We start from the raw sequence: 49,323 nt of genomic DNA on the forward strand, positions 1-49,323 counted from the left end.
GTGGGAGGGCAGGGCGCCCTGGTGCTGTTCGACGGGGTGCTCAAGCCCGAGCACGCGCAATGGCTGCGGCGCGAGCCTCCCGCCCTGCTCCTGGCCACGCGCGAGCGGGACGGCGGGCCCTCCATGTGGGAGGTCCGGCTGTTGGGCGCGCTCTGGAAAGAGGGCTCGCTGCTGCCGGAGCAGGCGGAGGTGTCGCGCCATCCGCTGCGCCGCATGGTGGACATCAACACGGCGGCCACGGCGGCAGCCGTGGCGGTGAGCGACGCGCAGGGCAGCCGCGTCTCGGCGGGGCTGGTGGCGGACGTGGTGCATGAAATCGCCGTCAACGCGCTCCTGGATGCGCCGGTGGATGCGCGGGGCGAGCCTCGCTACGCGCACCGCCGCACAGAGGTGCGCGAAGTGGAGGCGGAGGACGCCTGCGAGCTGGTGTTCGCGGTGGAGGACGGCCGGATGTGGCTGGAAGTGGCGGACCGCTTCGGCGGCCTGCGGCCGGGCTCGTTCGCCCGGGCGCTGGAAGGGTGGGGACAGCGCGTGAAGGTGGATGCGTCTGGTGGTGGAGCGGGTCTTGGATTGCGTCGCATCCTCGAGCACTGCGACACGGTGGCGGTCCGGGTGACCGCTGGCCGGGAGTCGCGAGTCGTGTGCGTGGTGGACCTGGGAGACGCGCGCCGCCGCGCGGCCCAGCCCAAGTCACTGATGTTCTGTCTGCATGAGGTCAGGGCCGGTGGATAGCCAGGGTTCCAACGCCATCATCAGCCGGCTCCGCGTGGGTACCATCACCCACGTCCGGATTGCTGGTGTCATCGACGAGACCTTCCCGCTGACGTCGACCCATCCGGAGCTCACGGGGCTCCTGGTGGTCGACCTCGGCCGGGTGGAGCGCATCAGCTCCTTCGGGGTCCGTCGGTGGATTGAATTCGCCGCGAAGCTGCCTCCGGGCGCGCTGGGGCTGTACGTCGTGCATGCGCCCCCCGTCGTGGTGGATCAGCTCAACATGGTGGAGGGCTTCGCGGGCGTCGCGCGCGTGCTCTCCGTCCTCGCCCCGTACACCTGTCGCACCTGCAACGAAGACCGGATGCGGGTGGTGAACCTGGTGGACGAGGCCCAGGTCATCGCCGAGGAGCGCGCGCCCGAGCACACCTGTCCCGTCTGCTCCAACCCGCTGGAGTTCGCGGACCTGCCGAGCGAGTTCTTCGACTACGCGCGCCGGCAGCAGTTCGGCACCGTGGACCCGGTGGTGATGCGCTACCTGCGCGCGAGCATGCCGACGGAGCAGTCGGAGCTCCCGCAGCACCTGAAGATCGTCCAGGACGACGTCACGTTCATCTCGCTGGCCAGCACGCTCAAGGGCGACCTCAACGTGCGCAGGCTCGCGTCCGGGCTGGAGGGGCGCGCCGCCTTCGACTTCAGCCACGTCAGCAAGGTGGAGCCGGAGGCGCTGCCCAAGCTGGAGCAGGTGCTGGACACCGCGGCGCAGGGCGCCCAGGTGGTGCTCTGCCGCGTGCCTCCGCCGGTGCTGGCGATGCTGGCGCGCTCGTCCAAGCTGATGCCGGGCCGGCTGGCCACGCTGTGGCTGCCGTGCGAGTGCCGCAACTGCGGCCAGGTGAGCCACCAGCGCATCCAGGCGCACGAGTACCTGGCGCAGCTGCGCGCGCACCAGACGACCATCTCCATCGAGTGCCCCATCTGCGGCGGCAGCGCCCAGGTGCCGCACATGCCGCAGCTCCAGGGGTTCCTGGCGCGCGTGCAGCTGACGGACCGGCCCCTGGAGGACATCGAGGCGTTGGAGCCGCGCGCGCTCAGTCAGTACCTGTTCGGGTCCACCAACATCGACCCGCAGGCCAACAAGGGCTCGCCCACCGACATCTCCAACTCGCTGGGCAGCACCAAGCTCAACATCATCCGACGACTGGGCCAGGGCGGCATGGCCGAGGTCTTCCTCGCCAAGCAGGTGGGCGTGAAGGGCTTCGAGAAGTTCGTCGTGATGAAGAAGATCCTCCCGCAGTTCGCGCAGAACCCCGAGTTCGTGGACATGCTGTTCGCGGAGGCCCGAGCCAACGCGCGGCTCACGCACCCCAACGTCGTGCAGACCTTCGACGTGGGCGTGTCCGACGGCGTCGCGTACATCCTGATGGAGTACGTGCGCGGGCCGGACATGAAGCGGCTGGTGAATGAGCTGCGCCGCAAGGGCATGGCGCTGCCGCTGGAGCACGCGCTGCGCATCGTCGCGGAAGTGGCCGCGGGGCTTCACTACGCGCACGCCTATGTGGACCCGGCGGGCATTCCGCACCCGGTGGTGCACCGGGACGTCAGCCCCCACAACGTCCTCATCTCCCTGGACGGCGCCATCAAGCTGAGTGACTTCGGCATCGCCAAGGTGGCGGGCGAGGAGAACACGCAGGCGGGCGTGCTGAAGGGGAAGATTTCGTACATCTCCCCGGAGGCGGCGTCGGGCCGTACGCTGGACGCGCGCAACGACGTCTTCGCGCTCGGCGTCGTGCTCTTCGAACTGCTCACCGGACAGTTGCCGTTCCGCAGGGACCACGACGCGGCCACGCTCAACGCCATCGTTCGAGACCCCGCGCCCGTCCCCTCGCAGCTGCGTCCGCAGATTCCGCAGGACGTCTCCGACCTCGTCCTGCGCGCGCTCGTGAAGGACCCCGCGCGCCGCACTCCGTCCGCCGCGGCGATGCGTGAGGAAATCGAAGCGGTGATGGCGCATCACCGTCTCAACTCGTCTCCGGCGGCGGTGGCCCAGTTCTTCAAGGACACGCTCGGCGACCGGCTGGTGGAGTACGCGCCCTCGTCCGCGTCGGGAACAGGCAGCCATCCCAAGCCCGTCCCCACCGGCACCGGCACGGGCAGTGGCAACGTCGGCAGTGGCGACATGGTGGCCCCCAGCGATGGGAGGACGCCGAACCGGGGCACGAGCAGTGGCCCGAAGCCGACGACCGCGGGCAGCGGCAACATCCCGCGTCCGACGGGGACGGGCAGCGGCAACGTGTCCGCGCCGCCCGTTTCGTCCAGCGTCCCGCGTCCCGCGCCTGTCGCCCCCCGGCCCGCGACGCCGCCTCCCGTGGCCCCGCGTCCTCCGACGCCGCCTCCCGTGGCGCATCGTCCTCCTCCGCCTCCTCCAGCCCTGACGCCGCCGTTGCCGATGCTCCCGGAGCTGGATGCCTCGGACCGGACCGAGGTGGTGTTGCTGCAGGGGAATGTGCCGCCGCCTCCCGCGCCTGCCCGGCCGGCTCCCGCGCCGCGTCCGTCGCAGCCGGGACACACCGCGGTGCCCGCGCCCCAGCGGCCTTCCTCGACGATGGTGCCCGCGGCGGGTGTGGCGCCTCGCCCCGGGCAACCCAGGCCTTCTTCACCGACGCATCAGAGCCCTGTCGCCGCGCCGCGTCCTCCGCCTCCGGTACAGGTGCACGCGGTGCCCGCGGCGGCGGACGAGTCGGAGCGGCGCTCGTCGCTGAAGTGGGCGGCCATGGGTGGCGGCTTGCTGCTGGTGGTGGCCGTGGTGGCGGTGGTGCTGCTGCGCGGCTCCGACTCCATGTTCCGCAATCTGGAAGAGGGCGAGCACGTGTACGTCGGCGGCGTGCGCCTGGAGTCTGGCGCGCAGACGTTGCCGGCACCGCCCTCGGGGCCGTTGCTCATCGCCACGGCGGTGAACGGCAAGCTGCGGCGGTTCGGCACCACGCAGCTGCGCGAGGACATCGACGTGCGCACGCTGGCGGATGCGATGCCCCAGCCGGGGACTCGCGGGGTGCTGAGCGTGGCGAGCAGCGCTCCGGGCTGCCAGGTCCAGGTGGATGGTGCTCCGCTGCCCAACCGCACGCCGGTGAACAAGGCCTCCATCGAGGCCGGCAGGGAGCTGGAAGTGGTGGTGAGTTGTCCTGGCGCCGCGAGCAAGCAGTGGGTGCTGGCGGTGCCGGGGCAGGAGATTGTCCTGACGGCTCAGCAGCACGACTGAACGGCTGGCCTCGGGCCGCCTTCGGGCGCCCCACGAGGTTGAAGGGCATGTGACCCATGAAGGGCTGGACCTTCTTCCCTCACCTCGTCGTGCGGACGACGGGTTTCCCATTCGACTGGTTGGAGCGGTTGGGATGCCCGGAGTCGGCGGCGTGGGCGCGTCGTCTCGAAGCGGAGCGGCGCGGGCTGGAGTCGCTGCGAGCCCAGGGGCCTCGCGTGCGCCGCCCTCCGCGAGAGCTGCTGGCGGCGCTCAAGGCGGGGCGCCCCGTCAACACGGAGGGCCTGGAGTCTCCCGAGCGCTTCGCGGAGTGGAATGTCCGCGCGGCGGCGGCCCAGGAGGCCGAGGCGGGCTTCGCGGAGGCGATGGAGCGGGAGCTTGCGGCGGTGGAGGCCCAGGCCGTGGCCCTGTGTCGCGAGCCGCGCTTCCTGGAGGCCGTGGCCAGCTCCAGTCCGCCGGTGGCAAAGGACCTGCTCGCGGGACGAGAAGGCTCGCGGCTCCGGCGGCAGGTCGCCAGCTATCTGCAGCGGCTGTGCGCGAAGAACGAGACGATGGGCTTCTTTGGCCCCATCAACTACGGCCGCGTGGACCCGTCCACTCCCACGGGCGTGACGTTGCGCTGGTCCGGTCCCGAGACGCTGGTGGGGCGCAACACCTTCGCGGCCTCGTGGCTGGTGCAGGGGTTGGTGCGAGCCATCGCGTTCGACCCCGACATCGCGTCGTGGCTGGTGCCGCGCCGCAAGGCCTTCGCGGAGATGCCCGCGCGCAAGTCGGGCCCCACGCCGGAGAGCGCGGAGGAGCTGCTGCCTCGGTTGGTGGAGCTGGCGGATGGGACGCGCACGTTGGCGGCCCTGGCCTCGTCGCTGGGCGTGGCGCCCGGTCTGGCCCGCGAGGCGCTGCGGTTGGGCTGTGACAAGTCGCTGCTCACGCACCAACTCGAGGTGCCCTCCGCGGTGCACCATCCCGTGGATGACCTGGCCGAACGTGTCGCCGCCCTGCCAAGCGGAGGGGCCCGACGTCACATCGAGGGACTGAGCGCGCTGCTGGAGTTGATGGGGCGCTACGGCGCGGCGGACGCGAGCGGGAAGATGTCGCTCCAGGACGCCTTCGCGAAGAGGGCAAAGGAGCAGTGGGGCGTGGCTCCTCCGACGGAGCGAGGGCCCGCGTCCGAGTCGCACAACTTCTACCAGGACCGGCTCGCGCTTCGGGAGGAGTGCGGAGGCGACTTGCGGCTCGAGGTGGGCGGCGAGCGTGCCCGGGAGCTGGGGACCCGCATGGAGCCGGCGCTGGCGTGGATGGCCGAGGCGGCCTGGCGCACGCGAGACGCGGCCCGCGCGGCGGTGGCGCAGAAGGTGGGCTCGCGCACGGTTCCCTTCTGGAAGGTGGCGGCGGCCAGCGCGGACCTGCCGGTGCCGCTGGACACCTCCATGGCGGAGTTGCTCGCTCAGTCGATTCCGAGCGCGGACGCGCGCACCGTCGAGCTGGGTGCGGTGGAGCCGCCCGCCTGGGACATGGCCCGCGCACTGCCGCTCGTCACGTCGGTGGATCTGCTCGTTGGCGCGAAGGACGTGGAGGCGTGGGGGCAGGGCGACTACACGCTGGTGATGGGAGACATCCACGACACCGCGCTCGTATGGGGCTGGGCGCTCCAGTTCCACCCCGCGCGCGGCAAGGTGGAGAGCGCCATGGTGAGAGCGCTCGGTGCGCTTCCTCGCGCGATGCCGCTGGTGACGGTGCTGCCCTCTCGTCGCACGGGACTGTTGCCGTCGGAGTTTCCAGGGCCGGTGGTGGAGCTGGGCGGGGTGAGTTCCCGTGCCTCCGCGTGGCGGATTCCCCTGGATGACCTGTTCGTGGAGAGCGACGGGAAGAGCGCGCGGCTGGTGTCGAAGCGGCTCGGCTCCGAGGTGTGTCTCTACAACGGCGAGCTGGAGAGCGCGGTGCATACGGCGTTCTCCCTCCCACGCATCCGTCCGCTGCGGGTGTCGCTGGGAGAGCACACGCCCCGCGTGACGCTCGGTGGGGTGGTGGTGCAGCGTGAGCAGTGGCGGCTGGACGCGGCGGCGTGTGAGGCGTTGCTCGCGTGCAAGGATGACCGCTCGAGGCTGCGGGTCGCCGTGGGCCTGTGGGACGCGCGGGGCCTTCCCGAGTGTGTCTTCGCGAAGTTCAAGGGGGAGCGAAAGCCCGTGCTGGTGGACGTGCGCAGCCCGCCCTTGCTGCGCGTCTTCCTCAACCTGCTGGAGCAGAAGGAAGAGGTCATCCTCTCGGAGATGTTGCCCGGACCGGAGCAGCTCTGGCTCCGAGGCCCTGGAGGGCGCCACACCGTGGAGCTTCGCTGCACGTTGATGTGGGGAGGCCCGAGGGCCGGCGCACCTCCGACGTTGGAGGAGGGGAGATGAAGTGGCTGGTTCTACCGCCACACCGGGACGTGACGCTCGTTCCGGAAGTCCCCGAGGGGTGGCACCTATTGGACCTGGCGAGGGACTTCGTCCGCCGGGTCTTCTCCGCGGAGTCGATGGAGGCGGAGGCCCTGGTCCGCGAGTCGTCGCCCCCGTCGCCACAAGCGATGCGCGAGCTGCTCCTGCTGCGAGTCGCGCAGGGACTTCGCGACAGAGGCCCCATCCCGGAGCTGCGGGCCCTGGGCGCGGTGCTGACGGCCATCTCCGGCCCGCCTCACGGTGTCCACCTGCGGTTGGATGATGTGGAGCTGGAGTCCGGCACGACGGAGCGGAGCGGGGATGTCCAGCGTGTGGCGGGGTTGCCCGCGTCGTACTCGGATGACGTTGCGGATGTCCTCGCGCGCTTCGAGGAAGCGGAGTGTGTCCGCTTGTGGCTGGAGCGAGACCTCCAGCTTCCCGCCGCGGTGACACTCGCGCAGGCGTGTCCGGCACACGTCGCCCTGGAGGTCGCGGGGCCCTTCGCCTGGGCGCATCGCAAGGTGCTGGCGCGGATGCCGGCCTTCCGGCGCGCCGCGTTTCCAGAACACGTGCCCCCGCTGCGCTGGCGGGTGGTTCCGCTGGACGGTGCCCCTGGCGCTGACGATGTCCTGTGGGTCCCCGACGGGCTGGGGCTGGAGGTCATTGCTCCCTACCCATGGGGCGATGAGCAGGACTGGGCCTACCTGGAAACGCCACCGGCCGGCGACGCGGAACCGGAGGCGCGGCGAAGCGCGGGCTGGCTCGGTGCCTGCTTTCTGAAGGATGTGCGCGCCTTCACCGGGGGGGCACGCTGGGCGGGCCACGTGTCGCTTGGCTCACTCCTGGCGGCCGATGTGCTCGTGGAGAGCGGCTGCCAGACGGTGGTGGTGGGCTTCTGCCTCATCGAGAACGGCCGGGTGATGGACATCGACCGCCGGTTCATTCCGGTGGAGCAGCTCGTCCAAGGCCACCAACGCCTGAAGGCCGCGGGTGTGCGGGTCGTCGCGGAGTGGTGGGTGGGCGCGCCGGGTGTGGACGAGGAGTCCCTGGACGTCACGCTGGCAGCGATGGAGGGCGCGTGCTTCTTCGACCAACTCGCGGGGGTGCGCCCGTTCCACGCGTCGGTGGAGCGCATCGCTCGAGTTCGCGACCTGGGCCGCTGGTGGGGACAGCCTGGTGACCCGCCGGCGGACCGGGACTTGTCCCGCAGTCGCCCCATTGAAAAGCCCGGCACGATTCCAGGGGCGCGCCTGCCCTCGGTGCTCACATCGTTGGCGAGCCGCCTGCTGAGTCGCTCCCCGCTCATTCCGGGCCGGGTCGCGGCGGCCTTCATGCTCGCGCCCGCAGCTCCATTGCTTGGCGACGACACCGCGCATGCAGCCGCCGCGACTCCAGCGCCTGTACGCGCGACGAATACCGCGAATGGAACTGCCACGCCCGCAGCGCAGTCCTCGCACGAGGTCGCCGCGACTCCAGCGCCTGAACGCGCGACGAATACGACTCATGGAGCTGCCACGCCCGCGGCGCAGACCTCGCACGAAGTCGCGGCGCCCGTGGTTCCAGCGCCCGAGAAGGAGCCCGCGAACGAAGCCGCCGCGCTCATCCGGCTGGACGCGGACTGCGCGGTGGTGCGGCTGCCGGCATCGCTCGATGGTGCCCCGAAGCCCACGTGGTATGCGGCGAACCTGCGCACTGGTGTCGTGCTCGCGATGGATGCGCGCCTCGCGCCGGTGCTGTCCCGACTGACGGCGCCCACCACCGCATCGGCCGCGCTGGGCGTGGTGCCGGAAGCGCAGCGAGCGAAGCTGGTCGAGACGTTGGTGACGAAGTCCATCCTGGAGAGGACGCACGGATGAGCGAGCGCTGGACCTTGGGCGAGGTGTTCGTGCTCCGGCACGCCGGCTTCCCATTCGATTGGCTGGAGTCGCTCGGGTTCTCCGACGAGGTGCTGGGCGAGGCGAACCTGCTGCTCGACGACGAGCGGGCGCTCCTGGACGCGGTGCGCGCCGAGGGCGACGAATCGGGGGCGAAGGCACTCCAGGATTCGTTCGAGCAGGGCCGCGTGCCCACGCTGAAGTCCCGTCACGGCCAGACGAGTCGTGACGCGCTGGAGCGCTATCGCGTGAGGCGCGAAGTCCTTCAGACTCGGTATGCGAATGAGCGCACGGACCTTCGCTTGAAGCTGCGAGAGCGCGCGGCGGACCCCGCCATCCAGGAGGCCGTGTTCCTCTCCAGTCCGGCGATGTTCGACAACGTCTGGGCCCGCTACCTGCGAGGGGGCGAGCAGAAGGACACGTCCGACGCTCGCCGCGTGGACCGACAGGTCTACACGTACCTCCAACGCTTCTGCGCGAAGAACGAGACGACCAGCTTCTTCGGCCCCATCTCCTACGGCGAGCGCACCGACGCGGATGACTTCGACGTGCGCACGGTGGCGAGCGGCGACACGAGCCGGCGCACGTTCTTCTCCTTCTGGGCGGTGACGGAGCTGGCGCGCGCGGTGGGGCGCGAGCGGACGCTGCGGCCTCACCTGCCACTGCGCCTCAACCCCCTCTTCACGGTGTCCCCGGGCCGCGCCGCGTGCGAAGCCCTGCAACTGGAGGTGCCGCTGGCCGAGGGCGCCGAGAAGCTCCTGGCCGTGCTGCGAGCGCATCCGACGCCCGCCGCCGCCGCGCAGGTGCTCGGTCTCGCGGTCGAAGAGGTGATGCGCTCGGCCCTGCCCCTGGTGAAGGGCGCGTTGCTGCTGTGGGGGCTGCCGTTCCGGCCCAACGACTTCACCACCTTCGAGAGCGTGCGTGACTCCGTCGCGGCCCTGCCGGCGCTGGAGGCCCGCGCACTCTGGTTGGCGCGGTTGGACACACTCTCGCGTCTGAAGGCCGAGTTCGAGACCGCGAACCTGACGCGTCGTCGCGCCTTGTTGCCGGAGCTGGAGGCCCTCTTCACGGAGGCCACGGGCAAGCCCGCGCGGCGCGGTGACGGCCAGGTGTACGCGGACCGGCTCATCATCTACGAGGAGGCCAGCTCTCCTTTTCGTCTGCGCTTCGGCCAGCGCTTCACGGAGGAACTCGAGTCCGCGCTGACCGGTCCCCTGGAGCTGTCCGCGGCCTACGGCGAGCGCGTGCAGCAGGGCTTCCGCGAGCAGGTCCGCGACGCGCTCGGCACCGACGAACGGCCGGTGGACCTCCTGGAGTACGCGGTCCGGCTGCGTCCCGACCAGGTCACGGGCAGCCGCTTCTCTCCCGTGCCTCCGGTGTTGCTGGACGAGGATTCCTCACGGGCACGCTCGCTGCCGGTGGACTTCCTGGGCACGTCCACGCCGGGCGGCCGGTATGCGCTGCCGGATGTCTGCCTCGCGTCGAAGGGGGAGGGCGCCGGGTTCGAGGTGATGCTCGCGCGCGTACACCACCACCTGATGCTGCGAAGCTGGCTGAGCGCCTTCTTCCCGTCGCGGGAGCGGTACTCGGCGGTGGCCGCGCGTTGGCTGGACGCGGACCCCGCGGCACGTGGACTGGTGGGCCTGTCCATCCGCCGTCGCAACAAGGGCTTCTACGTGTTTCCCGGTCGGCGCCTCGTGTACGCGGTGTCGGACGTGCTGGACGTCGAGGACGGCGCGATGACGCCAGCCGACGTAAAGGTGCTCCCGACGTCGCAAGGGCCGGTGTTGGTGGACGGGAAGGGTGAGCGGCTGCACCTGTACCTGCCCCTGGATGACTTCTCGTCCTATCCGCCCTTCGCCGCGCTGGCGCATCCCCAGGTGCTCCATGCCCCGCTGCGCACGAAGGGCAGCCACCTGCCGCGGCTGAGCATCGGCGGCGCGGTGTACCAGCGTGAGCGTTGGGAGCTGACCTCGGAGAAGCTGGCGCGCCCCACCGGCTTCGACCTCTTCCTCGCCGCGCAGCGCGAGCGGCGTACGCGCGGGTGGCCTCGCTTCGTCTTCATGCGCAGCTCCAAGGAGCGCAAGCCCTACCTCATCGACACCGCGAGCCCCTTCGCCCTGGACCTGCTCTCGCACCTGTCGCGCGAAGCCGAGCGGCTGTCGGTGGAGGAGATGTACCCGGCCCCCGCGCAGCTCTGGCTCAAGGACGCCCGGGGGCGCTACACCTGTGAGCTGCGCATGCAGTTCACTCGCTGGAGCGAGGGCACCCCTCCGCTTTGACATCCGAGGCGCGTCCGCGAACAGAATGGGGCAAAGCCACGGCCAGCCACCCTGGAGAGCCCATGTCCGGAGAGAACACCGTCGTTCCTGAGACTCGGAAGCTGAAGCGCCCCGTGGAGGAGATTCGCGCGGAGCTGCTGGTCGACGCGGACGTGAAGGAGCAGGCGCGCCTCCTCCAGATTTCCGTCGAGGCCTACGTCGAGAAGATCCTCGACTACGCCCAGCACCCGCAGAAGCAGATGCCGCTGCAAATCACCCTCGACGGTGACCTCAAGGCCAAGGACCCCAAGGCCGCCACCGTGGCGGAGATCCAGGACCATCTGGACAAGCTCATCAGCGGCGAGGTGATCATCAGCCGCGCGCAGATGCGGGACGGCTTCAGCGCGGGACAGGGTGACGACCGCTACAAGGCCGCGCTCGCCTCGGACGCGGTCCTCAAGGGCGCCCCGGAATCCCGCGGTGGAACGCCTCCGCCCCAGGACCCCCAGAAGGGTTGATCGCCTGATTTTCGGCGGCATTTCTCCCCGGGTGCCGACAAGGTGGGATGTAAACCCACGGAATCCCGGGGACTTTGGCGGACGGTGGGATTTGTTCCAGGCCCCACGGAACTTCGGGAGCGGTGGACCGATAACTCCACTGTCAGGCTGGCTCGCGGCGGACGCGGAGCGATGCCAGACCTCGGGAGATAGCGACCATGGGGCTCTTCAAGGACGTTCTCGGCAAGGCGCTGGACATCATCAAGCCGGCCCTCACGGCCATCAACCCCGCGCTCGGTATCGCGGCGGGCTTCGTCAGCGGCTTGATGAAGGGCGAGAACCCCCTCCAGGCCGGCCTGGGCGCCGCCATGGACATGTTCCCTGGCGCGAGTGTCGCGAAGAACCTGCTGAACAACTTCCCCGGTAAGTCCCTCCTCGAGGGCATGGGCGGCAACAGCCTGGTGAGCGGTCTGCTCGACAAGGTCTCCAAGCCGAGCCAGGTCACCGACCTGCTCACCGACGTGATGAAGGCGAACACGGAGAAGGGCCTGTCGGAGCAGAGCCTGAAGAACGCGCAGGAGCTGTTCGCCAAGCGCATGGCCGAGACCGCGGTCGCCTGATTCACGCGGTCGACTTCACTTTCGCCCTCCCCCCCGGGCGCCGCACCCTGAAGCAGGGTCGGCGCCCTTCGTGTATTCAAGGGGCAACCCCTCGCATTGCCTTGGTGAGTCTCGCGGATGAGTTCCAGCTCGGATGTCGTGGTCCTGGGTGCCGGTGTGGTGGGGCTGTCGGCGGCGAGGCGGCTGGCGGCCACCGGGGCGCGCGTGACGGTGCTGGACGCAGTGGACCCCGGCGGCAGGGGTTCCCGCGCCGCCGCGGGTGTGGCGATTCCCTCCGTGCGCCTCTACGACGACCCGGCCATGCTCGCCTTCTCGCAGGCGGGAAGGGCGACGCTGGCGGACGAACTGGCCTCTCTTCCGGAGGGCCACCTGCTGCGCCGGGGCCAGGGCATCCTGCGCATCGCCGCGGATGCGAAGGGGCGTGACGTGCTCGCCGAGCGCGCGGCACGGCATCCGGACGAGCTGGGCACGTGGGTGGATGCGGCCCGATTGGTGGAGCTGGAGCCCGCGCTGGAGGGAACGCCGCTGCTGGGCGCGTTCGAGTCCGCGCGGGGCCACATGGTCGACACGGAGGGCTACGTCAACGCGCTGCTGGGCGCGGCGCTGCGCGCGGGTGTGCGGCTGCGGCTCGGTGAGTCCGCGCGGTCCGTGGAGGAGACATCCGACGCCGTGGTGCTGCGGACCGACCGCGAGACGCTGCGCGCGGACCAGCTCATCGTCAGCGCGGGGCCGTGGTCATCGACCTTCCCGGGGTTGCCACCGCTGCCGCTCAAGCCGGTGCGCGGGCAGATGCTGGTGGTGCACCAGCCGGGCCTGTCCCTCTCTCGTGTCGTCTCCGGGCCCACGTACCTGGCGCCCTGGCGCGCGGGAGAAATCGTCGTCGGCGCCACGGAGGAGGACGTCGGCTTCGTGGAGAACGTGACGCCCGCGGGCCTGCTGCACCTGAGCGCCACCGTGGCGAAGCTCGCGCCGCGTCTGCGGGAGGCTCGCTTCGTGCGCGCCTGGGCGGGCTTGCGCGCGGTGACGCCGGATGGTCGCCCGTACCTGGGCCGCTACCCGGGCACTCAGCGCACCTTCGTCGCCACGGGCCTGGGAGGGCAGGGCATCCTCACCGGCGCCCACGCGGCGACCGTGCTCGTGGAGCTGGTCGCGTGGGGACGAACGGAACTCGCCGCGCCCTTCGCGCCGGGCAGGGCGTCGTCGTTGAAAGCCGTCGTCGAAGAGCGTCGCTAGTACAGGCTGACCGAGTCGAAAGGCCGGTTCAGCTTCGTCCGGGGGCGGGGCAGCAGGGCTTGCACCGCCGCGGCGTCGCCTCTTCCCAGCGCGTCGACCAGGGCTTGCGTCTCCTTGGGCCACGTGGAGCTGGCGCGGGCGCAGCGCAGGGCCTCGGACCAGTCCGAGCGTCCGGCGGCCAGGGCCAGCCCCGCGAGGCTCTCCGCTGCCTTGAGCGGCTCGCCGATTTCGCGCGCGTGTTGCTCCGCGCGCGCGTACCAGTCCACCGCCGAGTCCATCTTCCCGTCGTCCAGGAACATGCGCCCCAGCTCCGAGGCGATGACCTGTCGGTGGAAGGAGTCCTTCAGGGCCTCCGCGCTGGCATACGCCTGCGTGAAGTGCTCCACCGCCTCCGCGCGCGCTCCCGAGGCGAACTCCAGCCCCGCCAGCCGGTAGCGGTGGTGCTTGGAGAAGTTGACGCCCCACTTCTCGCTGATGCCCTCGAAGCGCCGCCACGTGGCGATGGCGTCGGAGAACTGCCGCGCCGACTCCTGGAGGTAGCTGGCGTTGGAGATGAGGTTGATCTTCAGATGCGTGGCGCTCGCGTCGTGCAGGTCGCCCACGCAGCGCATGGCGAGCTTCTCCTCCACCAGCGCCTTGTCGAGCTTGCGCTCCTGGAACCACGTCAGCGCGCACACGTTGCGCAGCCAGCCCTCCTGGAGCGCGCGGTCCGGCGCGGTGCTCTTCGCCAGCGCGGCCACGCCCGCTTCCACCTCGACGCGCGCATTGGGGAGCTGGCCGAAGCGCTTGGTCAACGTCAGCGCGCGGAACATGTGCAGCCTCGCCACCAGCTCCGGAGGGATGTGGCACTCCAGGCCTCGGCCGAACGCCTCCATCGCCGCGTCGTGTGCGCCGGTGAAGACATGCACCACGCCCATGCTGCGGTGGAGCAGCGCCTTCAGCTCATCCACGTCGCCCAGACTGCTCCGGTCGATTTCGATGGCGGGGGTGGAGAACCCCGTGTCCAGCACGTCCCACGCCTGGGCCACGCGCGAGGCGAGGTGCGAGTCCGGGTCTCCGTCCAGCAGCGCCAGGCCGTGCTCCGCGGCCAGCAAGGCGCCCTCGTAGTTCGTGGTGAAGAAGCACTGACGGATGGCGAGGATGGCCGCCGCCACGCGCGACTCACGCGACTCCGAGCCATCCACCACGAGCCGCAGGTAGCGGCCCTCCAGGTCCACCGCCGGCTCTTCCCGACGCGAGGACACCGGCCCCGGGCCCGACGCGTGGGGGACTCGCAGCCTGTCGCTCAGCGCATCCAGGTAGGCCTGCCGTCGCGACTCGAAGACGGCGGCGCCATGGGGACGCCGCATCCTCCAGCCGGTGAACAGCAGCGTCCCGTCCAGTCCGTCCAGCCGTGCCCACTCGGCCGCGCGCATCACCGCGCGCAGGCTGACCAGGTCACACTCTCCAGCGCCGTGGAGCACCAGGGGACGGCCGCTCACGCGCAGCGTCTCGACGATGGCGCGCGCGGCGACGGTGAGAATCCAGAACGCCTGCTCGGATTCGCGGTGGAGCCGACGCTCGGAGGGAGAGAGCGCCAGGTCACCCAGGTCGGCGGCCCCCTGGATGGCGCCCGGAAACAGCCGGTTCCACTCCGAGGGATGCGCGGCGGCCACGGCGCGGACGACCTCGGGAGCGGTCTCCTCGCAGGCACGGAGGACCTTCCTCAGTCCTCCAAAGGCGGTGGGCAGCGCCACCCCCACGTCCACTTCGATGGCCCGGGAAGGCAGCGCGGAGGGAACTCCCTGCTCCACGGACACTGCGAAGGAGACACCAAGTACAGCGGGTGGGGCGCTCACTGTGGGTCCTCGAGAGGGGGTCGAGAAGGCGTGCCTGCTGATTCTTCGACAGGCCCCACTTTCACATCCTCTTAGCAGTCGAGCAATCCACCCCTGGTGTATTTACCTACGGTGGGTGATCCAGGAAGGCAGGGCGCGTCACAGGCCTCATTCCGCGGGGGCTGGAGCGGAAAGGCCCTGGGTGTGATGGAGGATGAGTCGGGGAAGCCATCCGCCGAGCTTGCGACAATGTCTCAAGGCCGACAGGTCCATTTCCTTGTACGGCACGCCCCTCGCGCCTCGGCCGAAGTAGTGGATGACCCAGGCATTCTCCAGGAGCCACGCCACCTGGTCCTCGGACAGGCGGAGCTCGCCGGTGAATCCGCTCTCGGAGGGCCAGTTGAGTCGCCCGGTGGGCAGCGATTCGACGAGGTGGTGATGGGTGCTGATGAGGCGGTTGCACACCGTCTGGTCCGTCCAGTGGTCCCACGCCTCGTCGGGGATGGCCATCATCGCGGAGAGCCAGTGCCGGGCGAAGGCGTCTCCCGGGGGACTGGCGCAGACCCCGGCGCAGCGGCGGCGCGAGTCCCAACACTCCTCGCCGATCGTGAAGCGCTCCACGTCGGGCAGCGGGCGCAGCGTCACGGTGTCGAACGCGTCCAGGTACCAGCCGCCGTGCTGATGGAGCGCGAAGGCCCGCATGCGCCGTGAGGCGACCTCCGGCCGCGTCGTGCCCAACTGGGCGCTGAGTTGCGCCAGGTCCTCGAAGCGGGCACCGGGGAGCAGGGGTTGATAGCGGCGGATGCTCTGCTCATCGCAGTAGACGAACGTCCGGGCCTGGGGATTGTGCTTCATGGCCGAGCGGATGGCCGCGACGACGGTGGGGCGGAAGGCTCCACCGTGGAAGCAGAAGTTGAGGGCGGGCGTCATGTCGGGTTCAGGCCGCGAGGAGGGCGTGGACGGCGTCGAACGCATCGCCCATCAGCGCGCGCACCGTGTCGGTGGGATGGGGGTGCCAGTAGCGATGGTGGACGCGCTTGGGGTCCACATTCGCGTCATGGATGCACGCGACGAAGAAGGACGGGTCGTCGAGCACGAGGAGCTTGCGGGATGGGTCGCTCCAGAGGAACCGCGCGTCCTCTCCGATGTTGATGTCGGGGAACGGGTTCCGACTCCAGAAGGACTTCGTGTAGCAGAGCGTGTTGCCGGAGACCCAGGGGCGCTGTCCGGCGGGATAGACATACTGCCAGGAGCGGTCCGTCGCGGGCTGGTGGTAGTAGACGCGCGTGAGCCCGCAGACGGAGGCGCCCGCGTCGAGCAGGGACGTGGCCTGATAGCGAAGGCGTCGAGGAGCGGACCAGTCGTCGTCGTCCCAGTGGACGATGAGGTCTCCACGCGCGGACTGACAGGCGAGGTTGCGCTTGGCTCCCACGGAGTGTCGGCGCTCCAGTCGCAGGTAGCGGATGCGCCGGTCCTCGGGCAGCAGGTCCTCCACGGGCTGGGTGCCATCGTCGACGATGATGAGCTCTTTCTCCGGCCAGTCCTGCGCGAGGAACCAGCGCACCGCCAGCGGGACGAACTGGCGCCGGTTGAACGTGGGCATGATGCAGGACACCGTGGGCCGAGCTTCGTCACGCGACGGGAGGACCGTGAGCCGTGGCTCCTCGGTGCCGAGAGCGGCGGAGGCACGAGCGAGGGTGAGCGTGGGCTTCGCCTCTTCTTGCGTCCGCGCTGGAGGTGGCGTTGGGTTGGGAGCCACTTCCTGACGGGTGGCCATGGCGCGCTTTTCGAGCACGACCAGGGTGCCTGCGGTGTGGAGCGCGCGGTAGCGACCCTCATGGAGCAGCTCTCGCACGAGCCGCTTCACGCCGGGGAAGTAGTCGGCGCAGTCGTGGAAGGCGACCAGTCCTCCCACGGCGAGCCAGGGCTCCAGGTGGAGGAAGTCGGCCGACACGCTGGCGTAGTCGTGAAGCCCGTCCACCAGGAGCAGGGAGATGGGCTCGCTCCACGCCACGGTGGGCGCGTGTTGGTGGTGGACCTGGATGCGCGCCGCGAGCCCGGTCCGCTGGAGGGTGTGCTCGAGCTTCGCGCGCGTGGAGCCCATGTGCTGGAGGTTGCTTCCGCGAGCGCCCACGACACCGTCACCCGGGTCGATGGCGTGAATGGGCGGCGCGACTCCGAGCGCCTGCGCCACCCGGCCGAGCACGACGGTGGCCTTGCCGCAGTAGCTCCCCACCTCCACTACGGCATGTGTCGCGGGCAGGGAGGTCAGCGCGCGAGAGGTGGCGGCGATGAGCAGGTCTGCCTCGTCGTCCGTGAGCCAGCCTTCGACTTCGCGCATCTCCGCGAGGATGGGCCGCGTGAGCAGCAGACCGGAAGACTCCGAGCGTGCCGCCTCCATCACCGGGGCTTCGCGCGAGGCGTGCGTGTCCAGCACGGCGCTCCGTTCGCCGTTGGGATTCGCGTCGGACAGCCCCGCGAGCGTGGAGGGGCTCTCATATCGGCCGAAGCGTCCGCGCACATGGGTGCGCAGCGGGTCGTCGAGCTGGCGCGGGATGGGGTGTGCCCAGAACACGTTGGGTGTGGCCATCGCGGCGTCGAGCTGCGCGGTGGAGTACCGGACGCGGTAGCGGACCACCTCGTAGTCACACGGGCTGGTGAGCACGCGGTGGCCGAGCAGGGCCGTGAGCGTGGGGAACAGCACCTCTTCGGTGGCCCAGATGCGCGAGCGGCGGAGGATGTCCTGGAGCTGCGCGTCTCGCTCGAACAGCGAGACGAGGTCCTGGGCCGCGTCGGCGCTGAAGACGGTGGACGGCCAGAACGTCCAGTGGACGAACTGGGACTCTCCATTGGGGAACCTGCGCAGGAAGGGACGCCACAGGTCCACTTCGCGCCGCGCATGGACCGCGGGCGCGGTGCGAGCTCCCGGACCGTGCGGGGCCTGCACGTTGCCCAGCAGGCCCGCGCCGGGATTCGCGGAGAAGAACGCACGCAGGTGCTCGGAGTACCCGGGCCGCAGGCCCAGTTGGTCCGAGTCGACGATGGTCATCGCGTCGAACGGATGGTGCTCCCGCGCGAAGCGGAAGCAGTCGAGCGCGAAGTCGTGCAGCCAGCCCCACTTCATCGGCCGTGGGGTGGGGTGGATGACGGCGTTGAAGTGCTCGAAGGGAAAACCCTCGAGCAGCTTCGGGTTGTGCCCGCCGTTGTAGAGCAGGATGAGCGAGCTGGGGTCCAGGTGATGCAGATTGCGCACGAGGTCGACGACGCAATCGGGGCGCTCGTGGACAAGGCAGGCGAAGATGTGCCGGAAGGGAGCCATGGGGAGATGCGCCTCAGGTGACCCACGCCCTGAAGGGCTGGCCGCGCTGCAAGGACTCGGAGAACACCGCGGTGACGGAGTCGAGCATCCGGGCATGTTCTTCGGGGATGAAGTCTTCCGGGAACTCCTCGGTGGGTTCTGGCACGAGGGCGGGAGCGCTTCGTACATGGCTCGCGAGGCGCTTCAGGAAGGCCACCGCGTTGTCGAGCTCTCCTGTCGAGGGCGCGAAGGTGTCATCCTCCAGGGCTCCCCGTCCCGACCACTCCTGAAGGCGCGCCGCTTCGGCGGCGTCGAGGTGCCGGGCCTCGTTCAGGAGCAGGTGCCAATGCTCCAGGGGGAGGTAGACCTCTCGGCCCTGGTGCCAGGGCGACGGCTCCGTGGGGAGCGCTTCGTTCTCGGGACCGGGAGCGACGAAGACCTGGTGACGACGACCCATCTGGCATCCTCCTGGTGCGAAGTCCCTACAAGAGCTTGTCGATCTCCGCGCTCAACTGTTCGATCAGCTCGGTCGCGGTCATGGAGAGCGGCACATCCGGGGTGCGCCCTCCTCCAGGCTGAGCCGGACTGAGGACCTTGACCGAGAGCGTGTCCACGGGAGTCTTCGCCATGTACCGGCTGCGGAACTGGCTGATCGGCATGGAGCCCGGACTTCCATAGTCGTTGAAGGTGACGCGTGCCCCGACGGCCCTCGCATAGAGCCGCGCGCTGCCAAAATGACGGGTGGCATAGTTGATCATCTGCTGGAGGCTCAGCGGCATGCTCTGATAGTGGCCGAGGTTGCTGCGGTCGCGCGAGACACTGAGCTGCGCCGGGTTCATCTTCGCACTGACGATCTCCTCGACGCGATTCGAACCGAGAATCAGGAAGTCGATCTCCGCCTGCGATCCACCAATGTTCTCTCCCGTCGCATCGTAGAACTGAAGCGCGACGTTTCGCATCACCGACAGGCCCTTGTCGTGGGCCAGATTCGCGACGATGTGCTCGCCCGCGGCTTCGACGGGACGGCCCACGGTGACGCGATCGGCATTCAGCAGGTAGGCATGCTTGTTGGCCCTGTACTCGGCCTGTTGGCGTCGGGTGCGTATCAGCGCGGCGAAATCCCGAGCGACCTGGCGGATGGCCCGGAGTTGCTCGTTGGTGAAGAGGGGCTCGACGCCGCCCTTCTTGCGTGGGTTGACGACGGCTTCGACGTGGTAGCGACCCTCGCGGTCCTTGACGAGCTTGAGGGACGTCAGCGCGTGCTGACGCGCGATGCCGGGGAGCTTCTCCTCGACCTGAGCGACCGTCGTGTCGCGTGTCGCGAAGTGCGCCTTCGCGGCCGTCACGGCCGCGGTCAACCGGGCATCTTGGTCCGCGGAGGCGGATTCACCCGGACGACTGGTTCCCCGGTTGCGCCCGAACATCCGCCGCGCCAGCGCGACCAGCTTCGCCAGCACCTTGTCGATGGCGCGGTCCACCATCCCTTGCACCTTCAGGATGGTCTCCTTGATCTTGTCGCTGATGCCGCCCAGGCCGATGAGCCGCGCCAGGAAGCTGATGACCACGGGCACCGCGCGCCCCAGCGCCTGCTCAATCCAGTTGGCCGCGCCGCCAATCGCTCCCGTGGCGATGGCATGCACCGAATTGATGATGGCCTCGATGAGCGCCATGATCTGACTGGCGCGCTCGATGAAGAACATCACCGTGTTGTAGATGGCGAGGACGGCCTGGATGATGGCGCCCGCCGGGTTGAACATGGAGATGATCTTCGTGATGGCCTGCTTGACGACGGTCTCGATGAGCCACGTCTTCAGCGCCTCGATGACCATGTCCTTCAAGTTGCCGAGGCTCTCCTTCATCTGTTCCCACATCGCCGCGGGGCCAGACGTCACCAGGGTGCGCACCAGCTCGAAGACCTTCTCCATCAGCCCCACGGTGCGCTCGCCCAGGAGCTTCGCCGCCTTGGCGCGCATGCGCTCGTAGGTGATGCCGAGCACCGCGAGCACCAGCTTGAGGATGCTCGGCAGCGTCAGGTCCGTGGGGATGGGGATGCCCGCCTGCGCCAGCGCTCCGAACAGCCACTGCATGAAGCCGCGAATCAGGTGGGCCTTGATGTTGCCCAGGAACTGCTGGACGCCCAGCTTGATGGCGGAGATGAGGTTGGACAGGAACCCGATGGGGTCCGCGAGGATGAGCTTGATGGTCTCCCAGCCCTTGCGGAGCAGGGCCATCAGCTTGTCCTTGAACTCGGTGAGGATCTTGATGACCTCGCCGATGGCGTCCGCCAGCTTCTTCAGCGCGCCGGCGTTCTCCTCCTCCAACTTCTTGAGCGCCGCGTCCGCCTTGTCGAACGCGTCCTTGTATTTCTGGGCCAGCTTCTGGGCCAGGTCGTTCTTCTTCGCGTCGATGCCGCTTCTCAGCTCGTCGAAGCGCTCGCCCACCGCCTTCTGGGCTTCTTGTCCCACGCTCTGCAAGTCGCGAGGGAGGCTGTCGACATAGGCCTTGATGGCGGCCTGTCCCTTGTCCACGTCGGCCTTGGCCTGGGCCAGCCGGTTGTCCACCGCGGTGGAGATGCGCACCGCGAGCGCGTCCATCTTCGAGGCGAAGCGCACGCGGGCCTGACCGAGGATGACCTTGATGCCCTCGGGCACGGGGCGGAACAGGTCCGCCACCCAGCGCGCCTTACCCGTCAGGCCGCTGTAGCGGTCGTCCTTGAACTTCTCGATCTCACGGTCCGCATAGGACTTCATGTCCCCCAGGGCCGCCTCGGCGCCCAGGTCGAACATGCGCATGACGTCCGCTTCGAGCGTGGACAGCCGCGAGTCCACCCGTTGCTTCGTCTGCTGATACATCCGCTCGATGTTCGCGGTGACTTCCTTGCGCCGGGCCTCGTCCTTCTGCTTCGCCAGGAGCTGGCGCGTCTTCACCTTGCTGTTGCCGGACACGCGGACGCCGGCCATCTGCGCCACGCCGGCACGGGCGTCTCCGCCTGCCTTCGCCTTGGCCTGACCCAGGGTGCCTGTCTCACTCGCGCGGTACTTGCCGGGCGCGGCTCCGGCGGTCTTCTCCACCTGACCCTTCTCCGAAATCACCTTGGAGAAGCGCGGGTCATTCGCCTTCTTGAGCTGGTCGGGCGTCAGCTCCGCGTCCTTCATCTGCTGGTCGGCGTCCTGCTTGCCCTTCTCCAGCGCCTGCACCTGGGTGTTCGGCTTGGGCGCGGGCATGGCCTCCGCGCCGTTGACCGGGAGCGACTCGGGCGCGGGCTCGGAGGGCATCGCCGAGGACTGCCGGGCGGGCACGCTGCTGGGGTCTGGAGCCGCCGCCGTCGCGGCCTCCGTGGGGCCCGTGGCCGCCTGCTTCGACTCGCTGACGCCTCCGGCGACGCTGTCCTTCACCTGCGCCGTCTGGTTGCCCTCCATGAAGCTGTCGGCGTCATCCAGCGTCTTCGGCATCGCCTTCTCGATTTCCGCGCGCAACATCGCGAGGAAACCGTTGGGCTCTGTCTTGGGCGCTTCCGCCGCCTTCATGGCGTCGACTTGATTGCCCTTCGCCCCCGCGAGCTGCTCGGTGGGCGGGGACACGGCGGCGGCCTGCGCCTCCGCGGCCTTCTGCGACGCGGGAGGATGCTTCTTCGTCTTGTCGGAGCTCTTCTTGAGCTGCTCGATGACCTTGCGGAAGCGCGGGTCCTTCTCCGCGTCACCGCCGACCTTGATGGCCGCGCCTCCCGGTGCCGCCGCGCTCGTGGCCCCCGCGCGCGCGGGCGCCGCTCCTCGCGCGGGTGCGCGGGAGGCAGCTCGGGCGGGTGCGCGGGCGGGAGGCATGGGTGGTCTCTCTCAGCCTCGCAGGGACGGCGTGGTGGACCGACGCAGCGGGCAGACGTCTCCGGCCTTGCGGTACTCGCGAGTCACGCCCGCCTCCAGGTGCGCGGAGCCGAGCGGCGCCTGCTCCTCCAGCGCGAGCAATGAGGCGTGCAGCACCGCGTTGCGAATCTGTCCGCCGCTGAGCTGGCAGCGCGCGGCCACCTCGCGAAGCAACTGGCTGTCCACCGCGTGCGCGGGAGGAAGGTGGAGCTGCCAGAGCGTCCAGCGCTCGGAGGCGTCCGGGGAGCGGAAGTCCACCACCACGTCCATCCGCCGCTGGAACGCGGTGTCGATGGCGTCGGCTGCGTTGGTGGTGATGATGAGGATGCCTTCGTAGGACTCGATGCGCTGGAGGAGATAGTTCGTCTCCAGGTTGGCGTAGCGGTCCGTGGAGGAGCCCACGCCCGTGCGCCGCGCGAAGAGCGCGTCGCCCTCGTCGAAGAGCAGCACCACGTCCAACTCCTCGGCGAGCGCGAAGATGCGCGCGAGGTTCTTCTCCGTCTCGCCGATGTACTTGTTCACCACCGAGGACAGCTCCACCCGGTACACGTCCAGCCCGAGCGCCGCCGATACGAGCCGCGCGGCCAGCGTCTTGCCCGTGCCACTGGGGCCCTGGAAGAGGGCGCGCACGCCCGCGGTGAGCTGTCGCGCCAGTGCGCTTCCCACCGCCGCACCCATGCGCTCGCGGTTGCGACAGCGCGTCTCCAGGAGGCGAAGCTCGCGCAACGTCTCGCTCGCGACGGAGAGCTGGCTCCAATCCCCTGGCGTCGTCACGCGCACGGCGAGGGTGTCCAGGGCCTGTCGATTGAGCGCACGCGTGGCCTCGCGCACGTCCGAGGGTTCCACATGCACTCGGTCCGCGAGTGCCGCGTGCGCCTGGGCCAGGCGGGCCGCGCGTCGGAGGTGTCCCCGGGTGAGGCGGAAGCCCGTGCTCAGCGTCTCCAGGGCGTGACAGGCGCGGCCGGCGAGTCCTCGCTTCCAGTGCAGCATGCGTTCGTCGGGGCCCGGCATCGCCACGTCCAGCGTGAGCGCGCGGTCGACACCGTCTCCCGTGACACCGCCCAGTCGGCCGAGCACGACGCCCAGCGGTCCGTCGAGTCCCTCCAACGCGGGAATCTCAGCGGCCTCGCCTGGAGGCGGGTCCGTCACCGCCACGGGCATCGCGTGCAGCAGCGTCGCCAGCGGGCCCACGACGCGCCAGCGCGGGTCCTCTCCTTTCTGGAGTCCTTCCACCTCGAGCACGCCGCGTCCGAGCGAGCGGGCCACGGTGCGCAGCAGCGTGCGCCGCCCATTGTGACGAGGTCCCCGCAGCACCACCGCGCGCACCTCATCGGAGCCGAGCAGCGTGGGCAGTCGTTCCAGGGCCTCGCGGAGTGACTCTGGAATGATGAGCGGCTCGTCCTGTTCCAGCCGCTCCAAGGGGTGGTGTTTCATCCACGACGTGGGCTTGTCGGGCGCCTCTCCTCGCAGCGCATCCCAGACCGCGCCAGGGACATGGAGCGCCCACTCGGAGCGAGGGGCCTCGCGGTCCGTCACCTCCACGAGCCCCAGCTCCATCAAGCGGCGCAACCGCGCGCGTGTCTCTCCCCGGTCCTCATCGCCGCGCCAGCCCGCGTTCAGCAGGCCGAGCGTGGGACGGTGGAGCGTGGGCGTGCCCTGGAGTGATGCGAACAGCGCGCCGAAGCGGGCATCTTCTTCCACCATGCCCACCGCGAGCAGGAGCGTCAGCGTGTCATGGTCCAACAGAGCGGCCCGGCGCAGCGCGCGCAGGGGGAGGTGTTCGGTGACGTCCTCTTCCCATGCGGAGATCGCCTCGGCCCACGGGCCTGCTCCGGTCGACACTTCATGTGGGTCGATGCCCAGCTCGGTGAGCTCCGCCCGGTAGACTTCCAGGAAGGGGAAACGCGCGAGGACGGAGTCCTCGCCACCGCACAGGCTTGCACCCTGGGCCAGCACGCGTGACGCGGCGGCGAAGAAGTAGAGCTTGAAGTGCTCGTGTGCTTGGGACTCGGTGGGAGGAGGCTGGGAGATGGACATGGCGCGCCTCGGGCTCACTCGAAGTGGAAGGTGAGGTGTCGCCCCTCGGAGGGCAGCCACCCGATGTCGCGGTCCAGGCCCGCGATGCGCACCGCCAGCGGGAGCTGCGACAGGAACAGCACCACGTCCACATGCCCCTCCGTCACGTGAAGTCGCGCGTCATGTGCGAGCAGTGTCGCGTCCAGGGCTGACGCATCTTCTGACGACACCCCCAGCGCGCGGCACAGCCGGGCTCGACAAAACGGCACCAGCCATCCGAGCCAGCGCTCCAGGGGCTCGGTGTCGAGCCGACCTGTCTCGTCACCTCGGGAGAGCGTGAACGCCGAGCCGACGGAGTAGGGCGCCAGCTCTCTGTTCACGAGGACGTCCGCGTCCCGTTCATCACAGGGAACGTCCAGCACGAGGAAACCCGCGGGATGCCTCACGCGCAGCCGTCTTTCGCGAACGCTCCAGGTCCAGTGGGAGTCGCACGCCGCGCGGAACGTGCGCAGCCAGGCGGGAGGGATTCGCCACGCATCGGGAGGCGCGAAGTCCTGGCCGGGAAGGGCCCCGGGCTTTCGGCCAGCGAGCAGGGCCAGCACCTTCCACACCGGGTCCGAGGGACGAGGGTCCACGCACAGGCGCCGGCCCACGAGGGTGACGAAGTCCCAGAGCGACAGTGGAAGGTTCGGATGGGCCGGCATCGAGAAGTCGCCGTACAGCTCCAGGAACAGGCCCAGGTTGACCAGATAGAAGAGGCCGCCGAGTCGGGTGGAAAAGGGCAGTCCCCACGCGCGTCCGGAGGGTGGCTCGAGCTCTCGGAGTGGCGTCGGTGGTGTCGTGGTGTGCACGGGGGACCGCGAAAGGTCTTCAGTTGCGGAGGCTGGCGAGGCGTGACGAGGCAGCGTGCGCCCATCGCTCGGCGGAGACTCGATGGCCTTCGATACGCCGTGGGTGTCCGGACGCTCCAGGACCCCCTCGTCCGCCGTCGTTGCCTCGCCTCGGGATGCGGATTGCTTTGTCGTCGCGCCCTCGGAAGGAGATGTCTCCAGACCGGGCCCCTTCAGGAGGTCGTCGACAGGGGGCGCGAATTCGGTGTCGTCGGGAGCTGCTTCGGAGTGTGGCTTTGGGAGAACGCTGGCCACGACAGGTTCGGGCGGGGCCGCGTGCCGAGCCTCGTGGGGTGCGAAGGGAGAGGGGACCGCGAGCGCCTCGTGAGCGTCTCGCCAGATGCCCACGGCGGGGAGGAACTCCAAACGACGTGCCTCCACGGGAGCGCGACGCAGCGTGAGCGCGACTCCGAGCAGCGCACCGTGCTCGCGTGAGTCCTTCAATGTCCGCGCTTCAGGTGCCCACGACTCCCATGGGGCGCTTGTCGCGAGGACCGTTCCATCCGATTTCAACGTGCTCGGGGAACTCGCGGGGACCGTGGGCCGTTCGCCGCCCACATCTCGCGAAGGTGCGTCGAGGGCGGCGGCGGAAAGCCCGTGGACCTGGAGCACGCGAGTGAGCAGGGCCCGGGCCTCCGGCGGCGTGAACAACGACACCACGGCACGGACCTCGCGTCGCCGGGTGAGGAACTCCAGGGCGCTCGGGACGTACTCGGGTGCGCGCAGCCATTCCGTGACGACGGTGCGGGACAGGTCCGCGTTGGAAAACAATCCCCGCCACCACCAGTGGGCGCTCGCGAGGCCCCGGCTTACATCGCTCGCCAGACACGCCAGCAGCTCGGAGGGGTCCGCGAACAGCACGGCCTCCGCGCCAGGTGGAACGACGCCATGCGCGGGCCTCGCCGCACGAGCCACCTGCTCTCGCAGCACCGAGGACAGCGCCTCGTTCCACGCCGCGGGCGGGCGCAGGGCCTGCTGATTCAAGGGGAGCACCCCGGGCTTCGGGTCCATCAATCGGCGGATGCACACGGTGGCGGAGGGCGGAAGCCCCGGTGGAAGCAGGTCGGCGCCCGCCAGCACGGCCTCCAGCCGCAGCCGCGCCGAGAGCGGCTCCAGCTCCGCCCCGCGCAGCCGCAGCCGCTGGATGACCGTCCTGCCTCGTGCCGCCTGCTCATGCATCGTCGCGACCTCCTCTTGGGTTCGACACCAGCGTCCGCTTCCACTTCGTGATGTGCGTGTGCTTCCGGCCGGGCCAGGAGCCCCGTGGCCAGGGGCTCCCAGAAGCCAGACGTCAATCCCCGTCGTGGTGCTTGCGGCGGCGGCTCGCCAGGAACCCCAGGGCCACGAGCCCCAGGACACCGGTGGAACCACTCGGACGCGTGTGCTTGCACGGGCAGCCCTCCCCGGGAGGCGGCACGGGAGGTCCCGAGCCTCCATCCCCTCCACCCGTTCCGCCATCACGCCCGGTGCCGTTGTCCGGAGGCCGCGGCTCCACCGGCTCCAGCTTCGTCACCGGCCCCTTGGCCACGGGCGTCCCGTTCACCAGCACGATGATTTCAGTGCCTTCGGCAATCCCACTCAGGCGGACCTCGTAGGTGCCGTCGAGCTTGGGCGTGGTGGCCGGGGCCTGCCGGCCCTTGCCGTTGATCTGCACGACGACGCGGTCCTCGAAGCCCGGGCCCACATAGTTCCCCAGCGCGTCACGCGGCGTCAGCACCAGCACGTAGCTGCCCGTGTCGACCCTCGTCACCTGGACGTCGGTCTTCGAGCCGGAGGGCAGCACGTCCACCTGCGTCTCGACAATCTCCGTGCGCCGCAGCGGCTCTCCGCTGGGGCCCTTCATCAAGAGCTGGAAGTGGAAGCGGTACGTGCCAGGCGTCTGCGTGTCCTTGAACTCCAGCTTGTAGATGCCGGGCGCGGTCTCCTTCAGCACCAGCTCATCCTTGCCGACGGTGGTCCCCATCTTCTTCAGGAACTCGGGGTCCTTCATCAGCGTGTCCAGCTTGCCCTGGTACGGCGACACCGGGTCCGGACTCTGCTCGCCGCGTCCCTCGCCGCGCGTCTCGTGCATCAGCGTGCCCAGCGCCCCATTCGGGGTCTCCACCAGGACGGTCAGCTCGCCGTTGTTGAGGTTCTCCAGCGGCTTGCCGTCGAACGACACCTGCGCGACGACGTTGAGCGGCTGGCCGGCGGAGTGGCGGAGCCTGTCCAGCGAGAGCTGGAAGTCGAGGCTCTTCTCCTGCACATACGCGCCGAGCTGGTAGGGAATGGCGGGGCTCGCCGTCCCGGGGATGCGGTTCACCGTGAGCTGCCACTTGCCGACCGGACCCGCCTTGGGGAAGTCGTAGCGGTACAGGACGTGGCTGCGGCCCGTCTTCACCGCCACGGGCTTCGGGTTGCTGCCGTCCGGCGCGGTCACCTTGAGCGTCACGGGTTGCCCGCGCGGGCTCGTGGTGAACCAGCCCAGGTTGACGTAGAGGCTCTGCACCGTGCCGTCCACATCGACGGACCGGCTGGCGGTGTTGGTTCCCGAGGGCAGGGTGGTGGAGCTCTGGAGCAGCGTGGACAGCGTGTTGCCCTTGAGCGCCGTCACCAACTGCTGCGCGAAGGCCGTCGTCGTTCCGCTGCTCGTCGTCAGGTGGCTCTGCCCCGCTGTCTGCTGGGAGATGGCGTTCATCAGGTCCGCGTACGGCACGGCGCCGCTGGCCACCGCCACGGTCAGCATGGGGACGCAGTGCCTGGTGAGGCGCTCCGGCGCTCCAGGCGCGACCTCCAGCACCTTGAAGCCCGTGTCCCCCCCCGCGCCGTCCTTCACCATCGGGTTGACGTTCTGCATGCCGTCCGTCATCACCACGAGCGTCAGGTCATTGACCATGTCCGCCTGCCAGGCGGTGAGGGCATCCCGGATGCCGCCGCCCATCGCCGTGGTGCCCGCGGTGACGTTCGCATTCACATGGCTGACGGCCTGCTCCCACGGGTGCCCGCCATCCATCAACGCCGGGGCGCGCTCGACGAACAGCTTGCCGTTGAACTGGGTCGGCTCGGAGTCGCTCTCGAAGTAGACGAGCGCCAGCCGGTCCTTGCCCAGGCCCGTGCCTCCCGTCTGACTCAGGGGATCCAATCCCTCGACCTCCCAGAAGTGGATGAACTGCTCGGCGGCGCTCTGCAGCGCGAGCCACTTCTCGACGTTGGCCGGGTCCCCTGGCGTCGTGGAGAGCATGCTCCCGGAGCGATCCAGGACCAGGGCCACGTCCATGGGAATGCGTCCCCGGTCCACGCCCGGGGGAGGCTGGGTCCAGAGCGTCAGCCCCTTGACCCGCCGCGAGGAACACTCGCACTGGGACAAGGAGGGCGCCGCGAAACTCGTCGTGCGATAGCCCGTGAGGTTGTTGAAGTTCGTCGCGTCCGGCGTGAAGCGAATCTTCCCGGAGCCATCCTGCGGGGGCTTGATGCTGCAGAGGTCGCCCACCAGGAGGAGGAGGTCCCGTCGCTTGTAGTCGATGAGGATGGCGTTCGTTCCGCCGCCGGTGATCACCACCTGATCGCCCGTGAGCGGGTCTCCAAGGGGAGTCGGCCCGCCGCCCACCGTGACGTCCTTGTCGCCCGTCGGCGTCGCGAAGGTCAGCGTCGCGCCATTCGGAATCGGCGTGCTCGATTCGAGCATCACCTTCACGCGGGTGATGGGAATCGTCGTCGCGGGCGCGGAGATGTCGAGCTCGTGCGTCGCGGCCAGCGACGCCGTCGCACCCAGCAGGAATGGAACCGCGAGCCAGGAAAGCCTCTTGGAATGTCTTGGCATGTGTGGACCTCAGGGCTTGTAGATTTCGAGTGCCTGCGTGGGAGACATGGCTGTCCCCACGCGCACCTTGATGCTGATGAACTTGCTGTCCCCGGGGAGGTTGATGCCCGTCAGGGACGTGGGGATGGTGACGACGAGTCGGCCAGGCAGCGTGGACGTGCCGAGCGGCTGCACGCCAATGGGTGTGCCCGACGTGCCATCCCGAGGCTGGTCATCGAAGAACACGCGGATGTTGGTCAGCGTGGAGCCGAAGTTCTGCCCGTTGATGACCAGTTCGCCGCCCAAGGGCGCGTTCGCGATGCTGAAGGGCGTGATGCTCGGAAGGGGCGTTCCCGTGGGTCCCAGGATGATGAGCTGCGAGGACGTCGTGCCCGCGGGGTTGGACACCACCACCGTCACGGTCTTCTGCTGACCCGCGGCGGGCGGGTTGGCGACGGAGGGAACGACGACGAACAGCGAGTAGCGCGAGCTCGCGTTGGAGGGAGGCGCGGCCACCGTCCCGTCGAACGTCACCGTGTTGTTGGTGCGCACCGCATCGAAGTTCTCGCCGACGATCTGCACCTCTGTCCCGATGTTCGGCGTCAGGGGTGAGAAGCCGCTGATGATGGGCTTCGCCGCAGGCGTGGGCGTGGAGCCGGCGATGGTTGCGATGAGGAGGTGGATGCCCGTACCGTCCGGCACCCGGGTGCCCGGCGTGGGAATCTGCCCGATGACCGGCCGCGCGTTGTTCTTCGGGTCATTGAGGTTCACCACCAGGCCCGAGGCATCCATCGACAGGGCGAGCTGGAGGTTGCCGCCGGACTGCGCCAGCAGCGCCTTCACGTCGAGCAGCGTTCGGCTGAAGAGGTTGGGCACCACGTTGGGCCCACCCGACGTGGTGGCCAGCGCGTTGAGCAGCTGGATGATTGCGTTGATGAGCTCGGCGCTGATGAGGTCGCCGGGCTTGACGAGGTTGAGTGGGTCGGCCATCGGGGTCTCCTCGCGGCCTGCGAGAGATGGAAGGTGGGAAGGTCAGCGGGGCAGCGCGTAGTTGCCGAAGTGCCAGTGCGCGGCGTCGGACCGCGCGTCACCCAGGTAGGGCAGGTAGCCACTGGCGAAGACGAGATAGGGCTGGGGCCGGGGTGTGCTCGCGTCGCTCTGCGCGAGCTGGTTCTCGTGGACCAGGTAGAGCCACAGGAAGGGCTCCTTGCGGACCAGGTCCACGGGCGGATACGCCAGCGACATCCTCAAGAGGGCTTGCAGCCGCGAGCCCTCCACGTGGACCGGCGCCTCGGGGGGATAGGTGAGTCCGTCAAAGAACTTCGTGTAGGTGAAGCCCCGCGCGCCCGTCATGCCCTCCAGCGGCAACAGGCCCACCGCGGGCAGCGCCACGAAGTGGTCCAGCGCGCGCACCGTCTCCGGCGTCCCGGTGCGCAGCGTGTCCAGGTGCTCCTGGAACTGGAGGAAGCTCGCCTCGCCCTCCGTGGCTCGGCGGTCCTCGAGCCCCAGGCCCCAGCGCTCCGGCGTGGCCACGCGCGCGGGCCGGCGTCGCGCGGCCCAGGCATCCACCCAACGCAGGCCCACGCCCGCCTTCCAGTGCACCACCGCCAGCGGCACGTCACACGGCGTCAGCGCCGTGGGCCGCAGCTTGTCGATGAGGCCATAGGGCGGGTTCGCCGGCCCGAAGGGATTCACCATCCACGCGCGGCTCGCCGCGTCCGACGTGCCCAGGCACAGGTGCGCCACCCGGTTGCGCAGCCGCGCTTCGTCCGAGAGCTGGGCCGCCGTCAGCTTCAAGTCCAGCAGCCGGAAGCGCACGCCCTCCACCCGCCGCTTCGCCTCGCAGCCGGAGGAGGGATTTCCGCCCAGGCCGCTGACGGGCGCGCGCCCCTCGCGGCCGGACGCGGGCGAGAGGACCAGCAGGTACACGCCCGTGCCGGACACGTAGTCGCTGCTGCCCGGCGCGCAGGTCTCGAAGCCGCCCGTGGCGGTGGCCGTCGCGCCACTGCCGCTGTTGGAGGGGCCTCGCACCAGGGACACTTCCACCGGCTGGAGCAGCTCCAGCGCGTGGCCCGCGCGGCTGAGCGCCAGGCCCGCCGTCACCGTGACGAGCGGCGAGGACACGGTGCTTCCCGGAGCGATGGACACCGTGAGCCCGTGGGCGACACCTTCGCCCATGGCTCGCACGTGTCGTCCCAGGGCCGCCTCGTGGGCGGTCTGCTCCTGACTCAGGTCCTCGGCGGACAGCAGCCGGCCGTTGAAGAAGTTCGTCGAGCGGATGCCGTCCTCGAGGAACGCGGTGTCCAGGTCGATGCGCATGGCCTACCTCGTGCCTTCCGTGTCAGCGCTCACGCGGGCCTTCGGCTTCGCGTCGCCACTGGAGGATTTCTTCTTCGCGGGGACGGCGTACTGGCTCACCTCCACGATGAGGCCCAGCTTGCGCAGGGTGGCGATGGGGAGCAGGGCGTCCTTGTCCCGCACCTTCAGCAGCAGTCCATCCGCGTCCGCGCGTACGAAGGTGACCGAGGGCTGCGTCACCAGTCCGTTCTGCGGCTCAACCAACGTTGCCTTGACCACGTAGCGCCACTGGTCTGGCTGGTGCGCGAAGCCGTCGAAGCTCAGCGTCACGAGCCCGACGTCCACCTTCGTCGCCTTCAAACCGTTGTAGCCAACGTCGGTGGAGGTGTCGTCGATGGGAATCATCCCCGCCGCGATGAGGGAGTAGGGCGGCAGGTTGTCCGGGTGGTGCACCGCCGAGGCGTCACGGGCGAGCCCCGCCAGCAGCCACTCCTGGAGCATGCGCTGGTGCAGCAGGTACGGCCGCTGCCTCTCGTCCACCGTCTTCGTGCCCGCCGCATCGACCTTCCACGGACCGGTGCCCAGCTCGCGCACCAACGGCAGGTCCACGGCCGCGAGCAGGACACCGTCGTTCGCCGACTCCGGCGCGGGAGACACCGGCTGGGTGCAGCCCTGGGACTCGCCCAGCCAGTTCGTCCGCCACAAGGGACGCAGCTCCGTCACCCACAGCCGCGACGCCTCGCGCAGGAAGGACTCGACGTCCGTCTCCAGCACCGGCACGGGTCCACCGGGCGGGTCGTCCAGCACGTAGTCGTCCACCGGTGACACCGGCGAGGAGGGGACGACGGAGCCGCGCAGCAGGGTGACGAACTGCTCCAGGGTGGTGGGCGTGGGCGAGGAGGAGACCACGTTCATGTTCCGCCGCAGCCAGCGCACGAAGTCGCGCACCGCGTTCTCCTCGAGCGGAGGCGGGGGCGGCTGGAGCGCCAGCTCCAGGTGGAAGTCGTCCGTCACACGCGAGGGCGCGGTGGTGTCGTCCTCGGTGCGGCACGGCTCTCCCGGCACGGGGACCGGGTCCGTCAGGCAGTCGCGGTGACGAAGCACCACGTAGACCGTCAGCCGGTTGCCGGAACGCAGGTAGGCATCCACCTCCGTGCCGCGCGCGATGAGCCAGTCGTTGAGCGCGGCGCACTGGGTGGGCGTCACGCGGACCAGTTGTCCTCGCGGTGTCAGCGCCGCTCCAGGGGTGACGCGCACCTCCGGGCCGCGCGTGCCGGTGCCGTGACTCACGGCGAGGCCCCAGGCGGTGCCGTAGCCGAGGAGGTCGCGCGCGAGCCATCTGTCTCGCTCCGACAGGTAGGCGAACTCCTGGGTGAAGTCGTCCACGCCCAGCACCATGCCGAGCACGTAGTTGACGTGTCTGGTCGGGTCGGCCGGCGCGCGCTGCACTGACGTGGAAGTGAAGGTGCTCATTGGATGTCGCTCCCGTGGGTCTCACGGCGCCCGAGCAAGTCCCGCCCCAGGATTCGCCGGTCCGCGGCGTCCTGGGGTGGTCTCGGGGCCAGATGGCTTTCCGCCAGGTATTCGCGTCCGAGCCGCATGGCGGGCATCAGCTCGGGGGCACGGCTGCCCAGATCGACCAGGGTGTCCACGCCCAGGCGGGCTTCGCCGACGCGGAACATGTCCCAGTAGAACTTCACGTCGAACACGGTGTGGGCCGGCTTCTCCACCGCCACCACCCGCATCGCCTGCTCTTGTCGCGCGCGCTGCTCCTGCGCCGCGCTGCCTCGTGGGACGGGCAGCACCACCGTGAAGCGATGGGCCGCCGCACGCACCGGCAGCACCACCGTCTCGAAGTGGTACCAGTCCGACTGCGCCGGACCGTCCCCGGGCAGCGTCACTGGCAACACGGCCTGCGTGAAGTCCGTCAGCGTGGTGCCATGCGCCGCGTTGAGGGCCTGCACCGCCCGATAGCGTCGCGTGAGGAAGTCGAGCCAGCGCGGCGCGCTCGCGGCCGTAGCGGCCGGGATGAAGCCCAGCGCTTCCTGCGTGAAGGCTCGCCACACGGTGGCCACCGCGGCCTGGGTGGGCTCACGCAAGGGGAGCGCATCGGACGCCGCCGTCACACCCGCGTCGGAGAGCGCGGCTTGATAGCGCTCCAGCAGCCTCGCGATGCCCTGGGACGGTTCCCAGCGGCGTGACGTGGCGGCGGGCTGGATGCGGATGCCTCCCGCCTCGGAGGTGTCCGTCGCGAAGAGGAACGGGGTGCGCGCGGTGCGGAAGCGCTCGACGATGCGGTAGCGGGCGCGCGTCGGCTCGGTGTCGTCGGTGAAGATGGACGCGTCAGGGCAGTCGTCCAGGGCCATGCGCAGCGCCATGCGCAGGCCGCGCGGCGTGCCTCGCCACTGGAAGAAGTCCAGCGTGTGACGGAGGAAGAGGCGGCGACGCGTCTCGTCCCAGGCCGGGTCCAGCGCCACGCCGAACCAGGAGGCCAGCCACTCGAGCGCCTCCGGGGGCGCGCTCCTCGCGTCGAAGAGGACCTGTGCGGCGGCGATGCGGTCTTCCAGGGGCGTGAGCAGTCCCTCGGGGTTCGCGAGGAAGCGGTCCAGGAAGCTGGCCGACTCAGGGTCCTGTCGGTACAGGCCCGGGAGGTACTGCTCCGCGTAGGAGAAGCGCGGGTACCACGCTCGCATCGCGTGGATGCGCGGAGTCGCGGCGCCGCCTCCCTGGAGGACCAGCTCCACCTGCGCGAAGCGGCCCCTGGCGCGCTGGAAGAGCACCTCGAAGGTGCCCCGGTGCTCGCCCCGCGCCGTCGTGGTGAAGGGCAGCTCGGAGCCAGCTCCTCGCTTGTAGAGCGCGGGCTCTTCGCTGAAGGGAAGGGCCTCCAGGTCCGAGCGCTCATTGGCCGCGCGACTGCGCACGACGATGCGTGCTCCGGGCGGAAGGGAGCCGTCCAACAGCAGCCGATGCCACACGCAGTCAGGCGTCCGTCCATCGAGCACGGGCGTGCGCAGCGTGCCCTCGGACACGTAGCGCGGGCGTCGCTGCGCCACGAGCGGGATGAACGTGTCCGCGAAGTCGTAGAGGGCCTGCCCGTCCGAGGCGATGAGCGCCTTGCCGCCAAACAACCGCAGCGGCAGGTACTCCGGCTGCGCCACCGCGACGAGGTCACCGCCTTCCGAGGTGTGCAGCTCGAAGGCGAAGGCCTGGTTGCCGTCCCGACCCACCACGACGACGCGGCCCACCGAGCCATCCGACCCGGCCGGAAGCAGTGCCATGTCATGCGCCACCAGGACGTACGACGACGCGGGACTGTTGTCGCCAAGGAGGCCATCGACCTCCAGCGGCACGGGGGCACCTGTCAGGACGCCGTCGCGGTAGACCAGCAGGCGACTGTCCTCGGTGCCCCGGTCCAGCACGAGCACGCGGCCGTCGGGCAGCACCTCCACGGAGATGGGGTCCTGGGCGGCGACGGGCGTCGACGCATCCAGCGTCACCGGCCGTGGGAAGGTGACGGCGGGAATCGTTCGCGTCGGTCCTCCGGCCAGGGGCTGGAAGGCTTCCACCCGTGACGCGGAGAGCACGTCATCCACGCCCGTGCGCACCACGCGGAAGCCCGCGTCCAGTCGCCACAGGCGGCGGTGCTGACGGTCCAGCACCACCACGCCGCCATCGGGAGTGGCCGCCATGTCCCACGGCGCGAAGGGCACACCCGTGGGCCACAGGTGTCGCACCGGAGGGCCGCCCGAGTGCAGGTCGAACACGAGCAGCCCCGCGGGCGCGAGCGTGCCGACGACCAGGTAGTGATGCCCGCTGATGGCCATGGCTCCGAGCAGCTCGGGCGTGGGAAGCGTGGGCGGAATCAGCGGGCCGAAGCCGCCCGTGCCGGAGACGGGTGCGGCCTCGGGCGTGACGGGCCAGAAGTCGCTCGTCTGCCTCGAACCGCTGGAGAGCACCTTCAGCGTGCGCCCGTCGAGAGCCACCCAGTAGACGTTGCCATAGCGGTCCTTCGCGGCGCCGCGCCGGTCCTCCAGCACGGGTGGCACGTCGCGCGGCGCGGCGATGAAGCGGAACAGCTCCGCGCGCAGGGACACCTCCGAGCGCGACGAGTCCCACGCGACGTCCGCGCCCGTGCCGGACGCCTCGCTCCACGCCTCGGAGAGCACGCGGCCCTTCGAGGTGCAGCGACCCCAGTCGTCGCGACCGAGCAGCAGATGAAAGCGAGCGCCGTTGGCATCCATCTATTGGCACTCCTCGGGGACGATGGGCACCGAGACGAACGGCCGCTGCGTCGTCGTGACGGACGTGCCGCGCAGGTCGTCGAGCGAGGGCGCGTCACCCACGGCCACCGAGAGTCCGGCGAGCCGGGGGAGCTGGAGCCCCGTCATCGGTATCTGGTCCTGCTGAGTGCCCGTGGCCAGCCCCAGTCGCACCCCGCGCACCAGCGCCACGCCCGCCACGCGACTGGCCACCGCCGCCAGCTCCAGCGCCACCACCGCCTTGCGCAACGGCCAGCCACGCCGGGCCACGGTGGACAGGTTCGCGCCCGCCAGCGACACCGTCTGCTCCAGCAGCTCCGCGTCCTCGGGCGGCAGGGGCGACAGGAACTCGATGAGGGCCGCCTTCACCGCCTCGCGCACCTGTGCCTGCGAGACTCCCGCCACCACCTCGAGGCCCACCGTCACCCAGACGGGCTTGTACTGGGGGCGGCGCACGAAGACCTCTGTCGTCACCAGTCGACGAGGCGAGAGCCAGCAGGCAATCGCATCGAGGAACGTGTCCGGCCCCTCCGCCTCGCGCGCGTCAGGCTCCGCGCGGGGAATGGCCAACACCGTCACCGCGCCGGGTGCATCCCCTGGCTCGTTGGGTGAGAGGGCGGGGTGGAACGCGGGCAGCACGTCCACTCGGCCCACCGCGACGCCGGGCGTGCGCAGTGTCACCGCCTCGAAGTCCTGCGCCGTCACCAGCCTGTCCCGGTGCTGGAGGAACCGCGAGATGTGCCGCTCTCCTTCGCGCACGCCCTCCGCGTCGGAGCCGCCCCACGTGGGCAGCGGGTTCGCCACCTGGATGCCGGGAGGAAGCGCGGGTCCACTCGCCACCGTGCCCGTGGCTACATTGCCGGCCCGGCCCACGCCGTGGTCATAGTCGGCGCGCAGCGTGGCCCCAAGCGGCGGCCTCGCGCCGTGGGCGCCGTCACCGAAGCGAAGCTCTCCCGCCTCAGCGTCCAGACGGAACACCTTCACGCGTGTCCGCGCGGGGCGCGGCGAGCCGGGCGGCAGGCGCGGGTCCGGCACGGAGACCTCGGGGCCCGCGCTCGTCAGGTCATCGATTTCCTCCCACGTCTCGGTGATTCCATTCACCGTGACGCTCAGCTTCACCGAGCCCGGCAACACAGGCGCGCGCGACAGCTTCAGCGCCTGGTCCGGCTCGCCCGAGCCCGTGGGCAACAGCTCGCTCGTCACGCGCTCGCGCTGGGACACGGGCGCGGCGTTGATGCCGGCCCACAGGAGCTTCGTCGTCACCGGCGCCGAAGCGGTGATGCGCACCCAGGTGATGACGCGCGCTTCCAGTTCCTCGTCATCGAGCGAGGGAGGGAAGTCCCGCGTGCCCGCCTCCAGCGGGTCCAGGTTCGTCCATAGCTCCAGCTCGCCGAGCGTGGAGGGCAGGGGGACGTCCACCACGGAGGGCTCGCCAGGCATCTCCGAGGTGACCAGGGTGCGCCAGCTCGCGTTGCGCAGCGCCGGGTCCTCCGGGAGCTTGCCGTCCACGGGCAAGCGGGGAAGCTGGAACTGGAGCACCGCCGAGCCCACGGGCCGCGCCTGTCCATTGGGCACCAGGTCTCGTCCCTCGGAGCCACCGGCGGGCGCGAGTCCCACTGTCAGCACCTTGCCCTTCAACTCCTCTCTCGCCCGTGTCAGCGCATCGGGGAGTTTCCGGTCCGCGGGCCGCAGCAGCAGCGCCACCCACAGCGCCTTGTCCAGCGTCTCGGTGTTGAGGTCCAACGGCTCCGTGCCGCGCGGAGAGAAGGGCGTCGTCTCGTAGAACTGGAGTTCGTTGAGCGGCGCGGGCGGCGGCGCGGTGGCGGTGAAGGAGGCGTAGAGCTCCTGGTAGTACTCCTTCACCCGCTCCTCGGGCGCGACGCTCCGCTTGTAGAAGCACGCCGCCTCCACGGGAAGCACGTCCAGGCCGCGCTCGGCGCGGAAGGGCACCTGGCCGGCGCGGACCTCCACGCCCTCCGTCAGCGTGAGTGCCTGGGGCGGACCGCCGCGCTCGTTGCGGAAGGCGACGAGCCCGCGCGCGGACGCGGCCGGCAGCAACGGCACGCCGAGCAGTTGGAGGAACTTGAGCCGGTTGCGCTCCGGAATCTGGTTGGCGCGGTACAGCAGGCTCTCCGTCAGGAAGGCGAAGAGCTCCAGCAGCGTGACGCCCGGGTCGGACTTGTTGAAGTTGGTCCACTCGGGGTTGTGGATGGGGATGCGTGCCAGCGCCTCGTCGAGGAGCTGCTGGTACTTGCGGTCATCGATGGGCGGGAGGGTGAGTGGCACGATGTCGTTACCCCGCGAGCGTGACGCTCAGGTTGAGCCGCTCTCGTGCGCCGGTGGCCACGAGCTTGTAGGTGATGGTCGCGGTGGCGGCCCGAGCGTCCTGTGGGTCCGCGTCCACGCTGACCGACTCCACCGCGATGCGGGGCTCCCACTGCGCCAGGGCCCGGTTGATGCGATCGGCGATTTGATGCCGTGTCGTGACGGTGTTCGGCTCGAACAGGAAGCGCCCGAGCCCCGCGCCGAACTCCGGCAGCATCAGCCGCTCGCGTTGCTCGGTGGCGAGGATGATTTGAATGGCTTCACGCACGTTGCGCTCACCCTCGGACCACTGCATGCGCCCATCCGGGCCCACGCGTGGGGGGAAGCCGAGGCCGCGTCCAATGAGTTTTCCGGCGTCCATGGACTCACCCCACCCTGGGCTTGGGCAGACAGATTTTCAGGAAGGGCATCCACCAGAAGATGATGTTGAGCAGGCTGAAGAAGATCATCAGGACGATGAACGCGCAGAGCGTGATGATGGGAATGGAGAACATGCACAGCTCTCCCAGGTCGAAGCTCAGCCCGTCGTCGAGTTCCCCCTTCATCGTCTTCTCCAACCCCGCCACCCGAGACATCTGCTTGCGCAGCCCCTTCGACAGCGTGAAGCCGACGTTCTTCTTGAACTTGCGCAGCCCCCGGATGCTGGTGTCCAACGGCAGCTCGATGCGCACCGGTCGCGCGGGCGCGTCCGAATCAAAGAACGGCGCCAGGGTGAAACCCTTCGATGGCGCGCTGACGATGGGCGGGCACAGCGCGCCGCACGCCGGCTTCAAATACACGCACCGCAGCACGTAGAGCGCCTTGCCCGGCTCCTCCAGCTTGGACACCGGCTCCGGCTCCGAGGGCAGCGAGTACACCCCCGCGACCACCGCCGAGCCCAACGCCGAGCGCAGCGCCGCCACCGTCACCTCGGTGCACAGCCGCAGGTTGTAATCGAGCCCGCCCGTGCCGCCGTTGAGGATGGCCGTGCGCTGCTGCATCGCCTTGCGCAGCGCCTGCTGCCACGTATCCCCGGAGCTGCCCTCCACGCGGTGGCTGCCTGTCAGCAACAGGAACAGCGTGCGCAGGGGAGAACCCGCCGCGGGCGTGGGGCCTGGTGACGCCTTGTCCAGGAGCGTCCACAGCGCGGGGAGGCGCTCCTCCAGGAAGGTGGCGAAGTCCACGAGCAGGAAGCGCGTCACTTCCTTCTGGACGGCCACCGCCTCGCTCGTCGCCTTCGTGTACGCGAGGAGCTGCTCGAAGGGCGCGACCACCTGCCCCTCGGCCTCGTCCGCCAGCATCTTGTCCGGGTCCAACCCCGTGCTCGGGTCGTCGTCCTGGAAGGCCGCCGCGGACTCGAAGGTGTCGCGACTGGAGGTGGGCACCAGCCCCACGAGCATCCGTCGCCGTTTCCCCTCGGAGGCGAAGTTCATCGGGAAGAGGGGCAAGAGCTCCTCGCCCTTCGCCAGCGCGCCTGTCTCCGCCGTGCTCAGCTCCTTCCAGATGCGCCGCTTGTCGGCGGGACTGCCGGGCGAGGCCGGCACCCATGCGCCTTCCTTGCCGCCGCCCAGGGAGCGACGCAGGACGAACGCGGCCTTCTCTCCGCTCGCGGTGTCCACGACGTGGTCCGGCAGGCCCGGCAGTCGACACACGAGGCTCGTGGCCACCAGATAGAAGCGCCCGTGCGCCGGCTGGTACAGCTTGGGCGGAGTGTTGACCTCGTCGTCCGGAGGCTCGCCCGGCATGCGCTCGCGGTGGCTTTTGAAGCGCGTCACCAACAGGTCCGTCAGGTCCGGCCGCGTGGGCGCCTGGAGTCGCTCCGCCAGCTCCTCCATGAAGCGGTCCGAGTCGAACTGGAGGATGCCGGGCGCCTGGAGTCGCGCCAGCTTGTCGGGCGCGGGGCCCCACAGCGGCGAGGCCGTCACCCACTGCACCGGATGGGGAAGGGTTGTCGCCATCACCACACGTTCCCCGCGCCCGGCGTATACGAGGCGCTGACCACGCTGTTAGTGATGACCGTGTCCGCCTGCACCACGCCGCTGAACTTGGACATGCCCGCGTTGACGGTGAGCATCCCGGCCGAAATCTCCGCGGTGCTCGCGTTGATGGTGACCTTGGCCGCGGCATTCACGGTGATGCCGCTGGGCTCCATCTTCAGCGAGTTGCCGTTGCTGTCCTTCGCCTCGATGGAGCCGGGCCCGTCCTTGAGCGTCACCGTCTGACCGGCGGGCGTCTCCAGCGTGAGCGTCTCCTGTCCGTCCGTGTCGTCGAGCGTGATGACGATGCCGTTGCGTGAGCGCAGCACCTTCTTCGCGTTGCGGCCCGCGCCGTCCATGGACTCCGGCGGCGTGTCCTTCCCGTTCCACAACGCGCCGACGACATAGGGCCGCCGAGCGTCGCCCGCCTCGAAGCCGACGAGCACCTCGTCATCCACGTCCGGAACGAACCAGGAGCCGCGATTCTTGCCGCCCATCAGCGTGGCCAGCCGTGCCCACGCCTCATAGCGTCCGCCGCCCGCCGCGTCGGCGGCCCATGGCAGCAGCACCTTCACCCGACCCTGGCTGTCCGGGTCCTTGAGGTCCGTGACTCGCGCTGGATACAGGCCGTAGAAGCGGCCACCCAGGCCGTCCGCGACGCGCTCGTCCAACACCTGTTCCCACGCCGCGTCCGCGCTCATGACGCCTTCCCCAGTCCCACGCGCTCCGCCACCAGCTCCGTGCGAAGGCCGCGCGCGCCGTCGAACAGGTGCTTCACCTCGGCCAGGTGGTACTTGCCGCTGAACAGCGGCCCCAGGCCCGTCAGCTCCACGCGCGCCCCCACGCGCAGCTTCGCGTCTGTCTGCGCCGTGCCACGTCCCACCACGAAGCGCCGCGCCTGTTGTCGGAAGTGCGCGTCCGCGCGCGCCTGCGCCTCCGGGACACTCATGGGTGCCGCGTGCACCACGGCTTCCTTGCGCTCCGCCAGCTTCGAGGCCAGCAGGCTCGCCCCGCTCTCGTCCTTCTCCAGCTCCGCGCCCAGCACCGAAGGGCCGGCCTCACACGCAATCGCGTCCTTCTCCGCCACGTTCCACCCGCCCACCGTCACCGAGGAGCGCTGACCCGCCAGGTCCGCCAGCACCGTGAAGGACATCAGCTCGTTGCCACGTCCCAGCTTCAGGGGCTGGCCACTGGAGCGGCTTGCGCGCGCCTTCGCCTTCAGCGTGCGGCCCTCCACCCACAGCTCCGCGCCCAGCGCACGGCAGCGCTCGCGCAGGAAGGCGAGGTCGCTCTGGTTCACCTGGGCCAGCACGGGGTGCTTGGGCCCTGGGACCTCCACCTCGGCCGTCAGGCCATGTTTGCCCGCGAGCTGGCGCAGGACGTCCTCGTCCGTCGCGTTCTCGTACGTCGCCGTCCGCCGCGTCATCCGCAGGTCCTGGAGGCGGTCCTCGGCCAGCACCGTGAGGGTAGGGGAGGCGCTCTCCGGGAAGCCGGCCTCCAGGCCGGTGATGCGCCCCTCGAAGAGGACATCCTGGGTGCCCAGCCGCACCTCGAAAGGCTTGCCGAAGTCGAGCACCGAGCGGTCGAAGTAGAGAAACCCCGTCTCGCCATCCTTCGGGCCCCAGTTGCCGAACGTCGCCTCGCACCGGTACAGCCCTTGCGCCGTCTCGACGATGCACAGCTCCAGCAGCCCACTGGCGAGCGTGGGGTGCTCGCGACCGTCCACCCGCAGCGTGGGGCGGGAGGCGCGCAGCTTGGAGTCATTGCTGGTTCCGTCGGCCATGGCGCTCTCCGACTCAGTGCGCGCGCACGCGCGCGTGCCTCTCGCGATGGAGGACCTGGGCGCGTTCCTGCTCGTGCGCCTTCTGCACCGCTGACGCGCCACCTTCCGCCGAGCCCCCGGCCCCGCCCCCTGACGGCGTGGACGCCACTGGCGGCGCGCTCACCACTTCCATCTCGTTGATGACCACGGCCATGCACGCCCCCCTACCGCCTGACTCCGATGTTGACGCCCGCCTGCAAGTCGATGAGCTGCCCCGGGGCCAGTCGCCTCGGGTTCTCGATTCCGTTCGCGGAGGCGATGCCCTGCCAGCTCGCGCCCTTGCCCTCGTTCGACGCGAGCCCCTGCACCGTCGAGCCCTCCGGCGCGGACTTCATGGGCGCCTCTCCCGCGCCTTTGCCGCTGGGGTTCGGACTGGCTCCCGCGGGAGGCTGCGTGGGCGCGAAGACGAAGGCGGTGATCTTCTGCTGCGACAGGCTGAAGCTGACGCTGGCGCGCAGGGGCAGGCCCTCGGCGGAGAACAGCTCCAGCGACTCCTCCATCGACTCCATGATTCCGTCGAACTGGAAGCTGCCCCACAGGAAGCGCACGGCGGGCGGGACGAACTTGTCGCCCTCCTTCTTCGGAGTGATGAAGAAGGCCACCTTCGCGGTGAGCTTGCGCACGTCCTCCACCGCGTCCGAGGCGCCCTCCGGCTGGCCCGTGACGTCGAACCACAACTGCACGCTCAGCTTGGTGGTGCCCGCGCCGACGAACTGCTGCGCGGGTGTGCCGCGCTGGTCTCCGCCTCCAGAGGGCTGCTGCACCTGGTTGGCGTAGGCGACCTTCAGCGTCTCCGGGTTGAACTGCACCACGGTGGACGTGGTCTGCTCGTCAATCGGGTGCTCGAAGTTGGAGTCGAGCTGGAGCAGCTTCGCCTTCGCGAGCGGCGTGGCGTCGTCGGACATGGCTCAGGCGCCTCCGGCTTTGCGGGTGAGGGACTCGTAGGCGATTTGAAGCTCCTCGATGGCCACCATGCCGTCCTTCGCGTTGAGCGGAGGGGCCTTGAGCTTCACAGGCAGGCAGCGCGACAGGACGAAGCGCGCGCGCTCCTTCCGTTCGAGCCCGGGACCGAACATCACCACCTCCGCGCTCGCGCGCAGGCGGGGACGGGTCCTCATGATTTCGAACCACCGCCACAGGTCTTCGTTGGCGCTCATGCCGCGCTTGAGCGTGAGCTGGCCGAAGCTGTGCGCGCCGGTGAGGCGAATCTGCCGGCCGTTGTTGCCGCCCTCGCGGATGGTCTTCACGTCCATCGTCATCTCCAGGCCGTCGCATTCGGAGAACGCGGCGAAGCACGCGGTGGGCGCGAGGTCCGGGATGTCGATCTCCACCGCGAAGGCGAAGGCGATGAAGGGGTCGATGACCGTCTCGTCCTCGGTCGTGGCCATGGCCTAGCGCGCCTCCGTGACGAGCCCGCGGTCGCCGCTCTGGACGAGCCGCACGTTGAGGAAGGTGAGCGGTTGGGAAGGGGCCACGCGCAGGTCCACGTAGAAGCGCCCCTGTTCGACGAGGCTGGGCGTGTTCAGCTCGGAGCCCGTCACCACCTGGAAGGCGCCTTCGCGCGTCTTGCCGGCGAAGGCGCCCCGGACGAAGAGGTCTCCGAGCAGTGACTCGAAGCCGCGCTGCACCCGGCGGCGGAAGCTGGCGTCGTTGGGCTCGAAGACGTAGGTCGCGCCCAGGCGCAGCGCCGCGCGTCGCAGCAGGGACAGCAGCCGCCGGACGTGGATGGGCCGCAGCTCCGGGTCCGTGGCCAGCGTGTCCGCGGACAGCGTGAGGAAGGCGCGCGGCTCCTGGCGCACGACGTTGACCTGCGCTTCCTGGAGGTCCAGCCACCAGTCGCGGCCCAACGCCGGACTCAGCGCCACCACCCCCGTCCAGGGCTCGTTCGCGGGAGCCACCCATGCGCCTCGCTCCAGCGCGCGCCGGGCGAGCACTCCGCACGCGTTGCCGTCCGGAGGCATGCGCCGGGGCTCCGCGGGTTTGTTCTCCTCGGAGACGAAGGTCCACGGGTGATAGAGCGCGCCGTGCGACAGCGCCGCGTCCTCCGCGAAGCCAATCGGAGGCACGCCGTCCTCTTCCGCGCCCAGGGGCGACTGGAGCGTCCCCGCGTGCGCGAGCGCGTCCTCCTCGCGGTAGTGCTCGGGCAGCGACAGCACTGCCAGCAGGTCTCCGCGAGCCCGCGCCATGCGCACCAGCGCGCGCTGCACCGCGAGCAGCGGCCCCACGTCGTAGGACGAAGCAGGCAGCAGCTGCCATCGCGCGGGAGGCGACACGCTGACAGCCATGCCCGGAGTCCAGGGCCCGGTGATGCCCGCCCGTTCAGCGCGGACGCGATGGTAGCGAGTGCCCGGCGTGCGCCCGTACAGCGTGCGCGTGGTGAGCGGCCCCCGGTACAGCACGGCCGCGTCGCTGAAGTCCGGGCGCAGCGCCTCCTCCAGCACATACTCGATTCCCGTTCCGGGCAGCGTGGCCCAGGTCAGCGTGAAAGGCTGACTTGAGGTGGGCTCCGGTGGTGAGGCGACCAGTGGCGCGGGCGCTGGCGGCGGCTCGTGCGCGCAATCGAGGAACGTCCCCCAATCGGGCTCGGGCAGCGGCTCGTTTGGCGCGGGCGGCGGGACGGAGGGCCTGCCCGTGAGCACCCAGGCGCGATGGATGGCATCCGGCGCGGCCACCAACGTCGCGTCCAGTCGGTCCATGACGGCGTGGAGGCCCTTGAGCGAGCGCGGGCGGCTGCTCTGGTAGCGCAGGAAGTCCGCCTGGGCCGGCAGTGCTTCGATGCTCACCGACTTCAGGTCCGCATCCAGGAAGAGGTCCGCGTCGAAGGACGCAAGTCCGTCACGCGTCAGCGAGTCCCCGGCGGGTGGCGTGCAGCCCACGTAGGCGGTGGGCGAGTCCGACAGTCCGAGGGGAATGGAGAACGCCTCACCCCGCGCTCCCGGGCCGGCAAGGGGGAAGCGGCTGCTGGGGATGCCCTGGCGCCAGTCGCTCGGCAGCCGCTCTTCGGGAAGCCGCGAGGGAAGCGTCTCCGCGTCCTCGAAGCGAGCCCGCTCGGTGTCCGTGGGCAGCGCGGCCCAGTGGCGCGGATGGCTCGGGCACAAGCCGAGCCGCTCGAGCTGCGCGGGCTGCTCCGCGCTCCGGCGGGTCCACAGGCCCAGCGTCAATCGCTCGCACCAGGCTGGCGCCGAGCTCACGGCACCGGGCGTGGACGTCAGCACGCGAGAGGCGACGCCGGAGACCTGCACCGCTCCCGCGCCCACCTGTCCCAGCATGACGGACTCCACCAGGAGCCAGTGCTCGCCCAGCGACGCCTCCATCAACCGCAGCACCGCACCCGGAGGCGGCGCGCCCTCCGGAGTCACGCTCAACGTGAGGGTGAGCACACGGGGCGCATCGCCCGGGCCCGGGTCCGTCATCGCCGTCACCCCGAGCGTGGCGACCTCCCCTTCGCCTCGGGTCCACGACGCGGTGGGCAGCGACGTCGGCGCCACGCTCGATTCGAGCCACCGGGCCTTCTTCGTGCGCACGCGCACCGTCACGCGTCGAGGCGCGGGCCCCGAGTAGGACGGCGCCGCCTCCTGGCCCACGGCTTCCACCGCCTCCACGGGCACGAGCAGCGCGCAAGCGGTGCCATCGAAGCCCACGCGCAGCAGGTCTCCCACGGCCACGCCACCCGAGGCCGTCACGACGAGCGTCGCGTCGCCGCCCCCCATGGTGCTCCAGTCCACCAGGTCCACCAGCTCGCGATGGATGGATGCCGCCACGCGCACCGGGTCCGACCAGCTCCCTTCCGAGCGCGCCCGGGCCACGGCCGTGGACACCGCTCCACCTTCCGAGCAACGCAGCAGCCCGGGGACAGGGAAGGTGTTGGACTTCGCGTCGGGCCCCGCCACGCGGACGACCCAGCAGCGGCGTCCCCCGTTGCGGAAGAAGGCGCGCACCGCCGAGGCCAGGTGCCCCTGCACGGGCTCTCCGCGCTCGGCGTCCCATGCGAGCAGCGGGGCCTCGCCGAACACCGCCTCGAAGTCCGCCACGTCCTCCACCGCCACCGGCACGTGCAGGGGACCGGAGGAGGCGAAGCCCACGAACGCGCCCACGTCCATCCGGGGCAACACGTCCACGACGGACGGTGCCTGGATTTCGAAGCGCAAGCCGGGGAGGCGTCTGGCGGCGGGGCGGCTCACGTCACTCCATCTCCAGGCGCTCGTACGCGATGGTGAGCTCCTCGATGGCCACGTCCGTCCCCTTCGCGTTGAAGGGGCCGCTGACGTGCTTGATGATGCGCGCGCGCAACAGCTTCCACGTCTGCACCACCGCGGTGTGGTCCTCGTTCTGGAGCTGGATGGTGACGGTGCGCAGCGCGTTGGACTCGCCGTTGCGCAGTTGGTCCAACCACTTGTAGAGGCTGAGCGAGCCAATCACCCCGCGCTTCATGGTGACGTCCGTCGCCTTGTTCAGGCCGGTGATTTTCCGGACGCTGTTCTCCTTCTCGTTGCCGTTGCGGTACTCCGCGACGGTGACCTCCATGCCCACGTTGGAGATCTCCTGGAAACCCGCGTCCGGCCCTTCGGTGCCGTTGCCGGCGCCCAGGTCGACCAGGAAGTTGAACTGCACATAGGGGCGATCACGAAAGACAGCCATGGGTGGTCTCCAGAGGGATTACTTCCGGTCGCCGGTCCACTGACCGATGCGGAAGATGACGAACTCGGCCGGGCGCAGCGGCGCCACGCCGATGAGGCAGACCAGCCGACCGTTATCCAGGTCGTTCTGGCTCATGGTGCTGCGGTCGCACTTCACGAAGTACGCCTTCTCCGGCTTCTCTCCGAGCAGCGCGCCCTGCTGCCACTCATTGAGCATGAAGTCTTCAATGGTGCGCCGCACGTTGGCCCAGAGTTGCTCGCCGTTCGGTTCGAACACCGCCCACTGGGTCCCCTTGTCGATGGAGCGCTCCAGGTAGGCGAAGTAGCGCCGCAGGTTGACGTACTTCCACTCCGGGTCCGACGCCGTCGTGCGCGCGCCCCACAGCCGGTTGCCGCGCCCCTCGAAGTAGCGGAACGCGTTGATGCCCTCCGGATTGAGTACTTCCTGCTGCGCCTTGCTCAGGTTCGTCTCGAAGCCGAGCGCCAGGTTCACCACTTCGTTGGCAGGGGCCTTGTAGACGGCGCGGTTGACGTCGTTGCGCGCGTAGATGCCCGCCACGAAGCCGCTGGGCGGCAGGAAGATGGGCTGGCGCGTGACGGGGTCCAGCACCTTCACCCACGGGTAGTAGAGCGCCGCGTAGCTGGTGTCGATTTTCGCGCGCAGCGCCCGCACCTGTCCCAGCGTCTGGCCATTGCCGCTGTCCAGCACGGCGATGCGGTACTTCATCCGCTGCGCGTGGGAGATGAGCAGGTTGATGATGGTGGCGGCGTTGGCGCCGTAGCCGTTCTCGTAGCCGAACGTGGAGCCCGGCGCGGCGACGATGGAGATGTCCTCCAGGTCCTCGAAGTGGAACAGGCCCGTCTTGCGCGTCGTGTTGGGGACCTGCTGGCCCTTGTAGTCGTCGGCGGTGGGGCGCATGCCGTCGCTGCCGCCCTTGAGCAGCACCTCCAGCGAGCGCTGCGACTCGGGCGAGTCCGGGTCCTCCAGCGCGGAGTCCAGCGGCGGGCTCATGATGGGGCTGGCGAGGCTGGCATCCAGGAAGGCGCCGAGCACCTCCACGCCGTCATCCAGGTTCTGCGTGGAGACGATGATGGGGACGTCGCGGTTCTTCGCCGGCTCGTCCGCGTCGTAGGCGAAGCGCGCGGACAGCGAGTCCGCCGCGCCGCTGCGCGTGTGTCCGGGGTCCAGGGCCAGCCCGTCCCAGGTCTGCGCGGAGGCCGGGTCATCCATGGGGATGACCGTCACGGCGACGGTGACGACGCGAATCTCGAAGCCCGCGTTTTCTTGAAGCGACGCGAGGAAGAGGGGGCTGCCGGCGCCTCCGGTGAACTTCCAGTCCTGCACGTCCTCGTCCCACGTGGCCAGGTAGAACTCGCCGGTGCCCACGGGGCTGGAGATGGGGGACTGGATGTCGCGGATGAGCACGACGTCGCGCGCCAGGAGCGCGCCTACGCGGGGCGTGCCGTCCTCGAACGAGAGGACGTTCTGGCCCACGCGCAGGGAGAAGCGCACGCGCAGGTTGCCGGCCGAGCCCGGAAAGCGCGCCGTCAGCGACAGCGTGTCCGTCTTGGGGTTCGCGCTCGCATCCAGGAGCGCGCGGGCGTGGCCGTCGTTGTACTCGTTGGAGACGGCGGTGCCGGTGCCCAGGTCGATGGTGGTGTCCAGGCCCGTGTAGAGCGCGTCGTCCGGACGGCGGAAGGCGCGGCTGATGTAGAGCCGCTTGCCGCCCTCCTCGAAGAAGGCGCGCGCCGCGTGCCACGTGTAGTTGTGCAGCGTGACGTCGTCGGTGAAGGCGAGCTGTCGGCGGTTGCCGTGGATGCGCTCGAACTCCACCACGCTGGTGATGAGCTCGGGCTCCAGCTCCACGGGCCCGTAGCGGGTGGGGCCGATGAAGCCGGTGGTGGTGGTGCTCACGCCCTCGATGGACTTCGAGCGGAAGCTGGTCTCTTCGACGAATACACCGGGAGCGAGATATTCAGGCATCGGTCATTTCCTAGGGAGGTGAACCCGTGGGGGTGATCCACAGCCGGGAGGCAGGCGCATCCTGGGTGCGCAGGACGAGCTCCTGGCCGTAGCGCAGCGTTGGCTCGAGCAGCGCCTGGGGGCTGCCCGTGTCCGCCCACACCCCCGCCGGGGGTTGGGACAGCGTGGTGCACACGTCCGGCAGCGCCGTCCCGGGTGCGCGGTAGTCGTGACGGACGCGAAGCTGGAGCAGCCAGGTCTGCTCCAAGAGCGGAAGCCCCGGAGGCAGGCTGGATGCGTCCACGGGCGAGCCGGGAGCGAAGTCCACGGGAGCCGGGTACGGGAAGAACAGCGCGAGCCGTCCGCGCTCATCCGTCATGCCGCGCGCGGTGATGCCCCCCGTGGGCGTGACTTCCACCAACGCCCAGGAGGCGGGGGCTTTCGCCTTCGTGTCCCACAGCTCCGCGCGCACCACGGCCATGGGCACGGCGCTCTGCCGCGTGGGCGCGGAGAAGAGCGGCACGGAGGGAGACGGTGGCGACAGCGGCGAGGGGGGAGAGTTAACGCAGTCGAGGGCGAAGAGGCCCCGATGTGGAAGCGCCGCGCGGAAGGCGCACGACACGAAGCGGTTCAAGGTGTCATGCACTTCGATGGTGTAGGGACGTCGCGAGGGCAGGGCGGCCCACCACGCGTCGTCGCCGGCGTGCTCGCCTCCGAACTCCAAGTCTCGCAAGCCGGGGAGATTCATCAGCAGGTGGAGGCCCGAGCGGTTGACCACGGATTCGCGGCGCAACGCGGGCTGTCCTTCGGGGAACGCGCTGACGCGCAGTCCTTCGCCGACCGATGCACCCGTGGCCTCGTCGCGGAAGCGGATGCCGAGCGGGGCCACGCGCGACACGTGCTCGAGGACGTGGATGGCGGGCCTCATCGCTCGGTCACCTTTCCGGGCGACATCACGCGCGTCTGGGCGGGGCCGGCTTCCTCGTCGGCGATGGCGGATTCGATGCCGACCATGCGCGCGATGTACGAGGCGGAGACCTGGATGTTCGGCTTGCCGGGCTCCCAGACGTTGAGCATGTCCTGGATGGAGAGCGGCTCGTAGACGACGGTGACTGTTTCATCCGGGAGGAAGGTGTCTGTCTCGGGAGTGCCGTAGTGATTGAGGAAGCTGGCGGTGAGGGTGGGGGTGTCCTCGAGCTGGCGCATGGCCCAGCCGAGGAGCCGGTGTTGCTTGGCGGCGGACTTCGCCCAGGGCGTCAGCAGGTAGTAGAGGTCGACGGGGAGGGGGCGGCGCGTGCGGCGTCCCTGCGAGTCGAGTCGACCGGGAAGGTTGCGGCGCGTGGTGCTGGGGGTGACGCGGAAGAGGAAGAGGGAGATGCCCTCGTCCATGGGGGCCTTGAAGTCGGAGGCCTGGTAGAGGCGGAACTTCGCGCCCTCGAACTCAGGCTTCGGACACGCCTGTTCGAGCAGGGCCAGAAGGGCTTGTCCCACCGCAGGTATCGCCGCGTACGTCGCCACCGAGCTGTGCCCCCAGCGCTGACA

The 49,323-nt window shown here is 69.9% G+C and carries 33 protein-coding genes; 8 read left to right on the plus strand and 25 right to left on the minus strand.

Translation table 11 applies throughout. The annotated features are described in order from the left end of the window. From FJV41_RS17130 to FJV41_RS17165, 8 genes are all read left to right on the plus strand, one after another. Positions 1–732, plus strand: a 732-nt coding sequence (locus tag FJV41_RS17130) for a hypothetical protein (protein WP_141643570.1), incomplete at its 5' end; no start/stop codon positions are given. Further along, on the plus strand, positions 725–3,967 hold the full coding sequence (locus FJV41_RS17135) for a serine/threonine-protein kinase (protein WP_181790707.1): 3,243 nt from the start codon (positions 725–727) through the stop codon (positions 3,965–3,967). The genes FJV41_RS17130 and FJV41_RS17135, both read left to right, overlap by 8 nt. A 56-nt stretch (positions 3,968–4,023) precedes the next feature. Next, complete coding sequence (locus tag FJV41_RS17140) at positions 4,024–6,360, plus strand: lantibiotic dehydratase (protein WP_141643572.1); 2,337 nt, start codon at positions 4,024–4,026, stop codon at positions 6,358–6,360. Then, positions 6,357–8,234 carry a hypothetical protein gene (locus tag FJV41_RS17145; protein WP_141643573.1) on the plus strand — a complete coding sequence of 626 codons (1,878 nt, stop codon included), beginning with the start codon at positions 6,357–6,359 and terminating at the stop codon, positions 8,232–8,234. The genes FJV41_RS17140 and FJV41_RS17145 overlap by 4 nt, the downstream gene beginning before the upstream one ends. Beyond that, positions 8,231–10,534 carry a lantibiotic dehydratase gene (locus FJV41_RS17150; protein WP_141643574.1) on the plus strand — a complete coding sequence of 768 codons (2,304 nt, stop codon included), beginning with the start codon at positions 8,231–8,233 and terminating at the stop codon, positions 10,532–10,534. Before FJV41_RS17145 ends, FJV41_RS17150 begins: the two co-directional genes overlap by 4 nt. A gap of 62 nt (positions 10,535–10,596) precedes the next feature. After that, positions 10,597–11,031 carry a hypothetical protein gene (locus FJV41_RS17155; RefSeq protein WP_141643575.1) on the plus strand — a complete coding sequence of 145 codons (435 nt, stop codon included), beginning with the start codon at positions 10,597–10,599 and terminating at the stop codon, positions 11,029–11,031. A gap of 197 nt (positions 11,032–11,228) precedes the next feature. Continuing rightward, positions 11,229–11,630, plus strand: coding sequence for a hypothetical protein (locus tag FJV41_RS17160; RefSeq protein WP_141643576.1), 402 nt, complete (start codon positions 11,229–11,231; stop codon positions 11,628–11,630). Positions 11,631–11,747: 117 nt separating this feature from the next. Continuing rightward, positions 11,748–12,863, plus strand: coding sequence for an NAD(P)/FAD-dependent oxidoreductase (locus tag FJV41_RS17165; RefSeq protein ID WP_141643577.1), 1,116 nt, complete (start codon positions 11,748–11,750; stop codon positions 12,861–12,863). Here FJV41_RS17165 and FJV41_RS17170 read toward each other — a convergent pair. From FJV41_RS17170 to FJV41_RS17285, 25 genes are all read right to left on the minus strand, one after another. Beyond that, a complete protein-coding gene (locus FJV41_RS17170) occupies positions 12,860–14,662 on the minus strand; it encodes a tetratricopeptide repeat protein (RefSeq protein ID WP_246137251.1) in 1,803 nt (600 codons plus the stop codon). The two genes, FJV41_RS17165 and FJV41_RS17170, sit on opposite strands and share 4 nt — an antisense overlap. Before the next feature lie 186 nt (positions 14,663–14,848). Then, positions 14,849–15,610 carry a glycosyltransferase family 32 protein gene (locus tag FJV41_RS17175; protein ID WP_141643579.1) on the minus strand — a complete coding sequence of 254 codons (762 nt, stop codon included), beginning with the start codon at positions 15,608–15,610 and terminating at the stop codon, positions 14,849–14,851. 7 nt (positions 15,611–15,617) lie between these two features. Further along, positions 15,618–17,999 carry a glycosyltransferase gene (locus tag FJV41_RS17180; RefSeq protein ID WP_181790709.1) on the minus strand — a complete coding sequence of 794 codons (2,382 nt, stop codon included), beginning with the start codon at positions 17,997–17,999 and terminating at the stop codon, positions 15,618–15,620. Positions 18,000–18,012: 13 nt separating this feature from the next. After that, positions 18,013–18,435, minus strand: a complete 423-nt coding sequence (locus FJV41_RS52280) for a hypothetical protein (protein ID WP_174486062.1) — start codon at positions 18,433–18,435, stop codon at positions 18,013–18,015. Between the two features lie 25 nt (positions 18,436–18,460). Next, positions 18,461–21,799 (minus strand): phage tail protein, encoded by a 3,339-nt coding sequence (locus tag FJV41_RS17185; RefSeq protein ID WP_141643581.1) that lies wholly within the window; start codon positions 21,797–21,799, stop codon positions 18,461–18,463. A 12-nt stretch (positions 21,800–21,811) separates the two neighbouring features. After that, on the minus strand, positions 21,812–23,875 hold the full coding sequence (locus FJV41_RS17190) for an AAA family ATPase (protein ID WP_141643582.1): 2,064 nt from the start codon (positions 23,873–23,875) through the stop codon (positions 21,812–21,814). Between the two features lie 14 nt (positions 23,876–23,889). After that, positions 23,890–25,923 (minus strand): hypothetical protein, encoded by a 2,034-nt coding sequence (locus FJV41_RS17195; protein ID WP_141643583.1) that lies wholly within the window; start codon positions 25,921–25,923, stop codon positions 23,890–23,892. A 112-nt stretch (positions 25,924–26,035) separates the two neighbouring features. Beyond that, the gene (locus FJV41_RS17200) at positions 26,036–28,543 is read right to left on the minus strand and encodes a vWA domain-containing protein (RefSeq protein WP_141643584.1); all 2,508 of its coding nucleotides are present in this window, start codon (positions 28,541–28,543) and stop codon (positions 26,036–26,038) included. A 9-nt stretch (positions 28,544–28,552) separates the two neighbouring features. Then, complete coding sequence (locus FJV41_RS17205; RefSeq protein ID WP_141643585.1) at positions 28,553–29,512, minus strand: IPT/TIG domain-containing protein; 960 nt, start codon at positions 29,510–29,512, stop codon at positions 28,553–28,555. A 42-nt stretch (positions 29,513–29,554) separates the two neighbouring features. After that, the gene (locus FJV41_RS17210) at positions 29,555–30,841 is read right to left on the minus strand and encodes a hypothetical protein (protein ID WP_141643586.1); all 1,287 of its coding nucleotides are present in this window, start codon (positions 30,839–30,841) and stop codon (positions 29,555–29,557) included. A 3-nt stretch (positions 30,842–30,844) separates the two neighbouring features. Continuing rightward, positions 30,845–32,293: a hypothetical protein gene (locus FJV41_RS17215; protein ID WP_141643587.1), complete on the minus strand. Its 1,449-nt coding sequence runs from the start codon at positions 32,291–32,293 to the stop codon at positions 30,845–30,847. After that, entirely contained in the window at positions 32,290–35,061 is a 2,772-nt protein-coding gene (locus FJV41_RS17220) for a phage tail protein (RefSeq protein ID WP_141643588.1), read from the minus strand. The genes FJV41_RS17215 and FJV41_RS17220 overlap by 4 nt, the downstream gene beginning before the upstream one ends. Beyond that, the gene (locus FJV41_RS17225; protein WP_141643589.1) at positions 35,062–37,365 is read right to left on the minus strand and encodes a baseplate J/gp47 family protein; all 2,304 of its coding nucleotides are present in this window, start codon (positions 37,363–37,365) and stop codon (positions 35,062–35,064) included. Between the two features lie 7 nt (positions 37,366–37,372). Next, positions 37,373–37,765 carry a GPW/gp25 family protein gene (locus FJV41_RS17230; RefSeq protein ID WP_141643590.1) on the minus strand — a complete coding sequence of 131 codons (393 nt, stop codon included), beginning with the start codon at positions 37,763–37,765 and terminating at the stop codon, positions 37,373–37,375. Between the two features lie 4 nt (positions 37,766–37,769). After that, entirely contained in the window at positions 37,770–39,341 is a 1,572-nt protein-coding gene (locus tag FJV41_RS17235; protein ID WP_141643591.1) for a hypothetical protein, read from the minus strand. Further along, on the minus strand, positions 39,341–40,060 hold the full coding sequence (locus FJV41_RS17240; RefSeq protein WP_141643592.1) for a phage baseplate assembly protein V: 720 nt from the start codon (positions 40,058–40,060) through the stop codon (positions 39,341–39,343). Before FJV41_RS17240 ends, FJV41_RS17235 begins: the two co-directional genes overlap by 1 nt. Next, on the minus strand, positions 40,057–41,142 hold the full coding sequence (locus FJV41_RS17245; protein WP_141643593.1) for a phage late control D family protein: 1,086 nt from the start codon (positions 41,140–41,142) through the stop codon (positions 40,057–40,059). Before FJV41_RS17245 ends, FJV41_RS17240 begins: the two co-directional genes overlap by 4 nt. Before the next feature lie 13 nt (positions 41,143–41,155). Further along, a complete protein-coding gene (locus tag FJV41_RS17250; protein ID WP_141643594.1) occupies positions 41,156–41,335 on the minus strand; it encodes a hypothetical protein in 180 nt (59 codons plus the stop codon). Between the two features lie 10 nt (positions 41,336–41,345). Then, positions 41,346–42,086, minus strand: a complete 741-nt coding sequence (locus FJV41_RS17255; RefSeq protein ID WP_141643595.1) for a CIS tube protein — start codon at positions 42,084–42,086, stop codon at positions 41,346–41,348. A 3-nt stretch (positions 42,087–42,089) separates the two neighbouring features. Then, entirely contained in the window at positions 42,090–42,569 is a 480-nt protein-coding gene (locus tag FJV41_RS17260) for a phage tail protein (protein WP_141643596.1), read from the minus strand. 3 nt (positions 42,570–42,572) lie between these two features. After that, positions 42,573–45,362: a hypothetical protein gene (locus tag FJV41_RS17265; RefSeq protein ID WP_141643597.1), complete on the minus strand. Its 2,790-nt coding sequence runs from the start codon at positions 45,360–45,362 to the stop codon at positions 42,573–42,575. Between the two features lies 1 nt (position 45,363). Next, the gene (locus tag FJV41_RS17270; RefSeq protein ID WP_141643598.1) at positions 45,364–45,819 is read right to left on the minus strand and encodes a phage tail protein; all 456 of its coding nucleotides are present in this window, start codon (positions 45,817–45,819) and stop codon (positions 45,364–45,366) included. An 18-nt stretch (positions 45,820–45,837) separates the two neighbouring features. Then, positions 45,838–47,802: a phage tail sheath subtilisin-like domain-containing protein gene (locus FJV41_RS53700; RefSeq protein WP_141643599.1), complete on the minus strand. Its 1,965-nt coding sequence runs from the start codon at positions 47,800–47,802 to the stop codon at positions 45,838–45,840. 10 nt (positions 47,803–47,812) lie between these two features. Next, entirely contained in the window at positions 47,813–48,709 is an 897-nt protein-coding gene (locus tag FJV41_RS17280; RefSeq protein WP_141643600.1) for a hypothetical protein, read from the minus strand. Then, positions 48,706–49,323, minus strand: a 618-nt coding sequence (locus FJV41_RS17285; protein ID WP_141643601.1) for a Pvc16 family protein, incomplete at its 5' end; no start/stop codon positions are given. The genes FJV41_RS17280 and FJV41_RS17285, both read right to left, overlap by 4 nt.

Origin of the sequence: Myxococcus llanfairpwllgwyngyllgogerychwyrndrobwllllantysiliogogogochensis (assembly GCF_006636215.1) — a bacterium.
Taxonomy (GTDB): domain Bacteria; phylum Myxococcota; class Myxococcia; order Myxococcales; family Myxococcaceae; genus Myxococcus; species Myxococcus llanfairpwllgwyngyllgogerychwyrndrobwllllantysiliogogogochensis.

What these genes read in the sequence shown, in the direction of transcription:
- FJV41_RS17140 (WP_141643572.1), top strand. Translation starts at nt 4,024, where the DNA reads ATGAAGGGCTGGACCTTCTTCCCTCACCTCGTCGTGCGGACGACGGGT.
- FJV41_RS17145 (WP_141643573.1), top strand. Translation starts at nt 6,357, where the DNA reads ATGAAGTGGCTGGTTCTACCGCCACACCGGGACGTGACGCTCGTTCCG.
- FJV41_RS17150 (WP_141643574.1), top strand. Translation starts at nt 8,231, where the DNA reads ATGAGCGAGCGCTGGACCTTGGGCGAGGTGTTCGTGCTCCGGCACGCC.
- FJV41_RS17155 (WP_141643575.1), top strand. Translation starts at nt 10,597, where the DNA reads ATGTCCGGAGAGAACACCGTCGTTCCTGAGACTCGGAAGCTGAAGCGC.
- FJV41_RS17160 (WP_141643576.1), top strand. Translation starts at nt 11,229, where the DNA reads ATGGGGCTCTTCAAGGACGTTCTCGGCAAGGCGCTGGACATCATCAAG.
- FJV41_RS17165 (WP_141643577.1), top strand. Translation starts at nt 11,748, where the DNA reads ATGAGTTCCAGCTCGGATGTCGTGGTCCTGGGTGCCGGTGTGGTGGGG.
- FJV41_RS17175 (WP_141643579.1), bottom strand. Translation starts at nt 15,610, where the DNA reads ATGACGCCCGCCCTCAACTTCTGCTTCCACGGTGGAGCCTTCCGCCCC.
- FJV41_RS17180 (WP_181790709.1), bottom strand. Translation starts at nt 17,999, where the DNA reads ATGGCTCCCTTCCGGCACATCTTCGCCTGCCTTGTCCACGAGCGCCCC.
- FJV41_RS52280 (WP_174486062.1), bottom strand. Translation starts at nt 18,435, where the DNA reads ATGGGTCGTCGTCACCAGGTCTTCGTCGCTCCCGGTCCCGAGAACGAA.
- FJV41_RS17185 (WP_141643581.1), bottom strand. Translation starts at nt 21,799, where the DNA reads ATGCCTCCCGCCCGCGCACCCGCCCGAGCTGCCTCCCGCGCACCCGCG.
- FJV41_RS17190 (WP_141643582.1), bottom strand. Translation starts at nt 23,875, where the DNA reads ATGTCCATCTCCCAGCCTCCTCCCACCGAGTCCCAAGCACACGAGCAC.
- FJV41_RS17195 (WP_141643583.1), bottom strand. Translation starts at nt 25,923, where the DNA reads ATGCATGAGCAGGCGGCACGAGGCAGGACGGTCATCCAGCGGCTGCGG.
- FJV41_RS17200 (WP_141643584.1), bottom strand. Translation starts at nt 28,543, where the DNA reads ATGCCAAGACATTCCAAGAGGCTTTCCTGGCTCGCGGTTCCATTCCTG.
- FJV41_RS17205 (WP_141643585.1), bottom strand. Translation starts at nt 29,512, where the DNA reads ATGGCCGACCCACTCAACCTCGTCAAGCCCGGCGACCTCATCAGCGCC.
- FJV41_RS17210 (WP_141643586.1), bottom strand. Translation starts at nt 30,841, where the DNA reads ATGCGCATCGACCTGGACACCGCGTTCCTCGAGGACGGCATCCGCTCG.
- FJV41_RS17215 (WP_141643587.1), bottom strand. Translation starts at nt 32,293, where the DNA reads ATGAGCACCTTCACTTCCACGTCAGTGCAGCGCGCGCCGGCCGACCCG.
- FJV41_RS17220 (WP_141643588.1), bottom strand. Translation starts at nt 35,061, where the DNA reads ATGGATGCCAACGGCGCTCGCTTTCATCTGCTGCTCGGTCGCGACGAC.
- FJV41_RS17230 (WP_141643590.1), bottom strand. Translation starts at nt 37,765, where the DNA reads ATGGACGCCGGAAAACTCATTGGACGCGGCCTCGGCTTCCCCCCACGC.
- FJV41_RS17235 (WP_141643591.1), bottom strand. Translation starts at nt 39,341, where the DNA reads ATGGCGACAACCCTTCCCCATCCGGTGCAGTGGGTGACGGCCTCGCCG.
- FJV41_RS17240 (WP_141643592.1), bottom strand. Translation starts at nt 40,060, where the DNA reads ATGAGCGCGGACGCGGCGTGGGAACAGGTGTTGGACGAGCGCGTCGCG.
- FJV41_RS17245 (WP_141643593.1), bottom strand. Translation starts at nt 41,142, where the DNA reads ATGGCCGACGGAACCAGCAATGACTCCAAGCTGCGCGCCTCCCGCCCC.
- FJV41_RS17250 (WP_141643594.1), bottom strand. Translation starts at nt 41,335, where the DNA reads ATGGCCGTGGTCATCAACGAGATGGAAGTGGTGAGCGCGCCGCCAGTG.
- FJV41_RS17255 (WP_141643595.1), bottom strand. Translation starts at nt 42,086, where the DNA reads ATGTCCGACGACGCCACGCCGCTCGCGAAGGCGAAGCTGCTCCAGCTC.
- FJV41_RS17260 (WP_141643596.1), bottom strand. Translation starts at nt 42,569, where the DNA reads ATGGCCACGACCGAGGACGAGACGGTCATCGACCCCTTCATCGCCTTC.
- FJV41_RS17270 (WP_141643598.1), bottom strand. Translation starts at nt 45,819, where the DNA reads ATGGCTGTCTTTCGTGATCGCCCCTATGTGCAGTTCAACTTCCTGGTC.
- FJV41_RS53700 (WP_141643599.1), bottom strand. Translation starts at nt 47,802, where the DNA reads ATGCCTGAATATCTCGCTCCCGGTGTATTCGTCGAAGAGACCAGCTTC.
- FJV41_RS17280 (WP_141643600.1), bottom strand. Translation starts at nt 48,709, where the DNA reads ATGAGGCCCGCCATCCACGTCCTCGAGCACGTGTCGCGCGTGGCCCCG.